The following is a 55,527-nucleotide window of genomic DNA, read 5'->3' on the forward strand; positions in this document are numbered from 1 at the left end:
CAGCCGTAACCGAGCACGCGCAGCGTACCGTGCAGGAACTCGCTGTCCTGGAGGGCGGCGCGGTAGTTCTCGAAGCCGGCCCAGACCTCCTGCCGGGCGCCCGACCCCAGGCCGAGCCCGGAGACGCGTGCCTTGCGGAAGCTGAGCCACACGGCGTAGCCGATGGGCAGCGCGAAGAAGAGGGCGAACAGGATGGTGGCGGGAAGGAGGAAGCCGTACGGGGCGGCCTTGACCCCGTACCCCCTCCGGCTGGTCGGGCTGTTCACCGGGAAACCCCGAAGCCCTGCTTCTCCATGTCGGCGACCGTGTCGTCCTGCATCTTCCCCAGGGCGGCGGCGAAGTCCGACTTGTTCTTCGCGGCGGCGCCGAAGGCGTCCTTGAAGGACGTGTAGGCGACGTTCACGTTCGGGCCCCAGGAGCCGGGCGCGGTGGTCTTCGCGATGCCGGCGGCCCTGGTGTAGAAGTCCGGCTGGTTGGAGAAGTACGCCGGCGGGTTGGAGAAGGCGCCGCTGAGCTGGGCGGAGGTGGACGCCGGGTAGATGCCGCCCTCCTTCGCCAGCGCGTTGAGGGCGTCGTGGTCGGTGTTCAGCCAGACCGCGAACTTGGCGGCGGCCTCCTTGTGCGCGGAGTCGGTGGTGACCGCCGTGGAGGAGCCGCCCCAGCTGCCGGTGACGTCCTGCTCGGCCGACCACTGGGGGAGCGGGGCCATGGCCCACTTGCCCTTGGTGTCCGGTGCCGCCGTGGTCAGGGTGCCGGGCGCCCACACGGCGCTGATCCAGGCGATCTGCTTGCCCGTGTTCAGCGCCTTGTTCCAGGACGGGGTGTACATCGGCTGGTTGTCGATGACGCCCTCCTTGACCAGGCCGCCCCAGAACCCGGCGACCTTCCGGGTGGCCGCGTCGTCGATGCCGACCTTCCACGTGTCGCCGGAGGTGGTCCACCACTTGGCGCCGGCCTGCTGGGCGAGGCCCGCGAAGAGCCCGGAGTCGTTGGCGGAGAAGGTGGTCAGGTCCTTGTCGGGGGCCTTCTTCTTCAGCTCGCGAGCGGTCTCGGCGAACTGCTCCCAGGTGGTGGGGACCTTCAGGCCGTACCTCTTGAAGAGGTCCTCGCGGTAGTAGAACATCAGCGGGCCGATGTCCTGCGGCACCGCGTAGACGGCGTCCGTGCCGAGCGTGGTCTGCTGCCAGACGCCCTCGGCGAACTTGTCCTCGACGCCGTCGACGTCCCCGGACACGTCGGCCAGGGCGTCGTTGCTGACCAGGGTCGGCAGCGCCTGGTACTCGGCCTGCACCAGGTCGGGGGCCTTGCGCGCCTTGTGCGCGGTGAGGATCTTGGTGACCAGCGTGTCGCCGGACGCCTGCTTCTTCACCGTGACGGTGATCTGCTCCTTCTTCCCCGGCCCCTTGTTCCACAGGTCGACGACCTTGTCCATGCCGGGTGTCCACGTCCAGTACGTCAGCGACACGGGACCCGACTCGGCCTTGCCGTCGTCCCCGGAGCCACAGGCGGCGAGGGCGGTGGCGCCGAGCGACACGGCGACGGCGGTTGTCACGAGGCGACGGCGCTTCGTGTGCGGCATGGTTTCTCCCCTGACCCGGGTCCCCGCCCGCTGCGGGGACCTGTCACGCAGTTGTGCACGCTCACATGACCCGGGCGCCCGCCTGCCGGGAACCCTGCCATGCTTCTGTGAGCGTTCACAGTAGAGAAACATCCCGGACACTTGTCAATGGTTGTTGCTGTGCGGTTATGTTGGGCCCGCACCGCCGCCGCTGTGTGTGCACGTTCCCATTTGATCGACTTTCCGGGAGTCATCCATGCCGGACACCGCCCCCAAGGGCCTCACCGGGCTCGCCTTCGGCGGGGACTACAACCCCGAGCAGTGGCCGGAATCCGTCTGGCGGGAGGACGTCCGGCTGATGCGGGAGGCCGGCGTCACGATGGTGAGCGTCGGCATCTTCTCCTGGGCCCTGCTGGAACCGGCGCCGGGGGAGTACGACTTCGGCTGGCTCGACCGCGTCCTCGGCCTGCTGCACGAGGGCGGCATCCGCGTCGACCTGGGCACACCCACGGTGGTACCGCCCGTCTGGTTCTACCGGGCCCACCCCGAGGCCCTGCCGGTCACCGCCGACGGCGTGCGCTACGAATTCGGCTCGCGCGGCGCGATCTGCCACAGCAACGCCGACTACCGCGCCGCCGCCGCGAACATCACCACCCGCCTCGCCGAGCGCTACGGCGACCATCCCGCGCTCGCGATGTGGCACGTCCACAACGAGTACGGCGTCCCCGTCTCCGCCTGCTACTGCGACTCCTGCGCGGCCCGTTTCCGCCGCTGGCTCGCGGACACCTACGACAGCGTGGACGCGGTCAACGAGGCCTGGGGGACCGCCTTCTGGGGCCAGCGCTACACCGACCTCGCGCAGATCAACCCGCCCCGGACCACCCCGACCGTCGGCAACCCCGGCCAGGCACTCGACTACAAGCGGTTCACCGACGCCGTCATCCGGGAGAACTTCCGCGCCGAGCGCGACATCCTGCACCGCCTCTCGCCCGGCATCCCGGTCACCACCAACTTCATGACCGCCCTCAGCCAGTGCGACTCCATGGACTACTGGGCCTGGGGCCGCGAGGTCGACCTCGTCACCAACGACCACTACCTGATCACCGACGGCCGCCGCACCCACGTCAACCTCGCGATGGCCGCCGACCTCACCCGCTCGGTCGCCGGCGGCGCCCCCTGGCTGCTGCTGGAACACTCCACCTCGGGCGTCAACTGGCAGCCCCGCAACCCCGCCAAGGCGCCCGGCCAGATGGCCCGCAACTCCCTCGCCCATGTCGCCCGCGGCTCCGAGGGCGCGATGTTCTTCCAGTGGCGCCAGTCCCGGCGCGGCGCCGAGAAGTACCACTCCGCGATGGTCCCGCACGGCGGCACCGACACCCGCGTCTGGCGCGAGGTCGTCGAACTCGGCGCCTCGGTGGACGCGTTGAGCGAGATCCGGGGGACCCGCACCGAGGCCGACGCGGCCATGCTGTGGGACTGGCAGTCCTGGTGGGCGCAGAGCCTGGACTGGCGGCCCAGCGAGGACCACGACCCGCGCGAGCGCGCCGACTCCTTCTACGAGGCCCTCTACGACCGCCACCTCACCGTCGACTTCGCCCACCCGGAAGCCGACCTGTCCGCCTACCCGCTGGTCGTGGTGCCGGCTCTGTACCTGATGACCGAGGCCGCCGGGCGCAACGTCCGCGGTTACGTCGAGAACGGCGGCACGCTCGTGGTGTCGTACTTCTCCGGGATCGTGGACGAGCACGACGCCGTCCACGAGGGCGCCTACCCGGGCGTGCTGCGCGATGTCCTCGGACTGACCGTGGAGGAGTTCTCGCCGCTGCTGAAGGACCAACGGGTGCGGCTGACCGGCCCGGACGGGCCCGGGCCGGCCGGCGACGTGTGGAGCGAGTTCGTCGTCCCGCGCGGCGCCGAGACCGTGTGGCGGTACGCCGACGGGCTCACCGCGGGCCGCCCGGCCGTCACCCGGCACCGGTTCGGCCGCGGCACCGCCTGGTACGTCTCCACCCGCCTCGACACGCGGGGCCTGGACACGCTCCTCGGCCGCGCGGCCGAGGACGCCGGCCTCGACCCGCGTGCCGAACTGCCCCGCGACGTCGAGGTCGTGCGCCGCGGCGGCGAGTCGGGCACCTTCCTCTTCGTCGTCAACCACACGGCCGACGACACCAAGGTGCCGCTGACCGCGCCCGGCACCGAGCTGCTGACGGGCGAACGCGCCGCGGGCCGCCTGGCGGTCCCGGCGGGGGCCGTCCGGGTCGTGCGACTCGACGGCTGAGCCGACTCCCCTGCGCCCGCGTGAGCCGTGTGAGCCGCGGGCGCAGGGGCCTGCCCTCCGGCTCCACCGGAGGGGCCCCTCCCCAGTTACGTCGAAGGGACGACGGACGATGAAGTTCCATCCCAGACGCACCATCACCGCCCTGCTGCCGCCGCTCGCGGCCGGGCTCGCCCTCACCGCCCTGCCCGCCCAGACCGCCCAGGCCGCGAGCACGCTGACCAACGGCGGCTTCGAGTCCGACGGCACGGGCGCGGCCGTGCCCGCCGGCTGGTCCGAGTACGGCGAAACCGGCGCCTCCTACACCGAGGCCGGCGGCCACGCCGGAAGCCACCGCCTCAGCCACTACTCGGCCTCCGCCTACAAGGTGGAGACCTACCAGTACCTGTCCGGGCTGGCCAACGGGAACTACAAGCTGACCGCGTGGGTGCGGTCCAGCGGCGGACAGAAGGCCGCGTACATAGCGCTCAAGAACTGCGGGGGTGCCGAACAGCGCACCGAGCTTCCGGTCTCGTCCAGTGGATGGATCCGGATCGTCACGCCGGTCAACGTGACCGGCAACCAGTGCACCGTCTCCGTCAACAGTGACGCGAACGCGGGCAACTGGATCAATGTTGACGATCTGACCTTCACGTCCGGCACCACGGGTACCTCCATCCATGGCGCCGACATCTCCTCCCTGGCCAAGAGCGAGGCCAAGGGCGGCGTCTACCGGACGAGTTCGGGTGCCGTGGGCGACGCCCTCCCCATCCTCAAGTCGTACGGCATGAACTACGCGCGCCTGAAGGTGTGGGTGAACCCCGCCGACGGCTTCAACGACAAGGCGCACGTCCTGGCGATGGCCAAGCGCGTCAAGGCACAGGGCATGAGGCTCCTGGTCGACTTCCACTACTCGGACACCTGGGCCGACCCGGGCGCCCAGAAGAAGCCGGCCGCCTGGACGGGCCATACATACAGTCAACTCAAGACCGACGTGTACAACCACACGTACGACGCGTTGAACGCCTTGAAGGCTCAAGGCACCACCGCCGACATGGTCCAGGTGGGCAATGAGATCAACGGCGGCATGCTGTGGTCCGAGGGATCGACCGACAACTGGACCCAGCTCGCCGGGTTGATCAACTCCGGCTACAGCGCCGTCAAGGCGGTCAACTCGTCCACCCCCGTCGCGCTGCACCTGGCCAAGGGCGGCGACAAGGCCGGCACCGAGTGGTGGTTCGACAACGCGGTGGCCAACGGCGTCAGGTTCGACGTGATCGGCCTGTCGTACTACGGCTACTGGCACGGCGCGCTCTCCGACTTCCAGACCACCCTGGACGACGCGGCCGCCCGCTACGGCAAGCCGGTGTTCGTCGCCGAGACGGCCTACCCCTTCCGTCTCGACAGCGACGACGCGCTCACCAACCAGATCGACACCACCGGCGAACTCGTCCCCGGCTACCCGGCGACCGTGGCCGGCCAGACCAAGTGGCTGAACGACGTGGCGAGCATCGTGGAGGCCGTCCCGAACGGCCGCGGTCTCGGCGTCTTCTGCTGGGAGGCCACCTGGACCGCCGTCTCCGGCAACGGCTGGGACCCGGCGGACGCCGCCTCCGGCAACGGCTGGGAGAACCAGGCCCTCTTCGGCTACGACGACAAGGCGCTCTCCTCCATGACGTGGTTCGGCCACCGCTGACACGACGCGGTTCGGCCACGGCCGGGCCATGAGGACCGGGCCCGGCCGCCGCGCGGCGACCGGGCCCCCGCCACGGGCCTGGGGCGTTACACCTCCCTCTGGGAACAGGGCCGTTCCTTACCGGACAACGGCCGTCGAGTCCCGGACGCGGCGGCGTCGCCCGGGCCACAGTGGGAACACTGCGTACGAGGAGGCCGGGGACGGGAGGCGGACGGATGACGGTGACTTCCTCGGGGACTCCCACGGGCCGGATACGGCAGACCATCCTGGAGTGGCTCAAGGACCCGGCGGCCCACTTCCCGGCCGGGCACCACCGCGACCTCGCCGCCACGGGCGTCACCGCGCGGGCCGTCGCCGCCAAACTCGGCCTGCCCCCGCGGACCGTCCGCGCCCACCTGGACTTCCTCGCCCGCCTCGGCCTCCTGCGCACCCGCCGGATCCGCTGCCGCACCCACTACCGGCGCGACGAGATCCGCATCGCCGAGGTGGCCAGGATGTTCGAGAAGGGCTGGTGACACCGGCGCACGCCCTCGCCCCGCGCCCGCACGGGACCGGTGGACACGCACGCTGACGACGGCACAGGACGGTGAAAAGGTGACGCCCATGGACCGACCCGCGGACCTCGTGCCGCTGCACTACGTCTCCCTCGGCGCGCGCGGCCCCGAGGACGTCGTACCCGACCCGCACGGGCGCGTGCTGACCGGAGTGGCCGACGGGCGGATCCTGCGCGTCCACCACCTCGGCGACCCGCTCACGGCCCGCACCGAGGTGCTGGCCCGCACCGGCGGCCGGCCCCTCGGGCTGGAGCTCCTCCCGGACGGCGACCTGGTGGTGTGCGACGCCGAACGCGGCCTGCTGCGCGTGGGCACGGACGACGGCACCGTCCGCGTCCTCGCGGACTCGGTGGCGGGGGAGCGGCTCCGCTTCTGCAGCAACGCCGTCGCCCTCCCCGACGGCACCCTGTACTTCACCGTCTCCAGCCGCCGCTACCCCCTCGACCGGTGGATCGGCGACATCGTCGAGCACACCGGCACCGGGCGCCTGCTGCGGCTCGCCCCGGAGGGCGGCGAGCCCGAGGTCCTGCTGGAGGGGCTGCGGTTCGCCAACGGCCTCGCCGTCACGGCCGACGGCTCCTGCCTGGTGCTCGCCGAGACCGGTGCCTGCCGCCTCGTCCGCTACCGGCTCACCGGCCCCCGCGCCGGTCACGCCGAACCCTTCGCCGAGCTGCCCGGCATGCCGGACAACCTCTGGCGCGAGGGCCCCGGCGGCCCGGTCTGGGTCGCCCTGGCCAGCCCCAGGGTCCCCCCGCTGGAAGCGCTGCACCGCTCCTCGCCGGCCGTCCGCCGCGGCGCCGCCCGGGCCGCCGTCCGCCTGCCGTACCGCCCGAGCGGGACCACCGGCGTCGTCGCCGTGGACGACGAGGGACGCGTCGTCCACCACCTCACCCGCCGCCGGTCCGGTTTCCGCATGGTCACCAGCGTCTGCGCCACCGGCGACCACCTGGTGCTGGGCAGCCTGTGGGAGCCCGGGGTGGCGGTCTGCGCCCGGCCCGCCGCCCGCTGACCCGGCGGTACGCTGGGTTCCGGCCTTGATCGCCCGGCGGGGCAGGGGCCGGAAGAGGAGACGTGACCACATGACTGCCCCGGAGACGGAGACCCGCGGCGCCCGCCCCGCAGCATCCCGGCGGCCCGAGTGGCGTGCGCAGGCGCCCGTCGTCGCGGTCGTGTCGGCCGGCGGCGCGGTCGGCGCGACGGCCCGCTATGCCCTCACCCTCGCCTGGCCCGCACCACCCGGCGGCTTTCCCTGGGCCACCTTCTGGACCAATGTCTCCGGCTGCGCCGCCATGGGCGTCCTCATGGTGCTCGTCACCGACGTGTGGGCCGCCCACCGCCTGCTGCGGCCGTTCCTCGGCACCGGCGTGCTCGGCGGCTACACCACGTTCTCCACCTACGCGGTCGACATCCGCCACCTGGCCGACGCCGGCCGCCCCGGCCCGGCCCTCGCCTATCTGGCCGCGACGCTGTGCGCGGCCCTCGCGGCGGTGTGGCTGGCCTCGGCCGCCGCCCGCCGGGTCCTCGCCGGGCGGCGGCGATGACCCCGCTCACCGCCCGCGCCCTGCGGCTGACCGTGTACGCCGGCGAGAACGCCACCTGGCACCACCGCCCCCTGTACTGCGAGATCGTGCACCGCGCGCACGCCGCCGGACTCGCCGGCGCCAGTGTCTTCCGGGGCATCGAGGGCTACGGCGCCTCCTCTCGTATCCACACCTCCCGGCTGCTGTCCCTGAGCGAGGACCTGCCGGTCGCGGTGGTCGTGGTGGACACCGAGGAGCGGATCCGGGCGTTCCTGCCCCGGCTCGGCGAACTGGCCGGCGGGTGCCTGGTCACCCTGGACGCATGCGAGGTCGTCCGGTGGACGGGGGCCCCGGCCGGCCCGGACGGAACGGACCCGGAGGGTAAGAAGTCGTTGTGAACTGGCTGCTGGTCGTCGCGGGCGCCATGGTCGGCGCACCCCTGCGCTACCTCACCGACCGTGCCGTGCAGGCCCGGCACGACTCGCTCTTCCCGTGGGGCACCTTCGTGGTGAACGTCGTCGGCTGCCTGGTCCTCGGGCTGGTCACGGGCGCCGCCTCCGCCGGGGCCGCCGGCCCCCACCTGCGGCTTCTGCTGGGCACCGGGCTGTGCGGCGCGCTGACGACGTACTCGACCTTCTCCTATGAGACCCTCCGGCTGAGCGAGGCCGGCTCCGGTCTCTACGCCGCCTGGAACGTCGTGGCAAGTGTGGCGGCGGGACTCGCCGCGGCTTTCACCGGTATCTCACTGGCCGGTCTGCTGTGGGCCTAGGCGTGTGCCGCGCGGCCGGGAACAGTGAGTACTGTCTCCAGGACTGTCGACCAACCCCTCCCCAGAATCGGATCCCATGAGCGCCATCTCCGTCGGTCAGGCCGTCGTCCTCGGAGTGATCGAGGGGGTGACCGAGTTCCTCCCGGTGTCCTCCACCGGACACCTGAAGATCGCCGAAGGGCTCATGGACATCCCCGTCGACGACTCGTCCGTCGTCGGGTTCTCCGCCGTCATCCAGGTCGGCGCCATCGCCGCGGTGCTCGTGTACTTCTTCAAGGACATCCGGCGGATCGTCACCGCCTGGTTCCGCGGCCTGGCCGACCGCGAGGAGCGCTACCACCACGACTACAAGTTCGCCTGGTGGGTGATCGCGGCCACCATCCCGATCGTGCTGGTGGGCCTCGCCGCCAAGCCGCTGATCGACGGCCCGCTCGCCTCCCTGTGGGTGGTCGCCGGCTCGCTGATCGCCGGTTCCGGTGTGATGTGGGCCGCCGACCAGATGGGCCGGCACAAGCGCGGCGAGGACGACACGTCCTTCAAGGACGCGATGTGGGTCGGCTGCTCGCAGATCCTCGCCCTGCTCTTCCCCGGCTTCTCGCGTTCCGGCGCCACCATGTCCACCGCGCTCATCCTGGACCTGGACCGCGTCGCCGCCACCCGGCTGTCCTTCTTCCTCGGCATCCCGGCCCTGACCGGCGCCGGCCTGTACGAGCTGAAGGACGCCCTCGGCGCGGGGGTCGGCGCCGCCCCGCTCGCCGTCGGCACGGTCGTGTCGTTCGTGGTCGCCTACGCCTCCATCGCCTGGCTGCTGAAGTTCGTCGCCAAGCACTCCTTCAACGCCTTCGTGATCTACCGGATCGTCGTAGGTGTGCTCCTGCTCGGCCTGCTCGGCACCGGCACGCTCGGCAGCTGAACCGGCGCCGCTGTTCACCCACGGGGTGCGGTAAGCCTTATTCAGGTGCCGCACCCCGTGAATCCTTTCTTACCGCCTGCCTTGACAGTGTCCGTCCGCACCCCGCAGGATCGCTCCCGTGAACCTGTCAGACAGCCAGACAGGTGGTCTCGTCCCCCGGCGTGTCAGCGCCATGGAAGCGGTACTCGACCACCTCCGCGGCGCCATCGAGAGCGGCCGGTACGCCATCGGCGACAAGCTCCCCTCCGAAGCCGAGCTGTGCCGCACCCTGGAGGTGTCCCGGCCCGTGCTCCGCGAGGCGCTGCGCGCGCTGCAGACCATGGGCCTGACGGTCTCCCGCACCGGCAAGGGCACCTTCGTGGTCGCGAACACCGTCGAGGACCCCACCTTCGGCGACTACGCGGCCAGCGACCTGCTGGAGGTGCGCCGCCACATCGAGATCCCGGTCGCCGGCTACGCGGCCGTGCGCCGCACCCCGGAGAACCTGGACCACCTGGCCCACCTGCTCGACCGCATGGAGCGGGAGACGGACACCACCGCCTGGGTGGCGATGGACACCCTCTTCCACCTCGCCGTGGCCGAAGCCGCCCAGAACCCGGTGTTCCGCCGGGTCATCGAGGAGATCCGCGACGCACTGGCGCGTCAGTCGGCCTTCCTCAACGAGCTGGGCGGGCGCCGCGAGCAGTCCAACCGCGAGCACCGGGCGATCGTCGAGGCGCTGGTCGACGGCAGCGAGCACGACGCCGTCCAGGCCATGAGCCACCACCTGGACCGCGTCGAGACGACCCTCACCGACATCGTGCGTCCCCAGCGGACGGACCCCCCAGCGGAAGGCGGAGCCGAGGCGTGAGCGAACAGCACCTCAAAGACGAGACGCGCCCCTCGACCGGCCACATCGACGCCGGAGACGCCGGCTACAGCAAGGGCCTGAAGCACCGGCACGTCAACATGATCGCCATCGGCGGCGCCATCGGCACCGGCCTCTTCCTCGGCGCGGGCGGCCGGCTCGCCGACGCCGGTCCCTCCCTCTTCCTCGCGTACGCCGTCTGTGGCGTCTTCGCCTTCCTGGTCGTCCGGGCCCTCGGCGAACTCGTGCTCTACCGCCCGTCCTCCGGCGCCTTCGTGTCGTACGCCCGGGAGTTCCTGGGGGAGAAGGGCGCCTACACCGCGGGCTGGATGTACTTCCTCAACTGGGCGACGACCGGGATCGCCGACATCACGGCGGTCGCCACCTACACCCACTACTGGGGCATGTTCTCCGACATCCCGCAATGGTTGATCGCATTGATCGCCCTCGCCGTCGTGTTGACCGTCAACTTGATATCGGTCAAGATCTTCGGCGAACTGGAGTTCTGGTTCGCGATCGTCAAGGTCGGCGCGCTCCTCCTGTTCATGTGCATCGGCATCTACCTGCTGGTCACCCAGCACCCGGTCGACGGCCACCACCCCGGCCCCGCCCTGATCACCGGCAACGGCGGCCTCTTTCCGCACGGCCTGCTGCCCATGCTGCTGATCATCCAGGGCGTCGTCTTCGCCTACGCCTCCGTCGAGCTGGTCGGCGTCGCCGCCGGCGAGACCGAGAACCCCGAGAAGATCATGCCGAAGGCGATCAACTCGATCATGTGGCGGGTGGGCCTGTTCTACGTCGGTTCGGTCGTCCTGCTGTCGATGCTGCTCCCGTGGAACACGTACTCCGCCGGCGAGAGCCCGTTCGTCACGGTCCTGTCGAACATCGGCGTCCCGGCGGCCGGCGGGGTGATGAACCTGGTCGTCCTGACCGCGGCCCTGTCGTCGCTGAACTCCGGCCTCTACTCCACCGGCCGCATCCTGCGCTCCATGGCGATGAGCGGCTCCGCCCCCGCCTTCACCGCCCGGATGAGCCGCAGCCAGGTCCCCTACGGCGGCATCCTGCTCACCAGCGGGATCTGCGTCCTCGGCGTGGGCCTCAACTACGTGGTCCCCGACGACGCGTTCGAGATCGTCCTCAACTTCGCGGCGATCGGCATCCTCGCCACCTGGGCCATGATCATGGTCTGTCACCTGCTCTTCTGGCGGAAGACCCGGCAGGGCGACCTGTCCCGGCCGGCCTACCGGCTGCCGGGCTCCCCCTGGACCGAACTCGTGACGCTGGCGTTCCTCGCCTCCGTCCTGGTCCTCATGTACGCCGACGGCGGCGCCGGACGCACCACCGTGCTCTGTCTGCCGCTGATCGTCGCAGCGCTGGTCGCGGGCTGGTACGCCGTCCGCGCCCGCGCGACCCGCAACACCTCCACCGGCGCCGGCGCGTGACCCGCGTTCCGGCCGACCCCGACCCCTTGATGCAGGCAGTGATGTACAGCAGTTCCCCCGCCGACGCCCCTGTCGTCCGCGAACCCCTCCACGCCCCCGTCGCCCACCTCGTGCGCGGCGGGGTCGTCGAGGGCATCCACTACGGCTCCGTCGTCGTCCTCGGCGCCGACGGCCGGGTGCGCTTCCGGCTCGGCGACACCGAGGCGGCCTTCTACCCGCGCTCGGCGATCAAGCCCGTCCAGGCCGTGGCCATGCTGCGGGCCGGGCTGCCACTGGACGGCGAGCTGCTGTCGCTGGCCGCCGCCAGCCACTCCGGCGAGGAGCGGCACCTGGCCGGCACCCGGCGCATCCTGGAACTCGCCGGCCTCGCCGAGGACGACCTGCGCAACGTGCCCGACATGCCGTTCGACCCGGTCGTCCGGGACGCCTGGGTACGGGAGGGCCGCATGCCCTCGCGGCTCGCCCAGAACTGCTCCGGCAAGCACGCCGCCATGCTGTGGACGGCCAAGCTCAACGGCTGGTCCCTGGACGACTACCTGGACCCGGCGCATCCGCTCCAGCGGGAGATCGCCGCCACCGTCGAGGACCTGACCGGACAGCGGGCCGCCCGGGTCACCGTGGACGGCTGCGGGGCCCCGCTGTTCGCCATCTCCCTGCACGGCCTCGCCCGCGCCCTCGCCCGGATCACCACGGCCGTCCCCGGCACCCCCGAGGCCAAGGTCGCCGACGCGATGCGCGAGCACGCCGAGATGGCCTCCGGCTCCGGCCGGGACGTCGCCGCGCTCATGCGGGCCGTGCCCGGACTGCTCGCCAAGGACGGTTTCGAGGGCGTCCAGGTCGCGGCGCTGCCCGACGGCACGGCCGTCGCCGTGAAGATCGCCGACGGGGCCAACCGGGCCCGGATCCCCGTCGCCGCGGCGGCGCTGGCCCGCGCCGGCGTCGACCCCGCGCTGCTCACCGAGTTCGTGGGGGAGCCGTTGCTCGGCGGCGGGAAGCCGGTGGGCAGCGTGCGGCCCGTGCGCGCGCTCGACCCCGACCCCGCCCCGGCCGCCGCCCACGTTTAGTCCCGTCGGACTCCGAACCCCGGAAAGAGACCCGTACCCTCATGACCGCCGCCACCCGCAGCGAGCACGACCTGCTCGGCGACCGCGACGTCCCCGCCGACGCGTACTGGGGTATCCACACCCTGCGCGCGACAGAGAACTTCCCCATCACCGGCACCCCGATCTCCGCCTACCCCCACCTGATCGACGCCCTGGCCGCGGTGAAGGAGGCCGCCGCCCTCGCCAACGAGGAGCTCGGTCTGCTGGCGCCCGCCAAGGCCGCCGCGATCGTCGCCGCCTGCCGCGAGATCCGCGCCGGGAAGCTGCACGACCAGTTCGTGGTGGACGTCGTCCAGGGCGGCGCCGGCACGTCCACCAACATGAACGCCAACGAGGTCGTGGCCAACCGTGCGCTGGAACTGCTCGGCCACGCCAAGGGACAGTACACCCATCTGCATCCCAACGAGGATGTCAACCTGAGCCAGTCAACCAATGACGTCTACCCGACCGCCGTCAAGATAGCGACGGTCTTCGCGGTACGTGGACTGCTCAAGGCGATGTCCGTACTCCAGGACGCTTTCGCCCGCAAGGCCGTCGAGTTCCGTGACGTGCTCAAGCTGGGCCGTACACAGTTGCAGGACGCGGTACCCATGACGCTGGGCCAGGAGTTCTCCGCGTTCGCCGTCATGATCGAGGAGGACCGCAGCCGTCTCGCCGAGGCCGTCGAGCTGGTCCACGAGATCAATCTCGGCGCCACGGCCATCGGCACCGGCCTCAACGCGCCCGCCGGATACGCCGAGGCCGCCCGCCGCCATCTGTCCGCCCTCACCGGCCTCCCGCTGGTCACCGCCGCCAACCTGGTGGAGGCCACCCAGGACTGCGGCGCCTTCGTCCAGATGTCCGGCGTCCTGAAGCGGATCGCGGTCAAGCTCTCCAAGAGCTGCAACGACCTGCGCCTGCTGTCCTCCGGTCCGCGCGCGGGCCTCGGCGAGATCAACCTGCCGCCGGTCCAGGCCGGTTCGTCGATCATGCCGGGCAAGGTCAACCCGGTCATCCCCGAGGTGGTCAACCAGGTCGCGTTCGAGGTGATCGGCAACGACGTCGCCATCACCATGGCCGCCGAGGCCGGGCAGCTCCAGCTCAACGCCTTCGAGCCGATCATCCTGCACTCCCTGTCGAAGTCGATCACGCACCTGGAGAGCGCCTGCCGCACGCTGGCCGAGCGCTGCGTCTCCGGCATCACCGCCAACACCGAGCGGCTGCGCGCGACCGTGGAGAACTCCATCGGCCTGGTCACCGCGCTCAACCCGCACATCGGCTACACGGCCGCGACCGACATCGCCAAGGAGGCCCTCGCCACCGGCCGCGGCGTGGCCGAACTGGTGCTGGAGAAGGGCCTGCTGCCGGCCGGCCGACTGGCCGAGCTGCTGCGCCCGGAGGTCGTCGCGGGCAGCGGCGCCCCGGCTGCCTGACCTGCGATAACGCCACCTCGACAAGGCCCGGGAACCGGCCGGGAGGCACAATGGTGATCATGACAGCGACGTCGTCCGCCACCTTCCTGCCGGTCCTGGAGCGCATCGCCGAGGAGATCGGCCACACGCCCGGGCGGGGCCGTCCCGCCGACTACATCCCGGCCCTCGCGTCCCGCGACCCGCGCAGCTTCGGCATGGCCGTCGCCGAGCCGGACGGGACGGTGTACGGGGTGGGGGACTGGCGGGAGCCGTTCTCCGCGCAGTCGATCACCAAGGTCTTCACACTCGCCCTGGACCTCGCCCGGGAGGGCGACGAGCTCTGGGAGCACGTGGGACGCGAGCCCTCCGGCAACCCGTTCAACTCGCTGGTCCAGCTGGAGTACGAGAACGGCATCCCGCGGAACCCGTTCATCAACGCGGGCGCCCTCGTCGTCACCGACCGCCTGCACACCCGTACCGGGGACGCGGCCGGCGAACTGCTGGACTTCCTGCGCGCCGAGAGCGGCAACCCCGCCCTGGACTTCGACACGGAGGTGGCCGCCTCCGAGACCGCGCACGGCGACCGCAACGCCGCCCTCGCCCACTTCATGGCGTCCTACGGCAACATCGACAACGACATACCGGTCCTGCTCGACCAGTACTTCCGGCAGTGCTCCATAGCCGCCTCCTGCGCCGACCTGGCCCTCGCCACCGGTTTCCTCGCCCGGCACGGCATCCGCGCCGACGGCAGCCGGCTGCTCAGCCGCAGCCAGGCCAAGCAGGTCAACGCGATCATGCTGACCTGCGGCACCTACGACGCGGCCGGCAACTTCGCCTACCGGGTGGGCCTGCCCGGCAAGAGCGGGGTCGGCGGCGGGATCATCGCCGTCGTACCCGGCCGGTGCACGCTGTGCGTGTGGAGCCCCGGCCTGGACGAACGCGGCAACTCGGTCGCCGGGGTCGCGGCCCTGGACCGCTTCACCACCCTCACGGGCCTGTCGGTCTTCTGAACCGGGAAACACCGGCTTGCGAACCGGAGGAACCGTCTCACCGGCCACCACACACCCGGGTCCGGCAACGGCTCCGCCCCGTTTCCCGCCGGTCACGCATCCGCTCCCGCACGGCAGGACCGGCGTCGCCCCCCGGCCACCCGGCGTTGCCACGCTGCCCCGGTGTTGGCCATGGCTTTCCCCGTCGATCTCCGCCACTGCCAGGCCCTGGGCCTGGCCGGCACCACCTTCCTCACGCTCGGCGGCGGGACGGCCGGCGCCCTGCCGGTCCGGGAGCTGTGGGCGCCCGCTTCGGCGCACGCGGCCCTCGGCCTGGTCGGGGTGTACTTCGGCATCGTCCTGCTGACCGCGGCCTGGCTGCTGACAGGCCGGCTGGTACGCGGCCCGCGCCCGCCCACCCCGCGCGCCCTGCTGCTGGTCCTGGCCCTCTGGGCGGCCCCGCTGCTGCTCGCGCCCCCGCTGTTCAGCCGGGACGTCTACAGCTACCTCGCGCAGGGCGCCATGGCCGACGCCCACATGGACGTCTACGCCCACGGCCCGGACCGGCTCGGCGGCCCGCTCGCCGACGAGGTCGCCCCCATGTGGCGGCACACCGCCGCGCCCTACGGCCCCGCCTTCGTGGCCCTGGCCGCCGCGCTGTCGGGCCTGACCGACGGCCGGGTCCCCGCCGGCCTGCTCGGCATGCGCCTGGTCGCGCTGGCCGGCGTGGCCCTCATGGCGGTGGCGCTGCCCCGGCTCGCCCGGCACAACGGCGCCGACCCGGCCGCCGCGCTCTGGCTCGGCGCGCTCAACCCGCTGGTGCTGCTCCACCTGGTCGCGGGCGCCCACAACGACGCGCTCATGCTCGGCCTGCTCGGGCTCGGCCTGGTCGCCGCGCACGGCCGCCGGCCCGCCGCGGGGGCCGTCGGCGCGGTTCTCGTCGCCCTCGCCGCCCTGGTGAAGGTCCCGGCGGCGCTCGGCCTGCCGGTCGTGGTCGCGCTCCGCGTCCGCTCCGGCGACCGCCCGCTGCCGGCCGTCCTGACCACGGCGGCGGCCTCCGCCGCGACCACGGTCGCCGCCACGGCCGTGGCCGGCACCGGGTACGGCTGGCTCGGCGCCCTGGGCACCCCGGTCTCCCCGGGCAACTGGGCGCTGACCAGCCTGCTCGGCCGGGCGACCGGCGCCCTGCTGGCCCGCCTCGGCAGCGGACTGGCCCCGCTGGCCGTCCCCGCCTGGCATCTGCTCGGGCTCGCGGCCGCCGCCGTCGCCGTGCTGCTGACCGCGCGCAGACTGCGCGCCCGGCCGGTGTACGCGCTCGGCCTGAGCCTGCTCGCGGTGGCGGTCCTCGGCCCGGCGATCCGGCCCTGGTACGCGCTGTGGGGCCTGTTCCTGGTCGCCGCCGCCGCGCCCGGCACCCCGGTACGGCACCGGGCGGCCGTCCTGGCCGGGGTGCTCGCCCTCGCCGTGCTGCCCAGCGGCGGCCCCGCCGATGCGGGACAGCTGGTGCTGGCGGTCTCCGGCGGGGCCCTCGGCGTCGTCGTCCTGTGGCAGGCCCGCCTGGCCGCCCAGGCCCCGGTCCCGGGACGCCCGGCATGAGGGGGCCGCGGCGATCCGGGGGAGTACGCGCACGGCCGGCACGGCTGCGACCGCGCACGGAGCGGGGCCGGCTGCTGCTCGTGCTGCTGCTGGTGGCCGCCGTCACCGCGTTCACGGCGACCGTGCCGCTGCTGCGGGACTTCTTCGATCTGCGGGTGTACTACGGCACCGTGCACACCTGGGCGCACCACGGCGGCCGGATCTACGACTACCGAGTGCCGGGCACGGTGTACGGCTTCACCTACCCGCCCTTCGCCGCCGTCGCCATGCTGCCGCTGGCCCTGCTCGGCCGGACCACGGCGATCGCCATGTCCCTGCTGGTGAACCTGGCCGCGCTCGCGGCGGTGCTGCGGATCCTGGCCGGGCCCGGCGGGGGCCGTCACGGCTGGTACCGGTGGGCGCTGTGCCTGTGCCTGCTGGCTATGTTCGAGCCGCTGCGGGACACCGTCAGCTTCGGCCAGGTGAACCTGGTGCTGCTGGCCCTCGTCCTCGCCGACAGCCTGCTGCTGACGGCCGGCCGGGGCCGCTGGGCGGGCGTCGGTACCGGACTGGCGGCCGCGGTGAAGCTCACGCCCGTGCTGTTCATCGGCCTGCTGCTGCTCGCCGGGCGCCGCCGGGCGGCGGCCACCGCGACGGCCGTCGCCGCCGCCGCGACCGCGCTGGCCGCCTGGGTCGATCCGGCGGCCTCCCGGTTCTACTGGACCGAGGCGCTGTGGGACACCGGCCGGGTGGGCCGGCTTGACTATGTGTCGAACCAGTCGCTGCAAGGGGTGCTGGCCCGCCTCGGCGAGCCGGGCCGCCCGCTGTGGGCGTCGGTGGTCCTGGTGACCCTGTGCGTGTGGGCGTGGCGGGCCCGCCGGGCGGTGGCGGCCGGTGACTGGCCGGCGGCGTTCGCCCTCACCGGCATCGCGGCCTGCCTGGTCAGCCCGATCACCTGGGTGCACCATCTGGTGTGGCTGCTGCCGTCCTTCGCGGTGCTGGTGCGCGCCGGGCACCGGCGGACCGCGGGCGCCCTCTACGCGGTGCTGTGCACCAGCATGGTGTGGCTGTGGTCCGGCGACGCCTCGGGTCCGGACGGGTTCCTCGGCGCCAACGCCTACGTCTGGGTCGCGCTGGGCCTGCTGCTCGGTCTGCCGGCGGGTCAGCCGCGGGCCGCCCGGCGGCCCTTGCCCCGCAGCGCCAGCGCCACGGCTCCCGCGCCGAGTGCGGAGAGCCCCGCCACGACGGCGGCGGGGGACCAGTCCGAGTCGTCGTCCGCGGCCGGCGCCCCGGCCGCGGCGAGCGGCACGGCCGACGGCTCGGCGCGGGAGGGCGGGCGCAGTCCGTCCAGCGAGCCCACCGGGTCCACCTGCCCGGCCGCCGCGAACCCCCAGTCGAGGAGCGCGCGGGCCTCCTCGTACACGGTCAACCCGCCGTCCGCCTGAGGGTTGAGCACGCTCACCACGAGGGTGTGCCCGTCGCGGCGCGCCGCGGCCACCAGGGTGTTGCCCGCGTTGCTGGTGTAGCCGTTCTTGATGCCGATCAGCCCGGGGTACGGTGCCACGCCGTCCTCGCCGGTGAGCAGCCGGTTGGTGTTCTCGATGGGGTACGACGAGCCGTCACCGGGAAAGCTGGCCTCGGCGGTGCCGCAGTACCGGGCGAAGTCGGGGTCGCGCAGGCCCGCCCGGCCGAATACCGCGAGGTCGAAGGCGGAGGAGACCTGGCCGGGGGCGTCGTAGCCGTCGGGGGAGACCACATGGGTGTCCAGCGCGCCGAGCGAGCGGGCCTTGTCCTGCATCCGGGCGGCGGTGGCCTCCCAGCCGCCGCCGAGCCGGGCGAGGACGTGCACGGCGTCGTTCCCGGAGCTGAGGAAGACCCCCCGCCACAGGTCGGCCACCCGGTAGGTGTGCCCCTCCTCGACGCCGACCAGGCTGCTGCCCTCACCGACGTCCGCCAGTTCGTCGTAGTGCACGGTGTGCTGGAGCCCGCCGGGCAGCACGGGCAGGACGGTGAGCGCGAACAGGGTCTTCAGGGTGCTCGCGGGCGGCAGTTCGCGGTGCGCGTCGTGCGCGGCCAGCACCTCCCCGCCGCCGGCGTCGGCGACGAGCCAGGAGAGCGCCGAGACGTCGGGCAGCTCGGGGGCGCCCCGGTGCGGCCGGACCTGGGTGCCGGACCTGTACAGCAGGGACGGCCCGGGCATCGCCGCCGGCGGGCGGGGCGGGGCGGGCTCCCCGGCCGGGGGTCCGGCGGCGGCAGCGGCCGGTGTGAGCACCAGCAGGCCCGTCACACAGAGGGAGCAGGCCGACACCGCCGCACGATACGAGAATCCGGAGATCATACGATCAACCTATGAACAGGGTGCGGGTCCCTCACCCCGCCGGGGCCGTTCGGGGTGCCGAGCAACCCGGATGCCGCACCGGGGCGTCCGGGGCCGGGGTCAGCCGGCCGGGAGGGTCGGCCGGACCTTCCGCAGGAACGTGGCGTTGTCGGGGGTGGCACGCAGCCGTTCGAGCAGGGTCTCCAGGGCGGACGGACCGCCCTCCCGGGAGCGCAGGGCGCGGCGCAGTCCGCGTACGGCCGTCAACTCGGCCGGGGTCAGCAGCAGTTCCTCGCGGCGGGTGCCGCTGGCGTCGATGTCCACGGCGGGGAAGACGCGCCGGACGGCCAGCTCCCGGTCCAGGCGCAGCTCCATGTTGCCGGTGCTCTTCAGCTCCTCGAAGAAGTAGCCGTCGGCGCGCGAGCCGGTGTCCACCAGCGCCGAGGCGAGGATGGTGAGGGAGCCGCCCTCCTCGGCCTGGCGCGCGGCGCCGAAGAACCGCTTGGGGCCGATCAGCGCGCCCGCGTCGACGCCGCCGCTCAGGGTGCGGCCGCCGGCGGCGGAGGCGTTGTTGTACGCGCGGCACAGCCGGGTCAGCGAGTCCAGCAGCACGACGACGTCCTCACCGGCCTCGACCAGCCGCTTGGCCCGCTCCACGACCAGCTCGGCGAGGGCGATGTGGTCCTTCGGCGAGCGGTCGAAGGTGGAGGCGTACACCTCACCGCGCACCGAACGGCGCATCTCGGTGACCTCCTCGGGCCGTTCGTCGAGCAGCAGGACGATCAGCCGGCACTCGGGGTGGTTGCCGGCCACGGCGGCGGCGAGCTGCTGGATCAGCACGGTCTTGCCGCTCTTGGGCGGGGCCACGATCAGGCCGCGCTGGCCCTTGCCGACCGGCGCGAGCAGATCGGTGAGGCGCCCGGTCAGTCCGGCGCCGGGGTGTTCCAGGCGCAGGCGCCGGTGCGGATGGAGCGGGGTGAGATCGCGGAAGTGGCGACGCGCGCGGGGCTCGGCGGGGGCACGTCCGTTGACGCGCGCGACCTCGGTCAGCGTGCGCTGGGCGCCCCGGACGCCCTCGACCAGGTCGCCCTTGCGCAGTCCGTGGCGGCGCACGAACGCCGGCGTGACCTGCGGATCGGCGGGGGAGGGCAGCAGGTGCGCGGCCCTCAGGTATCCCTTCCCGTGCGCGTCGATGTCCAGGACGCCGGTGACGAGCGGGGCGGCCGGTGCCTGCCGGGCCTCGGGAGGGGTCGCGAGTGTGGTGGTCATGCGGGTGTCCTTTCGCGGACGGAACAGGGAGGAGAAGCGGGGTGAGGCCGCGAGCGGGAGGCGTCTGCGACTGCCTCCGGGCGGCGGAGACGGCGCCTCGGGTACGGCGGGGAAGGCCCGTCACGAGGCGGTACCGGGAAACTGACGCGCCGGGGACCGGGGGATCCGGGACAGCGGCGAACCGATCAGCTGAGAAGGGGAGACCGGCACCGGCGCCCACCTTGGGCGTGCACGAGTGCCAATAGCACGCTACCACTGGATGGGGCGCGGTGTCCGTGATGCGGTCAACAAACCACCGGATCGTGGCATTCCCGCGGAGCCGGACGCCCGCCGGATCCGCCGACCGTACCACGCAACGGCAGGAGGCCGGACGGGAGTTGCACGGGACTGGCGTGGGCGTCCGGTCGTCGTGACGGTGGGCCGTCACCCCGGCCGGTCGCTCGTGGGGGTGGCGATCCGGTGTGGAGCGGGGCGTCGCCCCGGCCGGTGCGGCACAGTGGGCGGGTGCCTCGCCGACTCCTTCCGCTGGTGGTCGCCGTTCTGGTGAGCGTCGCCGGCTGCACCACCGTCAACCCCGCCCCCCACCCCGGAGCCGCCGGCTCCCGGCGCGCCCTCCCACCGGATGCCCCGGGGCGACCGTCGGTCCTCCAGGTCCCGGTGAGCGAGCCGGCCACCGAGGAGGCGCTCGTACGCACCGGCGACGGGCGCCCGGACCGGCCCGGCCCGGCCGCCCGTACCCGAGGGCCCGCGTCCGGCGGCGGACCGGCGCCCGCCGCGCCTGGCCGGGTCACCCCCGCCGTACCGGCCCCCCTCCCGCGCGCCGAGCGCCGTGCGCCCGCGCGGCACCCGGCCCCCCACCGCCGTACGGCCTCCCGCCCGCCCGCCGCCGTGATGCGCGACCTGTGCCGGCAGGCGGACGGCGTGGCCGCGCCCGAGATCGTCCGCCTCTGCCACGAGACCTACGGCTGACACCGGGCCCGGGCCGTGCGACGGCGGTCCGGGCGGCGTCGTAGGCTGCCGGCATGTTCGGTCCCGAAGGCCCCACACTCCGCGAACTCGCCGTACAGGCACTGTCGTCCGTGGAACACGGCTACGACCTGCTCGCGCCGAAGTTCGACCACACGCCCTTCCGGACCCCCGGTCCTGTGCTGGACGCCGTGGCCGAGGCGCTCGCGCCGCTCGGGCCGTTCACGGACGGACTCGACCTGTGCTGCGGCACCGGCGCCGGGATGCGGCCGCTCGCCCGGCTGTGCCGCCGCAGCGTCACCGGGGTCGACTTCAGCGCCGGCATGCTCGATGTCGCCCGGCAGCGGGTGCGGCCCACCGAAGTGCCCCGGGTCGCCTGGGTACGCGGCGACGCCCGGGCCCTGCCGTTCGCCGACGCCTTCGATCTCGTCGTCTCCTTCGGGGCGTTCGGCCACTTCCTCCCGGCGGAACTGCCGCGGCTCTTCGCCGGGGTGCGCGCGGCGCTGCGGCCCGGCGGCCGGTTCGCCTTCCCGGTGTTCGCGCCGCCCCGCCCCACGGACCCCGGATTCTGGCTGCTGGCCGGATTCGACGCGGTGATGCGGGTGCGCAACGCGCTGTGGCGACCGCCGTTCGTCATGTACTACCGCTCGCTCCGACTCGGCTCCTTCCTCGGGGAGTTGGAGCGGGCCGGGTTCACGGTCGAACCGCGCGTGCTGCCGGGGTTCGGCCGGCGAGCCGATGGCAGCCCGCGCGGCCGGCTGGTGGTGGCCCGGCGCGCCGGCGCGCCGGACCCGGCGGTCACACCGCGGCGGGCAGGGTGAACTCGTAGACCAGCGCGTCCTGTTCGGCGTGCACCACCAGATCCGTGATCTCCAGCGGGCGCGCGTACTGGTCGTGCACACGCCGGGTCACCCGGACCGAGGCGGCCTGCGAGACCTGGGTGATGGAATCGCGGTGGTGCAGGCTCAGCCCGGCCTTGCGCATCCAGTCGTAGGCCCGCCCCAGCTGCACGGGCGTCACGCCGTCGGCCCGCTCCCGGTAGCGCGCCAGCTCCGCCACCTCGGCCAGGGCCACCGCGGAGAACGATGTCACCGCCGTCCGCAGCGACCGGCCGTCCGGTGAGACCGACCGGTAGCGGTGCACCAGCGTCGGCCGGTGCGGGGCCAGGCCCAGTTCCCGCGCGTGCTCGGGCGTCGGCACCTCCCAGGTCACCGTGGCCCGGTCGACCGCACAGGGGTCCGCCGGCCGGGCGCCCACCGGGAAGGCGAGCGAGTCCGGCGACTCCACCGGTCGGCCGGGCAGCATGGCGTGGCTGCCCCGCCGGTCGGTGGCGACCACACCGCTGCGGCGCAGCACCTCCAGCGCCTGGCGGACGGTCTCCCGGCTGACCCCGAAGTGTGTGGCCAGGTGCCGTTCGCCCGGCAGCCGTTCACCCGGCGGAATCGTGCCGTCGCGCAGCTCGCCGAGCAGCAGCGCCGCTATGCGTCCGTACAGGGGCCGGCCGTCGTCGGGCGGGGGATCGTGCGGGGTGGTGCGGGCCATGCCGCGCCCTCCTGTCGGTGACAAGACGTAGTCGTACGGGTTCATTGCGCGACCACAATTAGCATTGGTCTAAACCACGAGGGAAGGGCGGCCGGTGGTTTCGACCGAAATCCACCCCGCCCGCCACGACGGTCACCGGGCGCCGTGACGTGCGCTCACAGGGGGCGGGAGAGGGTGTCGACCAGCGCCGACTTCCGTGGATCATCGGCGCGGCGGTGCCCCGTGCGGTTCATGACGCGGCCCGGCGGCACCCCGGCCTCGGGCCGTGCTGCCCCCGGGAGCCACCGGAGCCGTCATGGCCGAAAGCCCGCGGGTTCGGGCCCTGTTGGTCCCCGGGGGCCACCCGGCGGCCTCCGGGGGCCCCGGGGCGGGTCGAGCGGCCCCCGGCCGGCCCGTGCGGAAGGGGCCCCTGCCGTCCCGCCCGCCGGCCGGGCTCAGGCGTACGAGCGCAGCCAGCGCACCTTCGCCGCCTCGTGGAACGGGCCGCCGCCCTCGTGGTCGTTGAAGTCGTACACCTCGATGGTCCTGTCCTCGTGACCCCAGGCGTTGAACGCCGCGAACACCGTCGACGGCGGGCACGTCTGGTCCTCCAGGGCCGCCGAGAACAGGGCGGGCGCCCGGCCACGGGCCGCGAAGTGCACCCCGTCGAAGTAGGACAGCGTGCGCAGCACCTCGGCGGCGCGCCCGCGGTGCGTCTTGAGGAACAGGCCGATCTCCCGGTACGGGTGACGTTCCGTCAGCGTGACCGCGCGCGGGAAGTCGCACAGGAACGGTACGTCCGGGGCGACCGCGACCAGATCGGGGACCAGGCCGCCGACCGCGATCGCCAGGCCGCCGCCCTGGCTGGCACCGAGCACCACGGTCCGGGCCGCGTCGGTCAGCGGGTGCGAACGGGCGGCCTCCACCGCGCGTACGGCGTCGGTGATCACCCGGCGGTAGTAGTAGTTCTCGGGTGCGTCGATGCCCCGCGTCATAAAGCCGGGGTAGGCCGGCGCCGCGCCCACCGGGTCCGCGGTGTCACCCCCGCCGCCCCAGGCGCTGCCCTGCCCGCGGGTGTCCATCAGGAAGTGCGCCCGGCCCGTCGACGCCCAGAGCAGGCTCTCGTGCGGCAGGCCGCGCCCGCCGCCGTACCCGAGGAGCTCCACCACCAGGGGCAGCGGTCCGGTGGCCCCGGCGGGCAACCGCAGCCAGCCCTTGACGGGGTGGCCGCCGAACCCGGCGAACGTCACGTCGTAGACCTCGACCGTGGTCAGGCCGGTGTCCACCGGCTCGAAGCGTGCGTCCAGGCCGTACTCGCGGGCCTCCTGGAGGGTCTTGTCCCAGAAGGCGTCGAAGTCCTCCGGTTCGGTGGACTCGCTGCGGTACGCGCGGAGTTCGTCCAGGGGCAGATCGAACAGGGCCATCAGCAACCGCCTTTGTGAAGGAAGGGTAAGCGGTCTCACGGTACGTGGGTGATCGGATCTCCGGCCAGGGGACCGGTGCTGCCGGTGCCCTTTCCCACCCCTTCGCGCGACGGATCGATGTGCCAGGCCCGGGGTTGAGCAAACGCTTGCTTCCCGGTGGCCGCGCGCGGTTGCGGCGGGCGCCCGGGGGCCCGGGTCACCCGCCGGTCACATCCGTGGCTGGGTCCACCGCGGCCCGGTCCGCTCCCATTCCCGCTCCCACTCGGCGAGCCGGTGACGCAGGGCGATCCGGCGCTCGATCGCGCGGCCGAGGAACACCGCCGTCGCCGTGCCGCCCGCCGCGCACAGCCCGACGGTCACCGCGTGCTGCCACACCGCCGCTTCGCCCGGCGGCGGCGCCACACTGCGGCCCCGGGAGTCGAACCACACCGAGACCGGCTCCCCGGGGCGGGCCCCGGCCGGTACCTGGGCCCACGTCGTCCGTACGCCCTCGCCCGGTTCGGTCCAGCGGATCTGGGCGCGGTAGGGCTGCCGGCGTTCGCCCTGGTCCGCGGCCGGCCGCTCGGCCGGGTCGCCCACCACGACGGCGCGCACCTCGTGACGCTGGGTCCGCTGGACCGCGGCGAGCGCCCGGGCCTTGTCATGGGCGTGCAGGCCGGCGAACACCCCGACCAGGGGCGCGGCCACACACAGCAGGACGGTGAACAGCAGGACCGTCCACGCCTCCACGACGTCCGACCGGCGTCGCAGCGGATTGCGCCGCCAGCGCCAGCCACGCACCCGGGTACGCATGTCCACCTCCTCGCCACCGCAGGAGCTACCGAGCCGGCGGAGCCGGGTTCCCGGACCGCCGCCCGCGCCACTCACGCGCACGAACGTCGACACCCGTCTCGTACCCCGTTCGGCGCACCTCGCGCATGCCGCGAACCGCGAGTTCCGGCCCGAATGGCGCACGGCGGACACCGCGCGCCCCCACGATCGCGTGCCGGGCGCCGCCGCGCGACCGGGGCGCCGGAGCGACCGCGCGCGGTGTGCAGGGCAGGCGCGTTCCCCTCGGACGCGCTTCTCGGCGTAGGTGTCGGCACCACCGGGACCCCGCGTCCCGGGCGGGCGCGTCCGTCGGCGGAGGGTACCGGGTCCCCCGGGATGCGCGCGCTCGGCGCAGGGTGCCGATGCCCGGCCGGGGCGTGCGCCCCGAGTGAACGAGCCGGCCCGCAGCCGGAGGGTACGTGCTCCCAGCCGGTCCCGCGGGCGGGAGGCCGGGCTCGGTCTCCGGTACCCGCCGTCAGCCGAAGCGCTCGATGCGAATGCGTTCCACCGGCTGGCCCGCCGCGACCAGCAGCCGGGAAGCGTGCTCGGCGAAGGCGTTGGAGCCGCACACATAGGCTTCCCATCCACCAATGGGCTGCTCGGCCAGGAGCGGCGCCACATGTGCGGCCGCCATACGTCCCACCGGCACCCCGGGAGGAGCGCTGCGGGTGAACACGGGGGTCGTCTCCGCGCCCAGCTCGGCCGCGTAGATCAGCTCCTCGGGGCTGCGTGCCGACACCAGCATCCGCAGCGGGACGGCGAGGCCGCGCGCCCGGTGGTGCCGCACCATCGACATCAGCGGTACGACCCCGGAACCGGCCCCGAGCAGCAGCGCGGGCCGGTCGCCCGGCCAGGCGAAGAAGCCGCTGAGCGGGCCGCGCACCTCCACCGTGTCCCCGGGCCGGGCCACGCTGTGGAACCAGCCGGAGACCTCGCCGTCCGGCACCCGGTCCAAGGTCAGCTCGATGTGCCCGGACGCGTCCGGCGCCGACGCGATCGAGTAGTGGCGCTGGGCCGCGTAGCCGTCCGGGGCGGTCAGCCGCAGCATCAGGTGCTGGCCCGGCAGATGCCCTGCCCAGCCCGGCACCGCCAGGCGGAACGTGGCCGCGCGCGGCGTCTCGCGGCGGATCTCCGTCAGCGTGGCGGTCCGCCACCGCGCCGCCGTCTGTCCGCTCACCGCGATCCGCCCGGGGACCGCGAACCGTGTCACGGGAGTCGTCGTCTCAGTCACCGGAGTACCGCTGCTCCTCCCACGGGTTGCCGCGCGCGTGGTAGCCGTTGCGCTCCCAGAAGCCCGGCTCGTCGTGGTCGAGGAGCGTGATGCCCGCGATCCACTTGGCGCTCTTCCAGAAGTACAGGTGCGGTACCACGAGCCGCGCCGGGCCGCCGTGCTCGGGCGGCAGCGGAGCGCCGTCGTACTCCCAGACGATCCAGGCCCGCCCGCCGGTGAGGTCGGCGAGCGGCAGGTTGGTGGTGTAGCCGGTGTGGGAGTAGGCGAGGGCATGTGCGGCGGACCCATGTGGCCGGGCCACATCGAAGAAGGCGTCCAGTGAGACGCCGCCGAACCGCACGCCGAACTTCGACCAGCCGGTCACACAGTGGATGTCGCCCTCGTACGCCGACGCCGGCAGCGCGTGCGCGGCGTCCCAGTCCCAGGTGTGCGGGCGGTCGACCAGGCCGTCCACGCGGAAGGACCAGTCGGCGGACGAGAGGTCCGGGGTGACCTCGGCGGACAGGACGGGCCAGTCCTCGCGCGCGTCGTACTGCCCGGGCGGCAGCCCCGGGTTGTGGACGCGCGGGCGGCCCGTGAAGCCTCGCGTGACGTTCATGGTTCAACCGTACGCTGTCGTTCCGGGTGCTCCGTCCCTGGTCGGCGCCCGCATCGTTGCGGCCGTATGAACTCTGCCGGGGCCCGGGAATACCGCCTCCGCGCCGCTCCTTGCACGATCGGTGCCGGCCCCGGTGGGCCGGTGACACAGCGAGCGACCGGTCGAGAGAAGCGAGGAAACGAGGATGCCCCAGGCAGATGTGTCCCAGGCCGTGATCGAGGTGCCCGCATGAGCGTCGTGAGCAGCCCGGACGCCGGCCCGGACCGGGCCGCCGCCGGCGTCCCGCACGTCCTCGACAACCCGGCCCTCGCCTCCCTGACCGGCCCGCACGCCCGCTTCGCCGAGCGGCGCGGCCGGGTGCTGCGCTACCCCGTCGACGTCTCGCCGTGGCTCGCGCTGCCGGACGACCCCGACGAACGGGACTGGGCGGACCTGGCCGCGCTGGCCGGTCCGGGCGCCGAGGTCCCGCTGCCCGGCTTCGGCGGCCGGGTCCCGGCGGGGTGGGAGGTCACCTTCCGGCTGGAGGGCGTCCAGCTCGTGGACGACGCACTGGACACCGCGCCGGACCCCGAGGCGGTGCGGCTGGGGCCGGCGGACGTGCCCGAGATGCTGGACCTGGTGGCGCGCACCCGGCCCGGACCGTTCCTGCCGCGCACCGTGGAACTGGGCACCTACCTCGGTATCCGTCGCGACGGCGCGCTGGTCGCCATGGCGGGGGAGCGGCTGCACCCGCCGGGCTGGACCGAGATCAGCGCGGTCTGCACCGATCCCGCCGTCCGCGGCCAGGGCCTGGCCACCCGGCTGATCAGGGCGGTGGCGCACGGCATCCGGGAGCGCGGGGAGACGCCGTTCCTGCACACCAGCGCCGGGAACACGGGCGCCATCCGGCTGTACGAGTCCCTCGGCTTCCGGCTGCGCCGCCGCACGGTGTTCCTGGAGGCGCGGGCACCGCAGGGCCAGCCGGACGACCGCGCGGCGGTACCGGTTCCGTAGCCGCCGACGCGCCCGCCGGAAGGACGCGGCCGTGCGCGCGGGCGACGGCCGCCGGTGCGCCCGCTCGCAGGACGCGGCCGTGCGCGCGTGCGGCGCCGCCCGGCGTGCCGTCCTCACTCCGTGTCCGCGCCGGCCGGCCCCGCGTTGTACCGCTCCAGGTACGCCGCGAACCGCACCAGGTCCTCCTCCGGCCACTCGGCGAGCCGTTCCCGGAAGGCCGCCCGGCGGCTGCGGGTGACCTGGGCCAGGATCTCCCGGCCGGCCTCCGTCAGATGCAGCACCTGGACCCGGTGGTCCTCCGGGTCCAGTCGGCGCTCGATCAGCGCGGCCCGCTCCAGCGCCGCCACCTGCCGGCTCACCGTGGACTTGTCCAGGGCGTAGTGGGCCGCCAGGTCGGTCGCCCGGCAGCCGTCGCGTTCCTCCAGGTGTCCGAGCAGCGTGTACGACACCAGGGACAGCTCCGGGTGCATACGGCCCGCCGAGGCGCGGGCCCGCCGGGCGAAGATGGTCATTTCGCGCTGGATCGTCTCGACGGCCGACTCCGCTGCGCTCACGGGCAGTACCTCCTCCGGGGTTTCTAGTTGTATAGTACAACTTGAAGTAAAAGTTGTATAAGCCAACCTTTGGAGGACGCGCGCGATGAGGTCACCGGCACTGCGCCATGTGCTCACGCACCTGATCACCCCGCTGCTGATGTGCATAGGCATGGGGCTCGCCTACATGGGGGCGTTCGTCACCCCCGAGCCGCACCACCTGCCGGTCGCCGTCGTCGGCACCACCCCCGAGGCCAAGGTCTTCGCGCAGACCGTCAAGGACACCGCTGGCGAGAAGCTCGACGTGCGCACGGTGGCCACCCGCGCCGACGCCGTCGACCTGCTCAAGTCCCGCGAGGTCACCGGCGCCTACCTGCCGAGCGCCAAGGCGCCCGAGCTGCTGGTGGCGAGCGCCGCCTCCGACATGGGCGCCATGGCCGTACAGAAGGTCTTCACCCCGGTCGCCGCCGGGCAGGGCGTGCCGCTGAAGGTCACCGACGTGGCCAAGCCGGTCGCCGACGACCCCACCGGGCAGGGCCTGTTCTTCCTGATGATCGCGGTCAGCATCGGCTCCTACGCCTCGGTCGCCGCGCTCGGCGCCGCCGGTGCCGCCCTCGCGATGCGGATCCGCGCGCTGCTCGCCCTCGGTGTCTCCGCGGTGGTCAGCGGTATCGGCGCGCTGCTCGCCGGGCCGGTGTTCCACCTCGCCCACCACGACCTCGCGGGTGTGTGGGGCATGGCCTGGCTGTACTCGGCGGGCATCCTGTTCATCGGCGTCGGCCTGCACACGTTCCTGAAGCGGTGGACCACGCTGACCATGATGGTGCTGTTCGTGATGCTGAACTTCACCAGTTCCGGCGGTTTGTTCCGGCCCGAGCTGCAGAACGGCTTCTTCGGCACCCTGCACGCCTTCTGGAACGGCGCGGGCTTCGTGGAGGGCGTCCGCAGCCTGCTGTACTTCGGCGACGACGGCCTCGGCCGCACGGTGTGGACCCTGGTGCTCTGGCTGCTGGCCGGTGTCCTGGTGACCGCGGGCGCCGCCCTGTACGAGGGCGCCGGCCGCACCCGCCGGGAAGCCGCCGACCCCGGGACCGGGACCGGTGCCGCGCCCGCCGGGTCCGAGACCGGTCGGACGGGCCCGCGTCACGCCAGGGACGACGCCGCGCGGGAAGTCGAACGGGAGGCCGAGGAGGAAGCCGAGGAATCGGTCGCCGTCTGACGAACTCCCCGGGGCGGCAGGCCCGTAGGGCCGTGGGGTAGGGTGGCCGTCCGGCCGCGGAGACCCGCGGCCCCTGGGACGAGGAGGTGAGACCCATTACCGCTGTGTCGGCTGGGGTGCTCTCTCCTCGTGACGGCGCGGTACGCCGGCAGCGGTGACCGCGGGAGCGCCCTGAAGTTAAGCGCTCCCGAAAGGCCTTCCGCTTCCATGCCCGTACCCGCCCCCATGACCCCCTCCGCCATCGTCTCCGTGCTGCGCGCCGCCGGGTGCGTCTTCGCCGAGGACGAGGCCGGGTTGATCCTCGCCACCGCCCGCACCCCCGAGGAGGCGGCCGGCATGGTGGACCGGCGCGCCGCCGGACTTCCCCTCGAACAGGTCCTCGGCTGGGCCCGATTCCACGGACTGCGCATCGCCGTGGAACCCGGGGTGTTCGTCCCCCGCCGCCGTACCGAGTTCCTGGCCGGCCAGGCGCTGGCCACCGCGCCGGACGCCGGCGTCGTCGTGGACCTGTGCTGCGGCTCCGGCGCGCTCGGCGCGGCCCTCGCCCACGCCCTGCCCGGCGCCGAGGTGCACGCCGCCGACATCGACCCGGCCGCCGTACGCTGCGCCCGCCGCAATCTCGCCCCCTTCGGCGGCCGCGCCCACCAGGGGGATCTCTACGACGCCCTGCCGCCCGGCCTGCGCGGCCGGGTGGCCCTGCTGACGGCGAACGTGCCCTACGTCCCCACCGCCGAGGTGCCCCTGCTCCCGGCGGAGGCCCGCGACCACGAACCGCTGATCGCGCTGGACGGCGGCGCCGACGGGCTCGACGTGCTGCGCCGGGTCGCCGCCGGGGCGTCCGAGTGGCTCGCCCCCGGCGGCCGTCTGCTCACCGAGACCAGCGAACGCCAGGCACCCGCCGCCGTACGGGCCCTCGCCGACGCGGGCCTGACGACCCGTCTGGCGGTCGACGAGGACCTGTACGCGCACGTGGTGATCGGCGTACGCCCCGCACCGGAAGGGGAGGGGGCGGCGCGCTGACCGGCGTCCGCCCGCCCCTCTACGGCAGCTGCTGCGCCCGGGCGATGAGCAACGCCACGTCGTCGTGGTTGTCCGGGTGGCGCAGCGTGCGCAGGAGGTGGTCGCAGGTCTCCTCCAGCGGGCGGGCGGGATCGTCCAGCAGGGACAGCAGCAGGGCCAGCCGCTCGTCCAGCGAGTGGGAGCGGGTCTCCACCAGCCCGTCGGTGTAGAACACCAGCTCGTCACCGGGCTCGAAATCGACCGTGACGGTGGAGAAGCCGACCCCGCCCACCCCGAGCGGCACCCCGGTGGGCAGGTCGAGCAGCTCCGGCGGGCGGCCGGGCCGTACCCGGGCCGGCGGCAGATGGCCGGCGTTGGCGATCCGGCACCGGCGCACGTGCGGATCGTGGACGGCGTACACGCAGGTCGCGATGGAGTGGTCCAGGGCCGAGGTCGTCTTGTCCAGGTGCTCCAGCAGCCGGGCCGGGTCGAGGTCGAGCGCGGCCAGGGTGGTGGTCGCGGTGCGCAGCCGGCCCATCGTGGCGGCGGCGCTGACCCCGCTGCCCATCACATCGCCCACGACGAGCGCGGTCTTGCCGCCCTCCAGCGGGATGACGTCGAACCAGTCGCCGCCCACCTCGCTGGTGGCCCCGGCCGGCTGGTAGCGGGAGGCCACCTCAAGGCCGGTGGTGACCGGCGGATGGCTGGGCAGCAGGCTGCGCTGGAGGGTGAGCGCGGTGTTGCGGGCGTTCTGGTACCAGCGCGCGTTGTCGATCTGCACGGCCGCGCGGGCCGCCAGCTCCCGCGCCAGCAGCACGTCGTCCTCGTCGAAGGGGGCCGGGTTGCGGGTGCGTTTGAGGTCCAGCGCGCCCAGCACCTCCCCGCGCGCGATCAGCGGCACCGCGAGGTAGGAGTGCAGGCCCGCCCGGCCGAGCAGCACGGCCGCCTCGGCGGAGCGTGCGATCAACGGCAGGTCCGCGTCCTTCACCTGCGGCACCAGCACCGCCTCGCCGGTGCGCACGCACTCGGTGACCAGCCGGTCCGGTCCGTACCGGGCGATCTGGCCGGGCGGGTCGGCGGCCCGGACCGCGTCGCTGCCCTCCGCCGGGCGCACGGCCAGCGCCCGGATCACCGCGGACTCCGAGGGACCCAGCGCGCTGGGCCGGCCCTCGACCACCGCGTCCAGCAGGTCCACCGCCGCCACGTCCGCCAGCTCCGGCACCGCGACCTCGGCCAGTTCGCAGGCGGTGCGCTCCAGCTCCAGCGTGGTGCCGATCCGGGCCGAGGCGTCGGCGATGACCGCGAGCCGGCGCCGCGCGGTCTCCGCCTCGACCGAGGCCCGGTGCTGCTCGGTGATGTCGACCAGCGAGACGGCCACCCCGAGCACATGGCCCAGGGTGTCCTCCAGCCGGTACAGCGAGTGCGACCAGGTGTGGTCCTCGTCCGGGTCGGCCGGGGTGCGGCCGACCAGCGTGTCGTCGATCAGCGGCACGCCCGTCTCCAGCACCCGCCGGGCCGCGGCCTCCAGGTCGCCGACGTTCAGCAGCGGCACCACCTCCGGCAGCGTCCGGCCCACGTGCTCGGCGGCCGGCACCCCGTTGATCCGCTCCAGGGCCGGGTTGACGGACACGAACCGCAGCTCGGTGTCCAGCACGCCGTAGCCGATCGGGGACTGCTTCACCATCCGCTCGGACAGCGCCACGTCCTGCTCCAGCCGCCGTACGGTCGACTGGTCGGCGGCCAGCCCGAGCGCGTACACGTCCCCGCGGTCGTCCAGCAGCCGCATGTTGCGGAACTCCACCAGACGGGTGCTGCCGTCCTTGTGCCGGACGGGGAAGCCGCCCGCCCAGCTCTGCCCGGTGCGCATCACGTCGGCGAACAGCCTGCCCACCAGCCGGCTGTGCTCCTCGTGCACCATCAGCCGGGCGGCGTACTGGCCGAGGGCCTCCTCGGCGGTGTACCCGAACAGTTCCTCCGCCTGCGGGCTCCACAGCACGATCCGGCCGTCCGTGTCCAGCACCACCGACGCCACGCCCAGGACGTCCAGCAGGCCGCCCGGGGGGACCGGCCCGCGCGCGGGTTCGCCGCTCTCCGTCACCGGAGCCTCGGCCGCACTCATGCCACGCACCGCCTTCGCCCGTCCGCACGGCACGCCGTGCCTCGTGCCGACTGCCCTCGTTCTACCGCGCTCACACCCGACTCTCCGCCGCCGTCGCCGTTCTCCCTCCACCATCCCTCAACACGGCGGCGGACGTCCGCCGGAGCCGTCGCGCCGGTGGTGCGCGCGGCTCGGGGCTCCCGCCGGGACCGTACCGCGTGGTCCCGGCGGGCCGTGAGAGTTCACGCTCATGTTGCGTGATTGGTCTGTACATGACTATGACGCCACGCCAGACTGTCCGCCGTCCGAGTGCCCCGTCGCCCGTCCGAGGAGCCGGCCATGCCCGCGTCCGCCCGGCAACGCTGTCACACAGTCCTCGCCGGACTCGTCACCCTCGTCACCGCCGCCGTCGTGTCCCTCGCCGCCCCCGCGCCCGCCTCGGCGGCCGGCACCTGGACCGAGACCGGCTCCGACCGCGCCGACCCGCTGACCGAGAGCCAGGGACTGACCTCGGTGGAGGTCCCGGCGGGCAGCCCGAACCGGTACACCGGCGTCGGCACCATCCCGCCGGGCCTGGCCGGCCGCGGATGGAACCACGTCGGCGACCCGGACGCCTCCTACGACGGCTTCTACATCGAGCCCTACCAGCGGGACTCCGGCAACTCGAAGATGTTCCGGGTACAGGCGCCCGGCGGCGCCTGGTCGGAGTACGTCCACACGCTGGGCCCGGGCGAGGCGCTGAACAACTCCTGGGCCGCCGTCACGCCCGACGGGCGGTGGATGCTGTCCGGCGAGTGGGGCACCATGACCCGCCTGCTGGTCTTCCCGACCCCGGGCGTCAACCCCGCCACCTCCCCCTCGGCGGACCTCCCGCAGGCCTCCGCCGTCCGCCTGGACCACGCCGTCCGCGACGTCCAGGGCTGCGACTTCACCGGCCCCACCACCCTGCTGTGCTCCTCCGACGACCCCGAGGGCGGTCTCTTCGGCCTGGCCAAGCCGCTGCTGCGGATCGACCTGTCCGCCCCGCCGGACGGGACCGCCGACGTCACGGGGCATGTCACGGCGGAGCGGCAGCTGCCGCTGCGCAGCGCCTGCCAGGGCTCCTTCGAGGCGGAGGGCATCGACTACGACCGCCGCAGCGGCGTCCTGCGCGTGATCGTCGTCTCGCCCGGCTTCTGCGTGCTCACGGACAGCAAGACGTACAAGTTCACCCGCGGCTGAGGTGTGCGCGACGGCCCGTGGTGATTTCCTGGGGGTGGACGCGGTTCGGCGGGGTACCCCGTTCCACCGCAGCGCGGCCACGAAAGGAGCGATCATGGCAGACACGGAGCGGTCGCATCCGGAAACCGTCACGGTGGAGATCAGCGGCTCGAAGGAGGACGCCCGTCTCGTCTTCGAGGCGCTCAGTTCCTGCTTCGCCTCCGACCGGGGCGCGGACGAGGAGCCCCAGCAGCTCCACGAGTCCCGGCCGATGGTCTGGCTCGGCACCTACGACGTCGCCGAGCCCCGGGGTTCCGGCTGCTCGCCGGTCCACCTCGGGCAGCCGGTCCAGGCGGACGTCCAGGGCGGCTACTGGGCCGTCGACCGGTTCCGCACCACCCTGGACTCGATGTTCACCGTGAAGGAGACCTGTACGGCCTCCGGCGACCAGGAGCGGGATCTGCACCTGCGCCTGGAGAGCCGCTGAGTCACCGAGGCGACGCCCCGGCCGGATCCTGCCCGGCCGGGGCGTACTGCGCCACCCCGTATCCGAAGGACCAGTCGGCGTCGCCGTTCTCGGTCAGGGTGATCAGCACATTGCCGCCGGCGCCGTCGTAGGGATCGGTCACGGCTCACTGTACATACTAGTAGTTACATAAGCGGCGGCCGTCACCGCGGCCGAGCTCGGTTATGCAACTAGTTGCACAAACCTCCGGGCTTCCTCTACAACAAGAGGCGACGACACCGCGTACGGAGGGCCCGATGAGCCGTTACCCGCACCTGATGACCCCGCTCGACCTGGGCTTCACCACGCTGCCCAACCGCGTACTGATGGGCTCCATGCACGTCGGCCTGGAGGAGGCCGAGCGCGGCTTCGAGCGGATGGCGGCGTTCTACGCGGCCCGCGCGCGCGGCGGCGTGGGGCTCATCGTCACCGGCGGCATCGCCCCCAACGAGGAGGGACGGCCGTACGAGGGCGGGGCGAAGCTCACCACCGACGCGGAGGCCGAGCGGCACCGCGTGGTCACCGAGGCCGTGCACCGCGAGGGCGGCCGGATCGCGATGCAGATCCTGCACTTCGGCCGGTACGCCTACCACCGCGACCTCGTCGCGCCCAGCCCCCTCCAGGCCCCGATCAGCCCCTTCGCGCCCCGCGAGCTGACCGACGCCGACATCGAACGCACCATCGACGACTACGCCCGCGCCGCCCGCCTCGCCCGGCAGGCCGGCTACGACGGCGTCGAGATCATGGGCTCCGAGGGCTACCTGATCAACGAGTTCATCGCCGCACCGACCAACCGGCGCACCGACCGCTGGGGCGGCTCGTACGAGAACCGGATGCGGTTCCCCGTCGAGATCGTCAAGCGCGTCCGCGAGGCCGTCGGCGAGGACTTCATCGTCATCTACCGGCTGTCCATGCTGGACCTGGTGCCGGGCGGCTCCTCGCTGGCGGAGGTGATCACCCTCGGCAAGGCGGTGGAGGCCGCCGGCGCGACGATCATCAACACCGGTATCGGCTGGCACGAGGCCCGCATCCCCACCATCGCCACCTCCGTGCCGCGCGGCGCCTACACCTGGGTCACCAAGAAGCTCATGGGCGAGGTGTCCGTCCCGCTGGTCACCACCAACCGCGTCAACACCCCGGAACTCGCCGAGCAGTTGCTGGCGGACGGCTACGCCGACATGGTGTCCGTGGCCCGTCCGATGCTCGCCGACCCCGACTTCGTCGCCAAGGCCGCCGCCGGCACCCCGGAGGCGATCAACACCTGCATCGGCTGCAACCAGGCCTGCCTCGACCACACCTTCAGCGGGCAGATCACCTCCTGCCTGGTCAACCCGCGCGCCTGCCATGAGACGGAACTGGTCCTCGCGCCGACCCGGCTGAAGAAGCGCGTCGCCGTGGTCGGCGCCGGCCCGGCCGGTCTGGCCTGCGCGGTCTCCGCCGCCGAACGCGGCCACGCCGTCACCCTGTTCGACGCGGCGAGCGAGATCGGCGGACAGCTCAACGTCGCCCGCAAGGTGCCCGGCAAGCAGGAGTTCGACGAGACACTGCGCTACTTCCGCCACCAGCTCGACGCACACGGCGTCGACGTCCGCCTGGACACCTGGGTGGAGGCCGCCGACCTGGACGGCTTCGACGAGGTCGTGGTCGCCACCGGCGTCACCCCGCGCACCCCGGACATCCCCGGCGTCGACCACCCCCGCGTCCTCGGCTACCTCGACGTGCTGCGCGACGGCGCCCCCGTCGGCGACCGCGTCGCCGTCCTCGGTGCCGGCGGCATCGGCTTCGACGTCGCCGAGTACCTCACCGACGCCGGCGACAAGGCGAGCGAGGACCCGGGGACCTACTTCCGGCACTGGGGCGTCGACATGGACTACCGGGCGCCCGGCGGCCTCACCGCCCCCGAGCGGCCCGCCCCGCCCCGCCAGGTGCACCTGCTCCAGCGCAAGACCAGCAAGGTCGGCGCCGGCCTCGGCAAGACCACCGGCTGGATCCACCGCACCGAGCTGAAGCACCGGGGCGTGACCATGGTGCCGGGCGTGCGCTACGACCGGATCGACGACGCCGGCCTGCACATCACCGTCGGCGAGGAGAGCACGGTCCTGGAGGTCGACACGGTCGTGCTGTGCACCGGCCAGGAACCGCGCCGCGACCTGTACGACGCGCTGGTCGCCGCCGGCCGCGGCGCCCACCTCATCGGCGGCGCCGACGTGGCCGCCGAACTGGACGCCAAGCGGGCGATCAAGCAGGGCACGGAGCTGGCGGCGACCCTGTAGGGGCCGGGGACCGCCCTCCCTAGGATGAGCCCATGTCACTCCCGCACGCGATCCTCACCGCCCTGCTGGAAAAGCCGTCGTCGGGACTGGAACTGACCCGCCGGTTCGACAAGTCGATCGGCTACTTCTGGTCCGCGACGCACCAGCAGATCTACCGCGAGCTGGGGAAGCTGGAGGCCGAGGGGCTCATCCGCGCGCTGCCGGCCGAGCAGCCGGCCCGCGGGCAGAAGAAGAGCTACGAGGTGCTGCCCGCGGGCCGGGCCGAACTGGCCCGCTGGACCGCCGCCGCGCAGGACCCGAAGCCGCAGCGGGACGTGCTGCTGCTGCGGCTGCGCGCGGCGGCCGTGGTCGGCACCGCGGGCCTGGCGGCCGATCTGCGCCGCCATCTGGAGCTGCACCGACGGCAGCTGGCCGAGTACCGGGAGATCGAGCGGCGCGACTTCCCGCCCGGCCGGGACGCCCCGCAGGACCGGCTGCGCCATCTGGTCCTGCGGGCCGGGATCGACCTGGAGACCTTCTGGACCCAGTGGCTCACCCACGCCCTGGAGGAGTTCGCCGAACTGCCGGACACCGACTGACGGCTCCTCAGAGCCGGTACGGCCGGGAGCGGCGGCGCAGTACCCAGCCGGTGGCGACGACCCCGGCGCCGACCAGGGCCGCGCCGGCACCCAGGGTCAGCGGGCCGTAGTCGCGGGCGGCGCCGCCGAGGCCGCCCATCACGCCCCGGGACGGGGCCGGTCTGGTGGTCGCCGAGATCGCCGGCCGGGTCGGGACGGCCGGCGCAGGCCTGGTCGGGACGGGCGCGGCCCGGGTCGGGACGGGCGCGGCCCGGGTCGGGACGGGCGCGGGCCGGGTCGGGACGGCCGCCCCGGAGACGATCACCGACTGGCTGCCCGCGGTGGTGCCGCCGGTACAGACCACCACCACGGTGTACGTCCCCGGGCTCACCCCCGTCCAGGCCGCGGACTGGCTGACCGACGTGCCGGACAGGGCCACCTGCCGGCCCTGGGAGAAGTTGGCCTGCCGGCTGCTGAGCAGGGCGGCGGTGCCCCAGCTGCCGTTGACCTGGGTGCACGCGCTGGTGACCACCGAGACCGTGGAGCCGGTGGTGCTGACCGAGATGCCCGAAACCGCGGCGGTCGGCCCGGCGAACGCGGCCGGGAGCGCGGCGGCGGCCGCCAGGGTCAGGCCGGAGCGGAGCAGGAGTCGCGAGTTGTCCATGGACGGGCCTCCGGCGGCACGGTCGGCGGTACGTCCCATGCGCCGCCGGGGTCGGGAAGCGCCCGTGCTGCCTCAACCGCAGCCAACGCCCCGCCGGGCAGGGCCGCACCCGGAGCGGACCGATCAGGTGACGCGTCCCCGCGCGTGGGGTGCGGTGACAGCCGCCGCGGGGGAGGGGGGCGCCTTCGCGTTCGGCGGCACCCGCGCCCCGGTCCGCCCTCAGCCGCCCGTGGTCACCGTCCGCTCCGCCGACCAGCCGCCCCAGGTGCCGTCGGGCAGCCGGGCCCGCAGCCGTACCCGGTGTTCCTCCCCGGCCGCGGTGCCCGCGTAGAAGCTGTGGTGTGCCCGGCCGCGCGGCGGTGTGCCGCCCCAGACCAGCGAGGTGGCCGTCGCGCCGTCCAGCCCGATCTGGTACTCGGCGATCACACCGTCCGCGCGCGGCGGGTCCCAGGCCAGGTCGATGTAATAGGCGCCGTCGGCGCGGTGGGTGGCGGCGGTGAACCCGGTGGGAGCGGTCTTCCGGCCGTCGTCGCCGCCCGGCGTGGTCAGGCGGACCGGCGGGCCGGCGGGGGAGAGGTTGTCGGCCGCGTCCCGGGCGCGCACCGTGAAGACATAACGGGTGCCGGGCCGCAGACCCGTGAGGACGGTGGCGGTCTGGTTCCCGCCGACACTGTGGATCCTCACCCCGCCCTGGTAGACGTCGTACGACGACACGCCCCGGTCGTCCCGGGACGCGCCCCAGGACAGCTGGACGGCACGGCTGCCCACGGCCCGCCCGGTGGCCGCTCCCGGCCGGGCCGGAGCCGAGCGGTCCGCCGCCGTCACGGCCGGCGTCCGCGCCCGCACCACCTGGCTCGGCGGACCCAGCCGGCCCGCGGTGTCCCGGGCCCGCACGGTGAAGGAGTACAGGGTGGACGGCCTGAGCCTGGTGACGTCCAGCATGTGCTGCGCGCCCGGTACTTCGGCGACCTTTGTGGTGTCCCGATATACCTCGTAGGTGCGGACCCCGGCACCTGCGGGGGCCGCGTTCCACATCACGTGCACGCTCGTGGCGCTGCCCGCCGCCGCGGTGACCCCGACGGGAGCGCCGGGCACCCGGCCGTCGCCGTCGTCCGTCTGGTTCCAGCCGCAGGAGGCCGCCAGCAGCACGGTCCCGCAGACCACCGCGAGCGGAAAGGGAACGCGTCGCACGGCACTGCCCTCCCCGGACGGCCTAGGCATCACGTAAAGGTCCGGACCAATAGTGGCCCGGCCGGGGTGACCGCAGCAAGGGGGCCGCGTTGGTGGCCACCCTCCGCGGTTACGTATGCTGAACCTCCCTACGGCTGAACTGCCCCCGAGAACAGGGAAGTTCACGCCTGTGGCGCGGACACGCTGTCGTCGCCGATCCCGCGCCGGCGCGGGCGGCCGGGGGTCCGGAACGGTATCCGGTCCGGACCCCCGGCCCCCTGTTGTGCCTCGCGGCGGCCCGGGCCGACTCCGCCCGGCCGTCCCCGTACAGGGTGTCAACAACGTGCTCCATCCGGCCCCTTCGCGGCGCACCCCGTGGCCGAGTGCCCGAGATCACATCACAGTGGGGTCGGCGTTCCGGGCCCGGACAGAAGGGCCGGACGTCCGCCTTGTCCCCGACGAGAGGGTTCCCCATCGTGCGTGTCCCGTCGCTGACGCTGGCCGCGGCCGGCGCCGCCCTGATCGCTCCGGCACTTCCCGCGCCGGCCACCGCCGTCCCACCCGCCGAACGGGTCGCGGCCCGGGACGGGACCACGGTCCGTGAGGGGACCGCGGCCCATGGCGTCGGCGCGGCTCACGGCATCGGCGTGCACGGTGCGGTCCGGGGCGGGGGCGGGGGCGGCGACGGGGGCCCGGGCCGCGCCGAGAGGGCGGATCGTGGCGACAGGAGCGACAGGAGCGACAGGACGGGCCGTGCCGGGGACGCGGTCACCGCCGCCCGCCTCCTCGCCCGGGCCGGCACGTGCCACCGGGTCTCCCGGGGCCGGTACCGCACCGACGCGGGCCGCCCGGCGACCGTTCCCGTCTGCGGCACCCGCGACGCGGTGTTCTGGAAGGCCGACCTGGACATCGACTGCGACGGCCGGCCCACCGCCCGCTGCAACCGCCGTACCGACCCGGTGTTCGCCGCCGCGACCGCGGTCCTGGGGTCCGACGGCCGACGGCTGAACGCCGAGACCCTGCCCTACATCGTCGTGCCGGTGCCCAGCCGCCGCTGGGACCACCGGGCTTCCGGAGTGCGCGGAGGCTCGGTCGCCGCCGTCGTCTACCGGGACCGGGTGCGGTACGCCGTCGTCGGCGACACCGGCCCGCGCGACCTCATCGGCGAGGCCTCCTACGCCACCGCACGCGCCCTCGGCATCCGGCCCGACCCGCGCTCCGGCGGGGTGTCCTCCGGCGTGACCTACATCGTCTTCCGCGGTTCCCGGATCACCGCGGCGGAGGACCGTGCCGCGGCGGCGGCGGAGGGCGAGCGGCTGGCCCGTCGCTTCCTCGCCCGACACTGACCCCCCGACCCTCCGCCGAGCCCTTCCGCCCCCGGCCCCGCTCGCCGGACGGGCCTGCCGACCCTACCGGGTCCCGGTCGCCCCTCACACCTTCCGGTAGGTGTACGCCTCCGCTGCCGCGGCCTCCACCGCGGCCAGGTCGGCGCCCGCCGCGGCGGTGACCACCGCGGCCACCGCGCCCTCGACGAACGGCGCGTCCACCAGGCGGGTGCCCGCCGGCAGTTCGTCCCCCTCGGCGAGCAGCGCCTTCACCGTGAGGACCGCGCTGCCCAGGTCGGTGAGCACCGCCACCCCGGCCCCCCGGTCCACCGAGGCCGCCGCGGCGGAGATCAGCTCCGCGCTGGTGCCGAGCCCGCCGCCCTCCGTACCTCCGGCGGCCGCCACCGGCACCCCGGCCGCCCCGCCCGCCAGGCCCTTGGCCAGCTCGGCGACCGACGCGGCCACCTGGGCGCTGTGCGACACCAGCACGATCCCGACCGGCCTGTCCTCACTCACCGTCCGCCTCCGCCGTCTCGGCCAGCGCGGCGATCAGCAGCGCCGACGAGGTCGCCCCCGGATCCTGGTGACCGATGCTGCGCTCGCCCAGGTAACTCGCCCGGCCCTTGCGGGCCCGCAACGGTATGGTGGCCGCCGCACCCTCCTCCGCGGCGGCCCGCGCGGCGGCGAAGCCCGTGCCGAGCGCGTCCACGGCCGGCACCAGGGCGTCGATCATGGTCTTGTCGCCGGGTGCCGCCCCGCCGAGCGTCATCACCGCGTCCACGCCCGCGCGCAGCGCCGTGGCCAGCTCCCCCTCGCCGACCTCGGCGGCAGCCCCGAGCGCCTTGCCCGTGCGGCGCAGCAGGGTGCCGTACAACGGCCCGGACGCGCCCCCGACCGTCGAGATCAACTGCTGGCCGGCGAGTATCAGGACACCGCCCGGGGTGTCCGGTGTCTCCTTCTCCAGGGCCGTCGCCACGGCGGTGAACCCGCGCTGCAGATTGCTGCCGTGGTCGGCGTCCCCGATGGCCGAGTCGAGGGCGGTGAGCCGCTCGGCCTCCCGGCCGACGGACGCGGCGGCCGTCGTCATCCAACGGCGGAAGAAATCGGCGTCGAGCACTGGATCTCCTTGCGTGACAGGGCGGTTGACCATGCGGCCGGGGGTGGTGGGGCGGGCGGACCGCGCGTTCACATGCCCCAGCGCAGGGCCGGGGTCTTCACGGGGGCGTCCCACAGCCGCAACAGCTCCTCGTCGACCTGGCACAGCGTCACCGAGGCGCCCGCCATGTCCAGCGAGGTGACGTAGTTGCCGACGAGGGTGCGGGCCACGGCCACACCGCGTTCGCGCAGCACCCGCTGCACCTCGGCGTTGAAGCCGTACAGCTCCAGCAGCGGGGTCGCGCCCATGCCGTTGACCAGCACCAGGACGGGACCGCGCGGCGGCAGGTCCTCCAGGACGACGTCGACCGCGAAGTCGGCGATCTCTCCGGAGGTCATCATCGGCCGCCGCTCCCGGCCCGGCTCGCCGTGGATTCCGATGCCCAACTCCAGTTCCCCGTCCGGCAGATCGAACGTGGGGCTGCCCTTCGCCGGGGTCGTACAGGCGCTGAGGGCCACGCCGAAGCTGCGCGAATTGTCGTTGACCCGGCGGCCGATGGACTCCACGCGCTCCAGGGGCTGCCCCTCGGCCGCGGCGGCACCCGCGATCTTCTCCACGAACAGCGTCGCGCCCGTACCCCGCCGGCCGGCCGTGTAGAGGCTGTCGGTGACCGCCACGTCGTCGTTGACGAGCACCTTGGCGACCTGGATGCCCTCGTCCTCGGCCAGCTCGGCCGCCATGTCGAAGTTCAGCACGTCACCGGTGTAGTTCTTCACGACGAACAGGACTCCCGCGCCGCTGTCCACGGCCGCCGCGGCGCGTGCCATCTGGTCAGGCACCGGTGACGTGAAGACTTCGCCGGGGCACGCGGCGGAGAGCATGCCAGGGCCGACGAAACCGCCGTGCAGCGGTTCGTGCCCGGAGCCGCCGCCCGACACGAGAGCGACCTGCCCGGCCACGGGGGCGTCCCGGCGGACGATCACCCGCTTCTCCACGTCCACGTTCAGCTCGGGATGCGCCGCCGCCAGACCGCGCAACGCGTCCGCCACGACCGTCTCCGGTACGTTGATCAGCATCCTCATAGGTGTCTCCTCGCGAACCTGGCCCTCGACTGCCGTGACGGGGCGTCAGGTGCCGACGGTCACCCGGTGGAGACAGCCGTTCGTCCCGTCTAAGGGCAGTATCTGCCCTGCGGCAGCCGAGGTCACGTGCCGCCGCCCGGCTTTACGGTCCGTAGCGAACCGTCGACCAAGGGGAACAGCACTCTACCGGGACACCCGGGCCGCCCCGCCACCCGTTCCGGCGCCAACCGCCCTGCTAAGGCGCGCCGGTTGGCCGCCGGACATGTGGCACCGGGGAGATCGTCACCGGTCGCGGGGCTCTCCCGGTCTCCGGCACCGCATCGGCCGCCGCGTCCGGGGAACCCGGTGGCGGGGAGCCCGCAGGCCGCCGACCGAGGAGGTGCCGTCGCCGTGGACGAGTGGAAGATGTGGGAGCACGACGGGGTGCGACTGTCAGCGCGCGAGCGGCTGGCGCTGGCGCGGATCGAGGCGGGCCTGAGGCAGGACCGGCGGTTCGCGCGCCGGATGGGTGAGGCGCGGTACGGTGTCTGGCTGCCGGCGGCGGTGCTGCTGCTGGCGGTGGCGTCGGTGTTCGTCGCCGTCATGGGCATCCGCACCTCGGACCCCGCCCTGCTGTGGTGTTTCGCGGCGCTGTGGCCGCTCACCCTCATCCAGGCGTTCCGGCTGCTGTGCCGGGCCACCCGCCCGCGCCCCCGGCGGCCCCACCGCCGTCCCCGGCTCACGCCATGGACCTGAAGCCCGCGGCCCACGGGCCTGAACCCCGTGGGCCGCGGATCTCTGATCCGAACCCGTGACGTCCCCTCCGTGGGCGCGTACGAGACGACCGGCGCCGCCGGGCCGCGAGGGCCGGCGGCGCGTCAGGGCCGGACGGGGTGCCACGGAGGGCGTGGCTCGGCCGCGCCGGGACCATGCGGTCCCGGCGCGGCCGTCAGCTCTCCTTGCCCCGCCCCGACAGCGCGTCCCGCAGCCGGTCGACCAGGCCCGCTCCCGGTGCCAGCAGCTTGTTGCCCGGGGGAGTGTCCGGTGCCGAGGGGTGCGGGCGGGTCGGTGCCATCCGCTTGGCCCGGCGTACCTTGTCGCCCAGCTCCATCAGCGCGTCCGGGGGACAGACCGCCTCCAGCCGCGGGAACAGGTTCTCTTCCTCGTCGGCCACATGGGACCGGATCTCGCTCATGAGCTGTGTCATCAGCGTGTCGAACCGCGGATCGTCCGCCTGGCAGCCCTCCAGGTCCTTCATGAGCCGTTCGGCCTTGGCGTGGTCCTCGATCTCCTTGTCCGCCAGCGCGTCACCGTTCGCCACGTGCTCGCGCACCGCCGGGTAGAGGTAGGCCTCCTCGGCGACCGAGTGCCGTACCAGCTCGATCGTGGCCTGGTCGCAGAGGTTCTTGCGTTCCGGTGAACCGGGCGGCAGCGCCTCGAAACGGCCGAAGATCTCCTCCACCTCACGGTGGTCGGTGGTCAGTTCCTGGATGACGTTTCCGCCGTGACCCATGGTGGTTACCTCCTTCGTGAGACGCGGTGGCCCGGAAAGGGGCCGTGCCGTCGCCGCGCCGAGTGCCCCGGGCACCGCGCGTTACACCGTCCGCCACGCGCGGTCAGCGCGTCGAGTGGCGGGCGGCGGCCGTCCGGCCTCCCTCGGACAGCGTCCACGCCCACCAGTGGTCCAGCTCCGGGAAGGTCAGCGCGTCCGCCGCGACCAGCGCCGGCCAGTCCGCGGCGCGCGCCTGCGCGGTGACCTTGGCCCCGCCCGCCACCGGGTCGACCGCGATCACCGGGGTGCCGGCCCGCAAGCCCAGCACCAGTCCGTGCAGTCGGGTGGTGACCACCAGGTCGCAGCGGGCGACCAGGGCGAGGAACTGCTCGGCGGTGGCGCACAGCCGCCAGTCGTCCACGGCCAGCCGGGTCTCGGCCGGCACGCGCGCGCAGTCCTTGCCGCGCAGCCAGCCGGTGATCGCGTCGTTGACCTGCGCGTGCCGCCGGCGCGCGCCGTACTCGCCCTGACCCGAGGAGAGCACCACCGCGACCACGGGCGGCAGCGGGCCCAGCGGGGCGTCGGCCGCGAGGTCCCGGCGGGCCGGGGCCGCGGTGCCGTCCCGGGCGACGATCGTATGGAAACCGGTGGCCGCCGGGTCCGCCGGGTCGACCACCGAGACCCCGGCCGCCAGTCGTGTGCAGGACCTGAACCTTGCATGCAGGCCGGCGACTTGGGGCCCGTACACCGGGCCGCACACGAACAGCAGCGTGTCGTAGGCGCCCGGGTCGGCCGTCTCCAGGGACAGCGCCCCGGGCCTGAACCCGGGACTCCACGCCGTGTCGTGCGCGATGCCGGCCCCGGCCAGCGCCGCCGACATGTGCCGCTGGGCGAGCACGTCCCCGGCCGTCGCCTCCCCGTCCCGGAAGCTGAACCAGCCGGTGAGCAGCAGCTTCCCGGGGGGCCGGCCGGGCCCGTGCAGGGTGCGCAGCACGGCAGCCGGGACGTCGTCGTGCATGGAAGTCTCCTCCGTGATAACAGAGGCGCCTGAGTCGCGCGAGTACCCGTGATTCCGGAGAATAAGAATCCAACGCGTGAATCCAACTGGCAGGGGAACTCAGCTGCCAGTGCCGTCCAGCCAGTGGCGGTCCGGCAGGGCGGTCCCGGACGTCTCCGGGGCCCGGGCCCTGATCCCTTCCTTCCCGACGGGCCGGTGACGCCGGGCCCGATGACGCGGCACGCGCCGAACACCCGTACCCAGCCCCGGCCGTACACGGGCGGCGCGGTCCACGACGTGCTTCCGGGGCGCGGACGCCGTGGACGAAGCACGACGAAGGAGAAGCCCCATGACTGGTGCCACACCGTTCTCCTGGCGGCGCGCCCTCGTGACCGGCGGCGCCGGCTTCCTCGGCTCCCACCTGTGCGAGCGGCTGCTGGATTCAGGCGTCGAAGTCGACTGCGCCGACAACCTGGTCTGCGGGCGGCGCGAGAACATCGCGCACCTGGAGACGCGGCCCGGCTTCCGGTACACGCACTGCGACGTCTCCACGGCCGACTGCGCCGAGCGCCTGGCGGGCCCGTACGACCTGGTCCTGCACTTCGCCTGCCCCGCCTCGCCCGCCGACTACCTGCGCATGCCGTTGCAGACCCTGGAGGTCGGCAGCACCGGCACCCGCAACGCCCTGACGATCGCCGAACGCGACGGCGCCCGTTTCCTGCTCGCCTCCACCTCCGAGGTGTACGGCGACCCGCAGGTCCACCCGCAGCACGAGGGCTACTGGGGCAACGTCAACCCCGTCGGGCCGCGCAGCGTGTACGACGAGTCCAAACGGTTCGCCGAGGCCCTGGTCACCGCGTACACCGGCACCCGGGGCACGAACGCCGGCATCGTGCGGCTGTTCAACACCTACGGGCCGCGGATGCGCGCCCACGACGGCCGGGCCGTGCCCACCTTCATCTGCCAGGCCCTGGCCGGCGAACCGCTCACCGTGACCGGCGACGGCAGCCAGACCCGCTCCCTGTGCTACGTCGACGACACCGTGGACGGCATCCTGCGGGTCGCCGCGAGCAGGGCCGTACGGCCGGTGAACATCGGCGGCAGCGACGAGATCACCGTCGCCGACCTGGCCCGCCGGGTGGTCGCCCTCACCGGCTCCCGCTCCCCGATCGCGTTCATCGACCGGCCCGTGGACGACCCCGGCCGGCGCCGCCCCGACACCACCCTCGCGCGCGAGCTGCTCGGCTGGTCGCCGCAGGTCCCCTGGGAGGAGGGCCTGAAGCAGACCATCGCCTACTTCGCCGCCCTGCCCCCGGAAGCCGCCCCGCCCCCGGAACCGGTGCCGCGCGCGCAGGACCCGGCCCCGCACTCCTGACGACCCCCCGCCCCTCCCCGGCCCTGGAGACAGCGCATGCACGTCCTCGGAATCAACGCACTCTTCCACGACCCCGCCGCCGCCCTGATCACCGACGGCCGGGTGGTGGCGGCGGCGGAGGAGGAGCGGTTCTCCCGCCGCAAGCACGGCAAGCGGCCCGTACCCTTCTCCGCCTGGGAGCTGCCCGAGCAGTCGGCCCGCTGGTGCCTGGAGCAGGCCGGCCTCACCCCGGCCGACCTGGACGCCGTCGCCTACTCCTACGACCCGGTCCTGGCCCGCCCCGCCGAGGAGATGGGCCTGCACGACCCCTGGGACCACCTGCGCCAGGAGTACGCCCGGCAGGCCCCCGGCTTCCTCGCCGAGGCGCTGCCCGGACTCGACCCGGCCAAGGTGCGGTTCGTCCCGCACCACGTGGCGCACGCCGCCTCCGCCGGGGCCGTCTCCCCGTACCCCGACTGCGCGGTGCTCGTCCTGGACGGCCGCGGCGAGTGCGGCTCCCACCTGGCCGGCCGGTACACCAACCGCGAGCTGACCGTCCTCGCCACCCGGCAACTGCCCGACTCCCTCGGCCTGTTCTACGAGGATCTCACCCAGCACCTCGGATTCCTGCGCAGCAGCGACGAGTTCAAGGTCATGGCGCTCGCCTCCTACGGCACCCCGCGCTTCGCCGACCGGCTGCGCGCGTACGTCCACGCCGACGACCGGGGCGGCTTCCGGGCCCGCCCGGTGCCCTGGGCCGACCTCGTCCCGCCCCGCCCGGCCGGCGGCGCCTGGCGCCAGGACCACGCCGACCTCGCCGCCAGCGCCCAGCTCTGCCTGGAGGAGACCATGCTGGCGCTCGCCCGCCACCTGCGCGAAACAACCGGCGAGGACGCCCTCACCCTGGCCGGCGGGGTCGCGCTGAACTGCGTCGCCAACACCCGGCTGTGGCGCGAGAGCGGCTTCACCCACATCTGGGTGCAGCCCGCCGCGGGCGACGCCGGCACCGCGCTCGGCGCCGCCGCGCACCTCGCCGGACAGAAGGACACCCTGGAACCGATGGAGACGGCCGCCCTGGGCCGCGGCTGGAGCGACGCCGAACTGCGGGCCTGGCTGGAGCGGGCCGCCGTACCCTACGAGGAACCCGCCGACATCGCCGAGACGGCCGCCGCGGCACTGGCCGCCGACGGGATCGTGGCCTGGTTCCAGGGCCGCAGCGAGTACGGGCCGCGCGCGCTCGGACACCGCTCCCTGCTCGCCCACCCCGGCAAGGCGGAGAACCTGGAACGGCTCAACGCGGTCAAGGGCCGCGAGGAGTTCCGGCCCGTCGCCCCCATGGTGCTCGCCGAACGTGCCGCCGAGATCTTCGACGGGCCGCTGCCCAGCCCGCACATGCTGTTCGTCCACGACGTGGCCGCCGACTGGAAGGCCCGCATCCCCGCCGTGGTGCACGTCGACGGCACCGCCCGCATCCAGACCGTCGACCGCGCCCGGGAACCCCTGGTGGCCCGGATGATCGACGGCTTCGAACGGCGCACCGGACTGCCGGTCGTGGTCAACACCAGCCTCAACACCGCCGGACGGCCCATGGTGGACGACCCCCGGGACGCCCTGGAGTGCTTCGGGTCGGCCCCCGTGGACCTGCTGGTGCTCGGCCCGTTCGCGATCCGCCGGGGAAAGGCGTTCGCATGACCGACGCGCCCGCCTACACCGTCGTCGTCCCCACCATCGGCCGGCCCTGCCTCGCCGAGTGCCTGCGCGCGCTCGCCGCGGGCACCGTCGAACACACCCCGCACGAGGTGGTCGTGGTGGACGACCGTCCGGCGCCCGAGGGCGGCCTGCCGCTGGAGACCGCCGGACAGCTCCTGGACCGGGTACGCACCCTGCGCACCGGCGGCAAGGGCCCGGCCGCCGCCCGCAACGCCGGCTGGCGCACCGTCCGCACCCCCTGGACGGTCTTCCTGGACGACGACGTCCAGGTGCTGCCGGAGTGGTCCCGGCACCTCGCCGAGGACCTGCGCGCGGCCGGCCCCGACATCGGCGGCGTCCAGGGGCGGCTGCGGGTCCCGCTCCCCGAAGACCGCCGGCCCACCGACTGGGAGCGCACCACCAAGGGCCTGGAGAACGCGGCCTGGGCCACCGCCGACATGGCCTACCGCACCGAGGCGCTCAAGCGGACCGGCGGCTTCGACGAACGCTTCCCGCGGGCCTTCCGCGAGGACGCCGACCTCGCCCTGCGCGTCCAGCGGGCCGGCTGGAGCCTGACCCGGGGCACCCGGATCACCCGGCACCCGGTCCGCCCCGCCCACTGGTGGGCCTCGCTGCCCGCCCAGCGCGGCAACGCCGACGACGCCCTGATGAACCGGCTGCACGGCCGGGACTGGTGGGACCGCGCCCAGGCGCCCCGCGGCCGGCTGCCCCGCCACCTGGTGGTCACCGGCGCGGCCCTCGCCGCCACCGCCTGCGCGCTGGCCGGGCGGCGCCGCACCGCCACCGTCTGCGCGGCCCTGTGGACCCTCGGCACCGCCGAGTTCGCCCTGGCCCGGATCCTCCCCGGCCCGCGCACCGCCCGGGAGATCGCCGGGATGCTCGGCACCAGCGTGCTCATACCGCCGCTCGCCGTGCGGCACTGGCTGCGCGGCGCCGTCCGGCACCGCAACGCCCGGCCGCTCGGGGGTGCCGGATGACCACCGTGTCCGCCATCCTGTTCGACCGCGACGGCACCCTCGTCGCGGACGTGCCCTACAACGGCGACCCCACACGGGTCCGCCTGCTGCCCGGCGCCCGGGAGGCCGTCGCGCTCGCCCGCTCCCACGGCCTGGCCACCGGCGTGGTCAGCAACCAGTCCGGCATCGGCCGCGGACTGCTCACCACCGGGCAGGTCCGGCGGGTCAACGAGCGCGCCGACGCGCTGCTGGGCGGGCTGGACATCTGGCTGTTCTGCCCGCACACCCCCGAGGACGGCTGCCCCTGCCGCAAGCCCCGCCCCGGCCTGGTCCGCGCCGCCGCCGTCCGGCTCGGCGTCCCGCCCGCCGCCTGCCTGGTCGTCGGCGACATCGCCGCCGACGTGCTGGCCGCCCGCGCCGCCGGCGCCCGGGGCGTGCTCGTGCCAGGCGCGGCCACCGCGCCCGAGGAGACCCGCCGGTTCGCCGGCCACAGCGCCCCCGACGTGCTCACCGCCGTCCAAGGCGCCCTCAACGTCGCCACCGGGAGGGCACCGGCATGAGATCCCTCGTCGTCCGCCTCGACAGCTTCGGTGACGTGCTCCTCGCCGGGCCCGCCGTCCGCGCCGTCGCCGCCCACAGCAGCCACGTCGCCCTGCTGTGCGGCCCGCGCGGCGCGGACGCCGCCCGGCTGCTGCCCGGCGTGGACGAGGTCCTGGTGTGGGAGGCGCCCTGGGAGGGCTTCGACCCGCCCCCGGTCCGCCCCGCCGACATCGACGCCCTCCTCGGACGGCTGCGCGCCGGCGCCTACGACAGCGCGCTCGTCCTCACCTCCTTCCACCAGAGCCCGCTGCCCACCGCCCTGCTGCTGCGGCTCGCCGGCATCGCCCGGATCGGCGCCAACAGCACCGACCACCCCGGCCGGCTCCTCGACGTACGCCACCGGCGGCTGCCCGGCCGGCACGAGGCCGAGGCCGCCCGCGACACCGCCGCCGCCATGGGCTTCACCCCGCCCCCGGGCGACGACGGACGGCTGCGCGTCCTGCCGCCCCCGGACACCGGCGGCCTGACCGGCTACGGCCCCTACGTCGTCCTGCACCCCGGCGCCAGCGCCCCCGCCCGCGCCTGGAGCCCGCACCGCTGCGCCGAGGCGGTCACCCTGCTGGCCGACGCCGGACACCGCGTCGTCGTCACCGGCGGCCCCGGCGAACGGGACCTGACCCGGCGGGTCAGCGGGGAGGTGGCCGTGGACCTCGGCGGCCGGACCTCCCCGCGCACCCTCGCCGGGGTGCTGCGCCTGGCCGACGTCGTGATCAGCGCCAACACCGGCCCCGCCCACCTCGCCGCCGCCGTCGGCACCCCGGTCGTCTCCCTGTTCGCGCCCGTCGTACCCGCCGAACGCTGGGCGCCCCACGGCGTCCCCGTCATCCTGCTCGGCGACCAGTCGGCGCCGTGCGCGGACACCCGGGCCCTGACCTGCCCGGTGCCCGGCCACCCCTGCCTGGACGAGGTCACCGGCCAGGACGTGGTGCGCGCGGTCCACAAGCTCATCCAGGAGCGGCACTCATGAACATCCTCGTCTGGCATGTGCACGGATCCTGGCTCACCGCCTTCGTGCAGGGCCCGCACACCTACCTCGTCCCGGTCACCGAGGACCGCGGCCCCGACGGCCTGGGCCGCGCGCAGACCTGGGACTGGCCCGGGTCCGTCCGGGAGGTCACCCCCGCCGAACTCCGGGACACACCCATCGACCTGATGGTGCTTCAGCGGCCGCACGAGATCGGCCTCGCCCTGCGCTGGACCGGCCGCCGGCCCGGCCCGGACGTCCCCGCCGTCTACGTCGAGCACAACAGTCCCGACACCTCGCCCGAACGCCAACGCCACCCGCTGGCCGGCCAGTCGGCCATCCCGGTCGTGCACGTCACCCACTTCAACCGGCTGATGTGGGACACCGGCCTGGCCCCCACCGAGGTCGTCGAGCACGGCATCATCGACCCCGGCCCGCTGTGGACCGGCACCGAGCGGCGCGTCGCCGTCGTCGTCAACGAGCCGGTGCGCAGGGGCCGTACCACCGGCACCGACCTGCTGCCCCGGTTCGCCCGCTTTGCCCCCCTGGACGTCTTCGGCATGCGCACCGAGGGCCTCGCCGACCACCTCGGCCTGCCGCCCGGACGCTGCCGCACCCGGGACCTGCCGCAGCACGAACTGCACCGGGAGATGGCCCGGTGCCGCCTGTATCTGCACCCCGTGCGCTGGACCTCCCTCGGCCTGTCCCTGCTGGAAGCCATGTTCCTCGGCATGCCCGTGGCCGCCCTCGACACCACCGAGGTCCGCGAGGCCGTACCCGAGGGCGCCGGAGTGGTGTCGAACCGACTCGACGTACTGGAGGACGCCGTACGGGCCTTCCTCGCCGACCCCGAGTACGCCCACGCGACCGGCGCGGCGGCCCGGGCCGCCGCCCGCGCCCGCTACGGAGAGCGGCGCTTCCTGGACGACTGGGAGCGCCTGATCAAGGAGGTCACCCGATGAGCCGCATTCCGCACTCGGCCGGGCGCGTCGCCATGGTCTCCGAGCACGCCAGCCCCCTGGCCGCGCTCGGCGGGCCGGACGCGGGCGGCCAGAACGTGTACGTGGCACAGCTCGCCCGGCAGCTCGCCAGGAAGGGATACCGGGTCACCGTGTACACCCGGCGGGACTCGGCCGGCCTGCCGGACCGGGTGACCCTCATCGACGGCGTCCAGGTGGTGCATGTGCCCGCCGGGCCGCCCGCGCCCGTCCCCAAGGACGAACTCCTGCCCCACATGCGCGAGTTCGGGAACTTCCTGGCCCGGCAGTGGGCGCAGCACCCGCCGCACGTGGTGCACGCCCACTTCTGGATGTCCGGCCTGGCCGCCCTGGCCGGCGCCCGCGACCTGGACATCCCCGTCGTACAGACCTACCACGCGCTGGGCACGGTCAAGAAGCGCTACCAGGGCGCCGCCGACACCAGCCCCCCGCAGCGCCTCGCCGTCGAGGAGGCCATCGGCCACGAGTGCGCCCGGATCATCGCCACGTGCAGCGACGAGGTGGCCGAACTGAAGGCCATGGGCCTGCCCGAGGACCGGATCAGCGTCGTGCCCTGCGGCGTCGATCCCGAACAGTTCACCCCCCTCGCGCGCACCCGCCCGCCCGGCGCCCGCAAGCGGCTGCTGGCCGTCGGCCGGCTCGTGCCCCGCAAGGGCTTCGACCGCGCCATCCGCGCCCTGGCCGGCGTCCCCGACGCCGAACTCCTCATCGCCGGCGGCCCCGAGGCCGACCTGCTGCGCACCGAACCCGAGGCCGCCCGCCTGTACGGCATCGCCCGCGAGTACGGCGTCCTGGACCGGGTCACCCTGCTCGGCGGGGTCGGCCGGGCCCGCATGCCCCGGCTGATGTCCAGCGCCGACCTGGTGCTGTCGCTGCCCCGCTACGAGCCGTTCGGCATCGTCCCGCTGGAGGCCATGGCCTGCGCCACACCCGTCGTCGCCACCGCCGTCGGCGGCCAGCTCGACACGGTCGTGGACGGCACCACCGGCCTGCTGGTCCCGGCCGACGACGACCACGACCTCGGCGCGGACCTCCGCGCCCTGCTCGCCGACCCCGACCGGCTCGCCCGGTACGGGGCCGCGGGCCGCGCCCGGGTCCTCGCCCACTACACCTGGGACCGGGTCGCCGACGGCGTGGCCGGGGTGTACGGCGCCGTGTCCCCGATCCGCTCGCTCTCGGGAGTCGTCCGATGAACACCGCCACCGACACCACGCACTGCGACGACCTCGCCAAGGCCCTGGAGGCGTTCCGCGACCACGCCCCCCTCATCGAGCGCTGGGGCACCGAACTCGCCCGGCGCCTCGGCTCGGGAGCCCGGCTGCTCGTCGCCGGCAACGGCGGCAGCGCCGCCCAGGCCCAGCACCTCACCGCCGAACTCGTCGGCCGCTACCGCGACGACCGCCCGCCGTTCTCCGCCCTCGCCCTGCACACCGACACCTCCTCCACCACCGCGATCGCCAACGACTACGGCGTCCAGGAGGTGTTCGCCCGCCAGACCGCCGCCCACGGCCGCCCCGGAGACGTGCTCCTGCTGCTGTCCACCAGCGGCGCCAGTGCCAACCTGCTGTCCGCCGCCGACCGCGCGCACCGGCTCGGCATGACCGTGTGGGCGCTGACCGGACGGTCCCCCAACCCGCTGCAACTCGGCGCGGAAGAGGCGCTGTGCGTCGACGCCCCCCTGGCCGCCACCGTCCAGGAACTCCACCTGGTCGCGGTGCACATGCTCTGCGAGACCTTCGACCGGGCGGTGGAGCGCGGGGAGGCCGGCGCGGGCGCCGGCGCCGACGGAACACCGGATTCCGACGGCAAACCGGGCACCGACGGCAGACCCGGGGTGGTCGGGCGGCTCGTCGGCCGGGCCCGCACCGTCGGCCGGACCCCGCCCGGCGGGCCCGTCGCCCCGCGGAAGGGGCAGGCATGACCGGCACCCCGACACCCCTGGTCGTCGTCGGCGACGCCCTGCTCGACCACGACCTGTGCGGCCGGGCCGAACGGCTCGCCCCGGACGCGCCGGTGCCCGTCGTGCACGGCACCCGGCGCAGCTCCCGCCCCGGCGGCGCGGCCCTCGCCGCCTGCCTCGCGGCGGCCGACGGACGCCCCGTCACCCTGGTCACCGCCCTCGGCTCCGACCCCGCCAGCGACACCCTGCGCGAGCTGCTGGCGGGCCGGGTCCGCCTGGTCGAGATCCCCCTGGAGGGCACCCTCGCCAGCAAGACCCGGGTCCTGGCCGGGGACCGGCCGCTGCTGCGCCTGGACGACGGCGAGGGCCGCGCCCGCGAGGCCGTCCCGCGGGCGGTCGCGGCGGTCGCGGCGGCCGGGGGAGTCCTCGTCGCCGACTACGGCCGGGGCACCGCCGACGTCCTGCGGGACGCGCTGGCCCACACGGCGGCCCCCGTCGTCTGGGACCCCCATGTGCGCGGCCGGCCCCCGGTGCCCGGCGTCCGCCTCGTCACCCCCTCCGCCCAGGAGGCCCGCGCCTTCGCCCGGCGGCTGGCCGGGGACGACGAGGAGGCGGCCGGCGACGCGGCCGGACTGCGCACCGCAGCCCGGGACGCCCGCACCCTGGTCCGGGCGTGGCGGGCCCAGGCCGTCGCGGTCACCCTCGGCGACCGCGGCGCCCTGCTCTCGCACGGCGAGACCCCGCTGCTGGTGCCGACCCCGGCCGCCGCCACCGGCGACCCGTGCGGCGCGGGCGACCGGTTCGCCGCCGCCGCGGCCGGACTGCTCGCCGACGGCACCCTCACCGAGGCCGCCGTCCAGGCCGCCGTGCACGCCGCCACCCGCTACGTCGCCGAGGGCGGCGCCCGCGCGGTGGCCGTGCCGGACCGGCCGGAGACACCGGCACAGGCCCCGGCCGACGGCGACACCACCGCCGACGCCCTGCGCACCGCCGCCCGGGTCCGGGCCGCGGGCGGCACCGTCGTCGCCGCCGGCGGCTGCTTCGACCTGCTGCACGCCGGGCACGTCGCCCTGCTCCAGGCCGCCCGCCGGGCCGGTGACTGCCTGATCGTCTGCCTCAACTCCGACGACTCCGTCCGCCGCCGCAAGGGCGACGGCCGCCCCCTGGTGCCGGCCGCCGACCGGGTACGGGTGCTGCGCGCCCTGGAGTGCGTGGACGCCGTCGCCGTCTTCGACGAGGACACCCCCGAACGCCTCCTCGGCGAACTCCGCCCGCACATCTGGGCCAAGGGCGGCGACTACGCGCGGACCCGGCTGCCCGAACAGCCCCTGGTGGAGAGCTGGGGCGGACAGGTCCTGCTGCTGCCCTACCTCGACGGCCGCTCCACCACCGTCCTCGCCCGCCGGGCGGCCCTGACCCCCACGGCAGGAGACGGCGAGTGACCCCCGCACCCGCCCGCCGCGCCCCGGACGGGCCCGGGCCGCCCCGCGTCCCCCACCCGACGACCGGCACCCCCGAGGCGACCACCCACGCGCCGCCCCCGCCCCGGCCCGCGAAGCCCGCCCCGGCCCGCCGCACCCCCGCGCACCGGCTCAGGCGACGGGCGTCGCCCGGCCGTTCCGGTGAGCATGGACCCAGCCGGTCCGTGCCGTCCCATCGTCCGGGTGGGCGCGGGTCCAGTCGGGCCGTGCCGTCCCACCGTCCCTGGGTACTCGCCGCTCACCCAAGGTGTCCGCCCCCGTCCCGAGAGGCCGCCCGATGACCGGTACCCGCCCTCCCTCCACCGCGGGCCGTACCACCCCACCGTCCGCCGCCCCTTTTCGCACCTATCCCGGAGGACCCACCCGGTGACCACTGAGCAGACCCCGCGTGTCCTGGTCCTGCGTGCGCTGGGCCTGGGTGACCTGCTGGCCGGTGTGCCCGCACTGCGCGGGATCCGCCGGGCCTTTCCCGGGCACCAGGTCGTCCTCGCCCAGCCACCGGGCCTGACCGAACTCGCCCTGGCCACCGGGGCGGTCGACACCGTGTTCCCGGCCGAGGCGCCGGGCCGCGCGGTGCCCGACCTCGGCCACTGGCCGGGACCGCCCCCCGACGTGGCCGTGGACCTGCACGGCAA

54 protein-coding genes and 2 pseudogenes (2 of these 56 cut by a window edge) are annotated in these 55,527 nt (G+C 74.3%); 36 read left to right on the top strand and 20 right to left on the bottom strand.

All coding sequences use genetic code 11. The annotated features are described in order from the left end of the window. Together ABD350_RS36330 and ABD350_RS36335 are read right to left on the bottom strand one after the other, a co-directional pair. On the bottom strand, nt 1-266 hold the beginning of the coding sequence (locus tag ABD350_RS36330) for a carbohydrate ABC transporter permease (RefSeq protein WP_344353444.1). 673 nt of this gene lie to the left of the window's left edge; 266 of the gene's 939 nt are visible here — the first part of the coding sequence; the start codon lies at nt 264-266; its stop codon lies off the left edge, out of view. Continuing rightward, complete coding sequence (locus tag ABD350_RS36335; RefSeq protein WP_344353446.1) at nt 263-1,579, bottom strand: ABC transporter substrate-binding protein; 1,317 nt, start codon at nt 1,577-1,579, stop codon at nt 263-265. The genes ABD350_RS36330 and ABD350_RS36335 overlap by 4 nt, the downstream gene beginning before the upstream one ends. Nucleotides 1,580-1,814: 235 nt before the next feature. Between ABD350_RS36335 and ABD350_RS36340 the strand changes: the two genes are divergently transcribed. The 15 genes from ABD350_RS36340 (at nt 1,815) to ABD350_RS36410 (ending at nt 18,056) form a co-directional block, all read left to right on the top strand. Beyond that, a complete protein-coding gene (locus ABD350_RS36340; RefSeq protein WP_344353448.1) occupies nt 1,815-3,836 on the top strand; it encodes a beta-galactosidase in 2,022 nt (673 codons plus the stop codon). Nucleotides 3,837-3,945: 109 nt separating this feature from the next. Continuing rightward, nucleotides 3,946-5,508 carry a glycoside hydrolase family 53 protein gene (locus ABD350_RS36345; protein WP_344353451.1) on the top strand — a complete coding sequence of 521 codons (1,563 nt, stop codon included), beginning with the start codon at nt 3,946-3,948 and terminating at the stop codon, nt 5,506-5,508. Between the two features lie 215 nt (nt 5,509-5,723). Further along, complete coding sequence (locus tag ABD350_RS36350) at nt 5,724-6,023, top strand: helix-turn-helix domain-containing protein (protein ID WP_344353453.1); 300 nt, start codon at nt 5,724-5,726, stop codon at nt 6,021-6,023. 88 nt (nt 6,024-6,111) lie between these two features. Further along, nucleotides 6,112-7,071 (top strand): SMP-30/gluconolactonase/LRE family protein, encoded by a 960-nt coding sequence (locus ABD350_RS36355; protein WP_344353455.1) that lies wholly within the window; start codon nt 6,112-6,114, stop codon nt 7,069-7,071. 70 nt (nt 7,072-7,141) lie between these two features. Continuing rightward, complete coding sequence (gene crcB, locus ABD350_RS36360; RefSeq protein WP_344353456.1) at nt 7,142-7,603, top strand: fluoride efflux transporter CrcB; 462 nt, start codon at nt 7,142-7,144, stop codon at nt 7,601-7,603. Further along, nucleotides 7,600-7,980 (top strand): DUF190 domain-containing protein, encoded by a 381-nt coding sequence (locus ABD350_RS36365; RefSeq protein ID WP_344353458.1) that lies wholly within the window; start codon nt 7,600-7,602, stop codon nt 7,978-7,980. The genes crcB (ABD350_RS36360) and ABD350_RS36365 overlap by 4 nt, the downstream gene beginning before the upstream one ends. Next, entirely contained in the window at nt 7,977-8,351 is a 375-nt protein-coding gene (gene crcB, locus ABD350_RS36370; protein WP_344353460.1) for a fluoride efflux transporter CrcB, read from the top strand. The genes ABD350_RS36365 and crcB (ABD350_RS36370) overlap by 4 nt, the downstream gene beginning before the upstream one ends. A 76-nt stretch (nt 8,352-8,427) precedes the next feature. After that, complete coding sequence (locus tag ABD350_RS36375; RefSeq protein WP_344353461.1) at nt 8,428-9,264, top strand: undecaprenyl-diphosphate phosphatase; 837 nt, start codon at nt 8,428-8,430, stop codon at nt 9,262-9,264. Nucleotides 9,265-9,382: 118 nt separating this feature from the next. Beyond that, on the top strand, nt 9,383-10,114 hold the full coding sequence (locus tag ABD350_RS36380) for a FadR/GntR family transcriptional regulator (protein WP_344353464.1): 732 nt from the start codon (nt 9,383-9,385) through the stop codon (nt 10,112-10,114). Then, nucleotides 10,111-11,553, top strand: coding sequence for an amino acid permease (locus ABD350_RS36385; protein WP_344353466.1), 1,443 nt, complete (start codon nt 10,111-10,113; stop codon nt 11,551-11,553). The genes ABD350_RS36380 and ABD350_RS36385 overlap by 4 nt, the downstream gene beginning before the upstream one ends. A gap of 41 nt (nt 11,554-11,594) precedes the next feature. After that, nucleotides 11,595-12,617, top strand: coding sequence for an asparaginase (locus ABD350_RS36390; protein ID WP_344353467.1), 1,023 nt, complete (start codon nt 11,595-11,597; stop codon nt 12,615-12,617). A 41-nt stretch (nt 12,618-12,658) separates the two neighbouring features. Beyond that, a complete protein-coding gene (aspA, locus tag ABD350_RS36395; protein WP_344353468.1) occupies nt 12,659-14,068 on the top strand; it encodes an aspartate ammonia-lyase in 1,410 nt (469 codons plus the stop codon). Between the two features lie 50 nt (nt 14,069-14,118). Continuing rightward, nucleotides 14,119-15,057: a glutaminase gene (locus ABD350_RS36400; protein ID WP_344353470.1), complete on the top strand. Its 939-nt coding sequence runs from the start codon at nt 14,119-14,121 to the stop codon at nt 15,055-15,057. Nucleotides 15,058-15,228: 171 nt separating this feature from the next. Continuing rightward, nucleotides 15,229-16,632, top strand: a complete 1,404-nt coding sequence (mptB, locus tag ABD350_RS36405; protein ID WP_344353472.1) for a polyprenol phosphomannose-dependent alpha 1,6 mannosyltransferase MptB — start codon at nt 15,229-15,231, stop codon at nt 16,630-16,632. Then, nucleotides 16,629-18,056 (top strand): glycosyltransferase family 87 protein, encoded by a 1,428-nt coding sequence (locus ABD350_RS36410; protein WP_344353475.1) that lies wholly within the window; start codon nt 16,629-16,631, stop codon nt 18,054-18,056. Before mptB ends, ABD350_RS36410 begins: the two co-directional genes overlap by 4 nt. A 59-nt stretch (nt 18,057-18,115) precedes the next feature. Here the strand turns inward: ABD350_RS36410 and ABD350_RS36415 are convergent. Continuing rightward, nucleotides 18,116-18,949, bottom strand: a pseudogene (locus ABD350_RS36415) (D-alanyl-D-alanine carboxypeptidase family protein); the annotation flags it as partial. A gap of 99 nt (nt 18,950-19,048) precedes the next feature. Next, nucleotides 19,049-20,197, bottom strand: coding sequence for a transcription termination factor Rho (gene rho / locus ABD350_RS36420; RefSeq protein ID WP_344353477.1), 1,149 nt, complete (start codon nt 20,195-20,197; stop codon nt 19,049-19,051). Between the two features lie 504 nt (nt 20,198-20,701). Between rho and ABD350_RS36425 the strand changes: the two genes are divergently transcribed. Both ABD350_RS36425 and ABD350_RS36430 read left to right on the top strand, forming a co-directional pair. Beyond that, the gene (locus ABD350_RS36425) at nt 20,702-21,166 is read left to right on the top strand and encodes a hypothetical protein (RefSeq protein ID WP_344353479.1); all 465 of its coding nucleotides are present in this window, start codon (nt 20,702-20,704) and stop codon (nt 21,164-21,166) included. Between the two features lie 53 nt (nt 21,167-21,219). After that, nucleotides 21,220-21,984, top strand: coding sequence for a class I SAM-dependent methyltransferase (locus ABD350_RS36430; RefSeq protein WP_344353481.1), 765 nt, complete (start codon nt 21,220-21,222; stop codon nt 21,982-21,984). Here ABD350_RS36430 and ABD350_RS36435 read toward each other — a convergent pair. The 6 genes and pseudogenes from ABD350_RS36435 to ABD350_RS36460 form a co-directional block, all read right to left on the bottom strand. After that, complete coding sequence (locus tag ABD350_RS36435) at nt 21,962-22,705, bottom strand: GntR family transcriptional regulator (protein ID WP_344353482.1); 744 nt, start codon at nt 22,703-22,705, stop codon at nt 21,962-21,964. The two genes, ABD350_RS36430 and ABD350_RS36435, sit on opposite strands and share 23 nt — an antisense overlap. A gap of 155 nt (nt 22,706-22,860) precedes the next feature. Further along, nucleotides 22,861-23,027 (bottom strand): annotated as a pseudogene (locus tag ABD350_RS36440) (EstA family serine hydrolase); the annotation flags it as partial. Between the two features lie 112 nt (nt 23,028-23,139). Continuing rightward, nucleotides 23,140-24,108 (bottom strand): acetylxylan esterase, encoded by a 969-nt coding sequence (locus ABD350_RS36445; RefSeq protein WP_344353484.1) that lies wholly within the window; start codon nt 24,106-24,108, stop codon nt 23,140-23,142. A gap of 207 nt (nt 24,109-24,315) precedes the next feature. Next, complete coding sequence (locus ABD350_RS36450) at nt 24,316-24,900, bottom strand: Rv1733c family protein (protein ID WP_344353486.1); 585 nt, start codon at nt 24,898-24,900, stop codon at nt 24,316-24,318. A gap of 493 nt (nt 24,901-25,393) precedes the next feature. Next, the gene (locus ABD350_RS36455; RefSeq protein WP_344353488.1) at nt 25,394-26,149 is read right to left on the bottom strand and encodes a ferredoxin reductase; all 756 of its coding nucleotides are present in this window, start codon (nt 26,147-26,149) and stop codon (nt 25,394-25,396) included. Further along, entirely contained in the window at nt 26,142-26,747 is a 606-nt protein-coding gene (locus ABD350_RS36460) for a sulfite oxidase-like oxidoreductase (RefSeq protein ID WP_344353490.1), read from the bottom strand. Before ABD350_RS36460 ends, ABD350_RS36455 begins: the two co-directional genes overlap by 8 nt. A gap of 228 nt (nt 26,748-26,975) precedes the next feature. Here ABD350_RS36460 and ABD350_RS36465 point away from each other — a divergent pair, with 228 nt between their 5' ends. Then, entirely contained in the window at nt 26,976-27,740 is a 765-nt protein-coding gene (locus ABD350_RS36465; RefSeq protein ID WP_344353493.1) for a GNAT family N-acetyltransferase, read from the top strand. Between the two features lie 113 nt (nt 27,741-27,853). On the opposite strand, the gene ABD350_RS36470 is transcribed toward ABD350_RS36465, so the two are convergent. After that, nucleotides 27,854-28,294, bottom strand: a complete 441-nt coding sequence (locus ABD350_RS36470; protein WP_382466668.1) for a MarR family winged helix-turn-helix transcriptional regulator — start codon at nt 28,292-28,294, stop codon at nt 27,854-27,856. Between the two features lie 85 nt (nt 28,295-28,379). On the opposite strand from ABD350_RS36470, the gene ABD350_RS36475 reads away from it, so the two are divergent. Continuing rightward, entirely contained in the window at nt 28,380-29,492 is a 1,113-nt protein-coding gene (locus ABD350_RS36475; RefSeq protein ID WP_344353496.1) for an ABC-2 transporter permease, read from the top strand. A 207-nt stretch (nt 29,493-29,699) separates the two neighbouring features. Further along, complete coding sequence (locus ABD350_RS36480; protein ID WP_344353498.1) at nt 29,700-30,512, top strand: putative protein N(5)-glutamine methyltransferase; 813 nt, start codon at nt 29,700-29,702, stop codon at nt 30,510-30,512. A 19-nt stretch (nt 30,513-30,531) separates the two neighbouring features. Here ABD350_RS36480 and ABD350_RS36485 read toward each other — a convergent pair whose 3' ends face one another. Next, nucleotides 30,532-32,610 carry a SpoIIE family protein phosphatase gene (locus ABD350_RS36485; protein ID WP_344353500.1) on the bottom strand — a complete coding sequence of 693 codons (2,079 nt, stop codon included), beginning with the start codon at nt 32,608-32,610 and terminating at the stop codon, nt 30,532-30,534. Nucleotides 32,611-32,928: 318 nt separating this feature from the next. Between ABD350_RS36485 and ABD350_RS36490 the strand changes: the two genes are divergently transcribed. Both ABD350_RS36490 and ABD350_RS36495 read left to right on the top strand, forming a co-directional pair. Further along, nucleotides 32,929-33,810: a hypothetical protein gene (locus ABD350_RS36490; protein ID WP_344353502.1), complete on the top strand. Its 882-nt coding sequence runs from the start codon at nt 32,929-32,931 to the stop codon at nt 33,808-33,810. Between the two features lie 94 nt (nt 33,811-33,904). Then, complete coding sequence (locus ABD350_RS36495) at nt 33,905-34,276, top strand: hypothetical protein (protein ID WP_344353504.1); 372 nt, start codon at nt 33,905-33,907, stop codon at nt 34,274-34,276. Nucleotide 34,277: 1 nt separating this feature from the next. On the opposite strand, the gene ABD350_RS36500 is transcribed toward ABD350_RS36495, so the two are convergent. Continuing rightward, nucleotides 34,278-34,418: a tautomerase family protein gene (locus ABD350_RS36500; RefSeq protein WP_344353507.1), complete on the bottom strand. Its 141-nt coding sequence runs from the start codon at nt 34,416-34,418 to the stop codon at nt 34,278-34,280. A gap of 133 nt (nt 34,419-34,551) precedes the next feature. On the opposite strand from ABD350_RS36500, the gene ABD350_RS36505 reads away from it, so the two are divergent. Continuing rightward, on the top strand, nt 34,552-36,567 hold the full coding sequence (locus tag ABD350_RS36505) for an oxidoreductase (RefSeq protein WP_344353510.1): 2,016 nt from the start codon (nt 34,552-34,554) through the stop codon (nt 36,565-36,567). Between the two features lie 32 nt (nt 36,568-36,599). Continuing rightward, a complete protein-coding gene (locus ABD350_RS36510; protein ID WP_344353511.1) occupies nt 36,600-37,145 on the top strand; it encodes a PadR family transcriptional regulator in 546 nt (181 codons plus the stop codon). A gap of 7 nt (nt 37,146-37,152) precedes the next feature. Here ABD350_RS36510 and ABD350_RS36515 read toward each other — a convergent pair whose 3' ends face one another. Both ABD350_RS36515 and ABD350_RS36520 read right to left on the bottom strand, forming a co-directional pair. Continuing rightward, nucleotides 37,153-37,788 (bottom strand): hypothetical protein, encoded by a 636-nt coding sequence (locus ABD350_RS36515; protein WP_344353514.1) that lies wholly within the window; start codon nt 37,786-37,788, stop codon nt 37,153-37,155. Between the two features lie 219 nt (nt 37,789-38,007). Continuing rightward, nucleotides 38,008-38,979 (bottom strand): fibronectin type III domain-containing protein, encoded by a 972-nt coding sequence (locus ABD350_RS36520; RefSeq protein ID WP_344353517.1) that lies wholly within the window; start codon nt 38,977-38,979, stop codon nt 38,008-38,010. Nucleotides 38,980-39,434: 455 nt separating this feature from the next. Between ABD350_RS36520 and ABD350_RS36525 the strand changes: the two genes are divergently transcribed. Then, entirely contained in the window at nt 39,435-40,304 is an 870-nt protein-coding gene (locus ABD350_RS36525; RefSeq protein WP_344353520.1) for a glycoside hydrolase family 75 protein, read from the top strand. Nucleotides 40,305-40,388: 84 nt separating this feature from the next. Here ABD350_RS36525 and ABD350_RS36530 read toward each other — a convergent pair whose 3' ends face one another. The 3 genes from ABD350_RS36530 to dhaK all read right to left on the bottom strand — a co-directional run bounded on the left by ABD350_RS36530 (nt 40,389) and on the right by dhaK (nt 42,461). Beyond that, a complete protein-coding gene (locus ABD350_RS36530) occupies nt 40,389-40,799 on the bottom strand; it encodes a PTS sugar transporter subunit IIA domain-containing protein (protein WP_344353522.1) in 411 nt (136 codons plus the stop codon). After that, complete coding sequence (dhaL, locus tag ABD350_RS36535; RefSeq protein WP_344353524.1) at nt 40,792-41,400, bottom strand: dihydroxyacetone kinase subunit DhaL; 609 nt, start codon at nt 41,398-41,400, stop codon at nt 40,792-40,794. Before dhaL ends, ABD350_RS36530 begins: the two co-directional genes overlap by 8 nt. Before the next feature lie 68 nt (nt 41,401-41,468). After that, entirely contained in the window at nt 41,469-42,461 is a 993-nt protein-coding gene (gene dhaK / locus ABD350_RS36540) for a dihydroxyacetone kinase subunit DhaK (RefSeq protein WP_344353527.1), read from the bottom strand. Between the two features lie 390 nt (nt 42,462-42,851). Here dhaK and ABD350_RS36545 point away from each other — a divergent pair, with 390 nt between their 5' ends. After that, nucleotides 42,852-43,196, top strand: a complete 345-nt coding sequence (locus tag ABD350_RS36545) for a DUF3040 domain-containing protein (protein WP_344353530.1) — start codon at nt 42,852-42,854, stop codon at nt 43,194-43,196. A 193-nt stretch (nt 43,197-43,389) separates the two neighbouring features. Here ABD350_RS36545 and ABD350_RS36550 read toward each other — a convergent pair whose 3' ends face one another. Both ABD350_RS36550 and ABD350_RS36555 read right to left on the bottom strand, forming a co-directional pair. Further along, nucleotides 43,390-43,953 carry a hemerythrin domain-containing protein gene (locus ABD350_RS36550; protein ID WP_344353533.1) on the bottom strand — a complete coding sequence of 188 codons (564 nt, stop codon included), beginning with the start codon at nt 43,951-43,953 and terminating at the stop codon, nt 43,390-43,392. Between the two features lie 103 nt (nt 43,954-44,056). Next, on the bottom strand, nt 44,057-44,950 hold the full coding sequence (locus ABD350_RS36555; RefSeq protein ID WP_344353534.1) for a polysaccharide pyruvyl transferase family protein: 894 nt from the start codon (nt 44,948-44,950) through the stop codon (nt 44,057-44,059). A gap of 328 nt (nt 44,951-45,278) precedes the next feature. Here ABD350_RS36555 and ABD350_RS36560 point away from each other — a divergent pair, with 328 nt between their 5' ends. From ABD350_RS36560 to ABD350_RS36605, 10 genes are all read left to right on the top strand, one after another. Then, nucleotides 45,279-46,304, top strand: a complete 1,026-nt coding sequence (locus tag ABD350_RS36560) for an NAD-dependent epimerase/dehydratase family protein (RefSeq protein ID WP_344353535.1) — start codon at nt 45,279-45,281, stop codon at nt 46,302-46,304. A gap of 36 nt (nt 46,305-46,340) precedes the next feature. After that, nucleotides 46,341-47,975 carry a carbamoyltransferase family protein gene (locus ABD350_RS36565; protein WP_344353537.1) on the top strand — a complete coding sequence of 545 codons (1,635 nt, stop codon included), beginning with the start codon at nt 46,341-46,343 and terminating at the stop codon, nt 47,973-47,975. Beyond that, complete coding sequence (locus ABD350_RS36570) at nt 47,972-48,970, top strand: glycosyltransferase family 2 protein (RefSeq protein WP_344353538.1); 999 nt, start codon at nt 47,972-47,974, stop codon at nt 48,968-48,970. The genes ABD350_RS36565 and ABD350_RS36570 overlap by 4 nt, the downstream gene beginning before the upstream one ends. Beyond that, nucleotides 48,967-49,509 carry a D-glycero-alpha-D-manno-heptose-1,7-bisphosphate 7-phosphatase gene (locus tag ABD350_RS36575; protein WP_344353541.1) on the top strand — a complete coding sequence of 181 codons (543 nt, stop codon included), beginning with the start codon at nt 48,967-48,969 and terminating at the stop codon, nt 49,507-49,509. Before ABD350_RS36570 ends, ABD350_RS36575 begins: the two co-directional genes overlap by 4 nt. Continuing rightward, entirely contained in the window at nt 49,506-50,516 is a 1,011-nt protein-coding gene (locus tag ABD350_RS36580; protein WP_344353544.1) for a glycosyltransferase family 9 protein, read from the top strand. The genes ABD350_RS36575 and ABD350_RS36580 overlap by 4 nt, the downstream gene beginning before the upstream one ends. After that, a complete protein-coding gene (locus tag ABD350_RS36585; protein WP_344353546.1) occupies nt 50,513-51,475 on the top strand; it encodes a glycosyltransferase in 963 nt (320 codons plus the stop codon). The genes ABD350_RS36580 and ABD350_RS36585 overlap by 4 nt, the downstream gene beginning before the upstream one ends. After that, nucleotides 51,472-52,704 (top strand): glycosyltransferase, encoded by a 1,233-nt coding sequence (locus ABD350_RS36590; RefSeq protein ID WP_344353547.1) that lies wholly within the window; start codon nt 51,472-51,474, stop codon nt 52,702-52,704. Before ABD350_RS36585 ends, ABD350_RS36590 begins: the two co-directional genes overlap by 4 nt. After that, a complete protein-coding gene (locus ABD350_RS36595; protein WP_344353549.1) occupies nt 52,701-53,432 on the top strand; it encodes a D-sedoheptulose-7-phosphate isomerase in 732 nt (243 codons plus the stop codon). Before ABD350_RS36590 ends, ABD350_RS36595 begins: the two co-directional genes overlap by 4 nt. After that, on the top strand, nt 53,429-54,853 hold the full coding sequence (locus ABD350_RS36600) for a PfkB family carbohydrate kinase (RefSeq protein ID WP_344353550.1): 1,425 nt from the start codon (nt 53,429-53,431) through the stop codon (nt 54,851-54,853). The genes ABD350_RS36595 and ABD350_RS36600 overlap by 4 nt, the downstream gene beginning before the upstream one ends. Before the next feature lie 405 nt (nt 54,854-55,258). Beyond that, nucleotides 55,259-55,527 carry the beginning of a glycosyltransferase family 9 protein gene (locus ABD350_RS36605; protein ID WP_344353551.1) on the top strand. It continues 721 nt past the right edge of the window, so the window shows 269 of its 990 coding nt (coding positions 1-269); it begins with the start codon at nt 55,259-55,261; the stop codon falls past the right edge of the window.

It is taken from the genome of Streptomyces nogalater (assembly GCF_039532885.1).
GTDB classification, from domain to species: domain Bacteria; phylum Actinomycetota; class Actinomycetes; order Streptomycetales; family Streptomycetaceae; genus Streptomyces; species Streptomyces nogalater.

Excerpts from the sequence above, each read along its gene's own strand:
- ABD350_RS36590 (WP_344353547.1), top strand. The coding sequence starts at position 51,472 with ATGAGCCGCATTCCGCACTCGGCCGGGCGCGTCGCCATGGTCTCCGAG.
- ABD350_RS36450 (WP_344353486.1), bottom strand. The coding sequence starts at position 24,900 with ATGCGTACCCGGGTGCGTGGCTGGCGCTGGCGGCGCAATCCGCTGCGA.
- ABD350_RS36570 (WP_344353538.1), top strand. The coding sequence starts at position 47,972 with ATGACCGACGCGCCCGCCTACACCGTCGTCGTCCCCACCATCGGCCGG.
- ABD350_RS36600 (WP_344353550.1), top strand. The coding sequence starts at position 53,429 with ATGACCGGCACCCCGACACCCCTGGTCGTCGTCGGCGACGCCCTGCTC.
- ABD350_RS36410 (WP_344353475.1), top strand. The coding sequence starts at position 16,629 with ATGAGGGGGCCGCGGCGATCCGGGGGAGTACGCGCACGGCCGGCACGG.
- ABD350_RS36485 (WP_344353500.1), bottom strand. The coding sequence starts at position 32,610 with ATGAGTGCGGCCGAGGCTCCGGTGACGGAGAGCGGCGAACCCGCGCGC.
- rho (WP_344353477.1), bottom strand. The coding sequence starts at position 20,197 with ATGACCACCACACTCGCGACCCCTCCCGAGGCCCGGCAGGCACCGGCC.
- ABD350_RS36550 (WP_344353533.1), bottom strand. The coding sequence starts at position 43,953 with ATGGGTCACGGCGGAAACGTCATCCAGGAACTGACCACCGACCACCGT.
- ABD350_RS36375 (WP_344353461.1), top strand. The coding sequence starts at position 8,428 with ATGAGCGCCATCTCCGTCGGTCAGGCCGTCGTCCTCGGAGTGATCGAG.
- ABD350_RS36355 (WP_344353455.1), top strand. The coding sequence starts at position 6,112 with ATGGACCGACCCGCGGACCTCGTGCCGCTGCACTACGTCTCCCTCGGC.
- ABD350_RS36505 (WP_344353510.1), top strand. The coding sequence starts at position 34,552 with ATGAGCCGTTACCCGCACCTGATGACCCCGCTCGACCTGGGCTTCACC.
- ABD350_RS36460 (WP_344353490.1), bottom strand. The coding sequence starts at position 26,747 with ATGAACGTCACGCGAGGCTTCACGGGCCGCCCGCGCGTCCACAACCCG.
- ABD350_RS36510 (WP_344353511.1), top strand. The coding sequence starts at position 36,600 with ATGTCACTCCCGCACGCGATCCTCACCGCCCTGCTGGAAAAGCCGTCG.
- ABD350_RS36565 (WP_344353537.1), top strand. The coding sequence starts at position 46,341 with ATGCACGTCCTCGGAATCAACGCACTCTTCCACGACCCCGCCGCCGCC.
- ABD350_RS36560 (WP_344353535.1), top strand. The coding sequence starts at position 45,279 with ATGACTGGTGCCACACCGTTCTCCTGGCGGCGCGCCCTCGTGACCGGC.
- ABD350_RS36495 (WP_344353504.1), top strand. The coding sequence starts at position 33,905 with ATGGCAGACACGGAGCGGTCGCATCCGGAAACCGTCACGGTGGAGATC.
- crcB (WP_344353456.1), top strand. The coding sequence starts at position 7,142 with ATGACTGCCCCGGAGACGGAGACCCGCGGCGCCCGCCCCGCAGCATCC.
- aspA (WP_344353468.1), top strand. The coding sequence starts at position 12,659 with ATGACCGCCGCCACCCGCAGCGAGCACGACCTGCTCGGCGACCGCGAC.
- ABD350_RS36595 (WP_344353549.1), top strand. The coding sequence starts at position 52,701 with ATGAACACCGCCACCGACACCACGCACTGCGACGACCTCGCCAAGGCC.
- ABD350_RS36335 (WP_344353446.1), bottom strand. The coding sequence starts at position 1,579 with ATGCCGCACACGAAGCGCCGTCGCCTCGTGACAACCGCCGTCGCCGTG.
- ABD350_RS36465 (WP_344353493.1), top strand. The coding sequence starts at position 26,976 with ATGAGCGTCGTGAGCAGCCCGGACGCCGGCCCGGACCGGGCCGCCGCC.
- ABD350_RS36585 (WP_344353546.1), top strand. The coding sequence starts at position 50,513 with ATGAACATCCTCGTCTGGCATGTGCACGGATCCTGGCTCACCGCCTTC.
- ABD350_RS36480 (WP_344353498.1), top strand. The coding sequence starts at position 29,700 with ATGCCCGTACCCGCCCCCATGACCCCCTCCGCCATCGTCTCCGTGCTG.
- ABD350_RS36515 (WP_344353514.1), bottom strand. The coding sequence starts at position 37,788 with ATGGACAACTCGCGACTCCTGCTCCGCTCCGGCCTGACCCTGGCGGCC.
- ABD350_RS36365 (WP_344353458.1), top strand. The coding sequence starts at position 7,600 with ATGACCCCGCTCACCGCCCGCGCCCTGCGGCTGACCGTGTACGCCGGC.
- ABD350_RS36345 (WP_344353451.1), top strand. The coding sequence starts at position 3,946 with ATGAAGTTCCATCCCAGACGCACCATCACCGCCCTGCTGCCGCCGCTC.
- dhaK (WP_344353527.1), bottom strand. The coding sequence starts at position 42,461 with ATGAGGATGCTGATCAACGTACCGGAGACGGTCGTGGCGGACGCGTTG.
- ABD350_RS36575 (WP_344353541.1), top strand. The coding sequence starts at position 48,967 with ATGACCACCGTGTCCGCCATCCTGTTCGACCGCGACGGCACCCTCGTC.
- ABD350_RS36475 (WP_344353496.1), top strand. The coding sequence starts at position 28,380 with ATGAGGTCACCGGCACTGCGCCATGTGCTCACGCACCTGATCACCCCG.
- ABD350_RS36350 (WP_344353453.1), top strand. The coding sequence starts at position 5,724 with ATGACGGTGACTTCCTCGGGGACTCCCACGGGCCGGATACGGCAGACC.
- ABD350_RS36340 (WP_344353448.1), top strand. The coding sequence starts at position 1,815 with ATGCCGGACACCGCCCCCAAGGGCCTCACCGGGCTCGCCTTCGGCGGG.
- ABD350_RS36400 (WP_344353470.1), top strand. The coding sequence starts at position 14,119 with ATGGTGATCATGACAGCGACGTCGTCCGCCACCTTCCTGCCGGTCCTG.
- ABD350_RS36445 (WP_344353484.1), bottom strand. The coding sequence starts at position 24,108 with ATGGCCCTGTTCGATCTGCCCCTGGACGAACTCCGCGCGTACCGCAGC.
- mptB (WP_344353472.1), top strand. The coding sequence starts at position 15,229 with ATGGCTTTCCCCGTCGATCTCCGCCACTGCCAGGCCCTGGGCCTGGCC.
- ABD350_RS36555 (WP_344353534.1), bottom strand. The coding sequence starts at position 44,950 with ATGCACGACGACGTCCCGGCTGCCGTGCTGCGCACCCTGCACGGGCCC.
- ABD350_RS36490 (WP_344353502.1), top strand. The coding sequence starts at position 32,929 with ATGCCCGCGTCCGCCCGGCAACGCTGTCACACAGTCCTCGCCGGACTC.
- ABD350_RS36435 (WP_344353482.1), bottom strand. The coding sequence starts at position 22,705 with ATGGCCCGCACCACCCCGCACGATCCCCCGCCCGACGACGGCCGGCCC.
- ABD350_RS36430 (WP_344353481.1), top strand. The coding sequence starts at position 21,220 with ATGTTCGGTCCCGAAGGCCCCACACTCCGCGAACTCGCCGTACAGGCA.
- ABD350_RS36390 (WP_344353467.1), top strand. The coding sequence starts at position 11,595 with ATGTACAGCAGTTCCCCCGCCGACGCCCCTGTCGTCCGCGAACCCCTC.
- ABD350_RS36580 (WP_344353544.1), top strand. The coding sequence starts at position 49,506 with ATGAGATCCCTCGTCGTCCGCCTCGACAGCTTCGGTGACGTGCTCCTC.